Here is a 44,402-nt window from a genome sequence, read left to right as displayed (position 1 = left end):
TCTTGCGAGAATTCAAAGGTGATAAAGGAATCCGCGTGCGCGGCAGGTACCAGGGCGGCGGCCAACACAGCGGCTGCGATCGGGCGATTCAGTTTCATTTTTACTCCTAATAAGGTCAAAAGGCGGTTGTTTGTACTGAGTAACACCAAAAGGTGCGCGTGTTGCACACGCGAACCTTCGGACTTGGCGCAGGCTAATCCTTTAAGGGCGCCAAGTCCTTTCCTCTCGCTCTCGCAATGTCGCTGATGCCGCCCGACGGTTTTGCCGTGGGCTTCCCGCTTGGTATCCCCCAAACGATGCGTGTTGGGGAAGGCGGGATTATTTGGGTATGTTTTCTGGCGACACAAACATCGGCAGGATGTCGTAATCACCTGATCCAGGTAACTATAGCGATTCGGCATGACAAATCAATTGCTTCCTCACTCTCTTCGTTTACCAGCTTGGCCTTAATGGCTTCGGCTCGGCCACGTTCCGTTACCACGATCTGGTAATTGGGAAGTTGAGTGATTGTTACCTGAATCCGTCAGAATTCTGACGGAGCCACGGGGGGCTGTCAACCGATAGGCTGCCTTGGCTGGGATTTCCAAGCAGGCGCATTAAGGTTTATCGTTTGGGCGTTGGGGAATTCGAGCGATTTGGTGGCCGGGCCGGATATGATCGCGCGTCGGTCGGCGCGGCGGTCTCATGGAGGAGGGAAAAAGATGATCTATTCCATTGGTCAGCGTCAGGTGACCTGCCGCGGCGAGTATTTTATCGCCGACAGTGCGGTGGTGATTGGTTCGGTGGTTTTGGAAAACAACGCCAGTATTTGGTTCAACGCGGTGGTTCGCGGAGACAACGACCTGATTACCATTGGCGAGAACAGCAACGTTCAAGACGGTTCGGTTTTGCACACCGACCCCGGTATCAAACTCACGATTGGTCCCAACGTGACGATCGGGCACAAGGTGATGCTGCACGGTTGTACCGTGGGGGAGAATAGCTTGATCGGCATCAATGCCGTCATTCTCAATCGAGCCGTGATCGGCAAGAACTGCCTGATCGGTGCCAATACCCTGATTCCGGAAGGCAAGAAGATCCCCGATGGGTCGTTGGTGATGGGGTCGCCGGGTAAAGTGGTGCGCGAGCTCATGCCGCCGGAGATTCAAATGCTCAAGATGAGCGCCCAGCACTACGTTCAAAACGCGCAGCGTTATCGAACGGAGCTACAACCGGGCGTTCCTCTGCTGGCAACTGATGAAGAGGGATCCGGCGACTGATTGGTGTGCCCCCCCGGCGTTTCGCTGGGGGGGCTGATCAGCGTGTCCGATCGTGACGCAGTGGGATCAATCCAATGGCGATGTCACGCGCCCGGTTGCGGCCGATGTCATCCAGTGGAAGAAGTCCCGTTTGGGATAAATATCCTTCCGGCCCCAGCGCGACCTCGCCGGTTAGCGCGTAGAGTAGGGCCTGCAAACCCGGTACGGATTCCACGTGGCGTTTTTTGACGTAAATCAGTGTGGGGCGTATCAGTGGGTATTGGCCATTTCCGATAGTTTCGGCGGTCGGTAAACTGCCATCGATTCTTTGCAGGACAAAGTCCTGGTGCGAGGCGGTGCGGTAGGCGGAGTAGCTGACTAAGGCGAGGCCATCGGGGTTTGCCGTCAACCATTCCACGATATCGGCCTCCGTGCGGCCACCGGGCCGGTATGCCGGGCCTTGCCGTGTCGTACGGCACGCTTCATAACGCTCGGCTTCGGACAGACCTGAAATCAGGCGGTGAGCGAAACACCCTGGCGCCATCAACGATTCGAGAAACTGATATTCCGCCGGAGATCCGGGCGGTGGGCCCATGATTTTGATGGCCCCTATGTCGAGCTCGGGATCGATGTCGTTCCAATGGGTCGCCGGATTACTCACCCATTGGTTTTTTTGTGGTACTGCTTCAGCCAACGCGGTGAATAGCTGGGTGCGGCTAAAGTTGGTGCTGATCGTATGAGCCCCACCAATCAAGACCAACGCGTCGCGGGCGATTTCGATTTCGCTAATTTCGTGAACTCCATTGCGAAGGCAGGTATCAAGTTCGCCCGGCTGTATTCGACGGCTGCTGATCATCAAATCCGGGTGTTCGAAACCGATGCCTCGACAGAATGCGTCGAAACCCATACCGGTGCCGGTCATTTGGAAACGGGGGGCTGGATGATCCGTGTGACCGGCAAAGCGCGTCGATACGGCTTGGACGATATCGAGGGCTGCCCCGGTGCCCACAATTTCGATGTGGTCACGAGCGGTTGCGTGCAGTGGGTTGGCTACGGCGAGAGCATAGAGTAAGGCGAAAATGCGCCAAGTCATGACGAATGGGTCCTTGATGATTTTGATACCGCGGCATTTCGATGCGCGAACCTACCGAAATCAGGGTGATCACTTTGGGCAAGCTAGCAATGGTGCGTGACGGTTCGGTGACAGGGCGTGGGTCTTCGGCCCTACCGCTTGCGGCTCAGGAGCGGGCGATTGGGGGTTGTTGTTTCTTTATTTCAATGTCTTGCGTTCGTCAGGCGATCAGCGTAGGCACAGGGTGATGGCGCATTTGGCGGTCTGTGAACTGATTGCCGTCACAGAATTGTCATCTTATTGAGCTATTTATGTCCCACCCGAGAAAGCCGAGGAGCCGTTCGGTGCGGGGGAAGGGTCGGCGTAATTTGGGGTTGGGCCGACCTGAATTCGGAGTCTGCAATCGCGGCTTCAAACTCCACTTCCACTAATTCGAAGTCGTCAAGGAGCACGGAGGTTATATGTTTAAGAAGTCCGCTGTCCTCGCCGCTGCGTTGTCTGCCGCGGTCGCCGGTTCGGCACACGCCGATGTCGCGCGGGACTATATCAGTATCGTAGGTTCCTCCACGGTTTATCCGTTTGCTACGGTTGTCGCTGAACAATTCGGTAAAACCACAAAATTCAAGACGCCGAAAATCGAATCCACGGGATCCGGCGGCGGCCTGAAACTTTTCTGCGCGGGTGTGGGTGTCGAGCATCCGGACATCACCAATGCTTCGCGGGCCATCAAAGGTTCCGAAAAAGAGATGTGCGCCAAAAACGGCGTGAAAGAAATCGTCGAAGTGAAAATCGGCTATGACGGCATCGCCATGGCCAACTCGACCAAGGCGAAGCCGGTCGCCTTCGAACTGAAGCACGTCTTCCTGGCCCTGGCGAAGGACGTTCCCGATCCCAGCGGCGCTGAAAAACTTGTGCCCAATCCTTACAAGACGTGGAACGAAATCGATTCCAGTCTGCCGAACGCCAAGATCGAAGTCTTGGGTCCGCCCCCGACTTCCGGTACACGCGACGCTTTTGCCGAGCTGGCGCTGGAAGGTGGCTGCAAGAAGTTCGATTGGATTAAGGCGATGAAGAAGAAAGACAAGAAAGCCTACAAGAGCGTTTGCCACACGGTCCGTGAAGACGGCGCCTATGTGGAAGCCGGTGAAAACGATAACCTGATCGTCCAAAAGCTCAACGCCAATCCGGCGGCATTCGGTGTATTCGGGTTCAGCTTCCTCGACCAGAACCGTGACAAGGTCCAAGCGGCCGCGGTGGGTGGCGTGAAGCCGACCTTTGAATCTATCGCCGACGGAAGCTATCCCATTTCTCGTCCGCTGTTCTTCTATGTCAAGAAGGCACACGTGGGCGTGATTCCGGGTATGCGCGAGTACTTGGCCGAGTTCACCAGCAACAAGGCCTGGGGCGACGAAGGCTATCTCTCGGATCGCGGATTGATTCCGCTGCCGATGGATGAGCGCAAAAAAGTCGCCAATGACGTCAAGGAGTTGAACCCGCTTCCCATGTAAGCGGCGTGCAGCGCGTTTGATGTACGACTGAGCGAACGGTGGCTGCTTCTTGCGGTCACCGTTCGCCGCTTCTCGAAGAACCCGACAAATTCGAGCGATCATGAACAGTTACGTACTAGTTTTGGTGCTTCTCCTGCTGAGTTCTGGGGCCTATTTTGTCGGGCGTCAGCGGGCATTCGCCGTGGCGCAGGGCAAGATCCGTAAGCTGCATTCACTCCCAGGCTACTATGGAATCTACGCCGCCATTTGGTGCGGGGTGCCGGCCCTGTTGCTGCTTGGTCTTTGGACGGTTCTGGATTCCAGCTTGATTATCCAGATGGTGATTGCCGATCTTCCGGAGTCTTATCGGGCCCTGGGTCCGGATCGGCTGAATCTTGTGGTCAACGACATTAAAAATCTGGCCAGTGGAAACATCGTGTCCGGTGAGGCGGAGCCCGCCATTGTCGAAGCGGCTAATCGTTACCTCGCACTCAAATCCATGAGCCAGGTGATGCTCGCCGGTGTGGCGTTGGCCGTGGCCATGGGCGGCGCGGCCTTTACGCTGACCCGTATCAAGCCCCACCAGCGGGCCCGCAACGCCGTGGAACGCGCGGTCATGATCGGTTTGATCGTCTGTTCCAGTATCGCAATTTTGACCACCGTCGGGATCGTGTTTTCGGTTTTGTTTGAATCCCTCCGGTTTTTTCGGTCGGTGCCGGCCACAGAGTTTCTGTTCGGCCTGAAATGGAGCCCGCAGACTGCAATTCGTGCCGATCAAGTGGGTTCTTCGGGCAGTTTCGGTGCAATCCCACTGTTCGCTGGCACGATGATGATCTCGGCCATCGCCATGACGGTGGCGGTACCCATCGGTTTATTGTCGGCATTCTATTTGTCGGAATACGCCGGAGCGCGGTTTCGTGCCGTGGCCAAGCCGTTGCTCGAGGTGCTCGCCGGAATCCCCACCGTGGTCTACGGTTTTTTCGCAGCGTTGACCGTTGCCCCGCTGATCCGTGAACTGGGTACATCCATTGGGCTCGATGTGGCATCCGAAAGCGCGTTGGCCGCGGGCATGGTCATGGGGGTCATGATCATCCCGTTCGTGTCTTCTCTTTCCGATGATGTGATCAACGCGGTGCCTCAATCGCTCCGAGACGGCGCCTACGGTTTGGGGGCAACCCGATCGGAGACGATCATGCGGGTGGTATTTCCCGCTGCCTTGCCCGGTATTGTCGGTGGGGTATTGCTTGCAGTCTCGCGAGCGATCGGCGAGACCATGATCGTCGTGATGGCGGCGGGACTGGCGGCCAATCTGACGGTCAACCCCCTGGAAGCTGTGACCACGGTGACCGTGCAGATCGTGACCCTGCTTGTGGGAGACCAAGAATTCGACAGTCCCAAAACCCTGGCGGCTTTTGCGCTGGGTTTGGTGTTGTTTTTGGTGACGCTGGTGCTAAACGTGATTGCCCTTCAGGTTGTTCGTCGCTACAGGGAGCAATATGAATAGTTCAACCACTGTGACGGGTCCTGGCGTATCAGCCGGACAACGCCCGATTGACATCATTCGCGCCGGGATGAAGAAACGGCGCGCCAGAGAAAAGCGCTTTCAATGGGTGAGTTTGGCCGCGATTATTCTGGGCATCTCGTTCGTCGCGATGTTGTTCATCAGCATTTTTCTTAGCGGCTATACGGCCTTCTTTCAGACTTACCTCAAAATCGATGTCGCGCTGGATCCGGCCGTGATCGCGCCGGATGGTCAGATGGACCGTGAAACGTTGGGTCGCGCCGATTTCGGCGGCTTGATTAAACAATCCTTGCGGGAAGACTTCCCCGATGTCACCAGCCGGGCCGAAAAGCGCAAGCTCTACGACTTGGTCAGTTCGGGAGCGGCGTTCCAGTTGCGTGATCGCGTCATGGAAGATCCCTCGCTGGTGGGGCAAACCATCAGTCTATGGGTGCCGGCGGACGACGAAATCGACATGTTGAACAAGGGGCATATCGATCGCGCGCTGCCTGAGTCGGAACGGCGTATCAAAGATAATCAGTTGGCTTGGGTGGACCAACTGGCCGAAGAGGGACGGTTGACCACTCGGTTTAACACCACGTTCTTCACCGCCGGCGATTCCCGTGATCCGGAGTTGGCGGGTATTTGGGGTGCGGCGGCAGGGTCATTCTTCACCTTGACGGTGACGTTGCTTCTGTCCTTCCCGTTGGGCGTCGCGGCAGCGGTTTATCTTGAAGAGTTCGCGCCACGTAATCGGATTACTGATCTGATTGAGGTGAATATCAATAACTTGGCTGCCGTGCCTTCGATCGTGTTCGGTTTACTGGGTTTGGCGGTGTTCATCAATTTCTTTGGCTTGCCGCGCTCGGCGCCCCTGGTAGGCGGATTGGTCTTGACCCTCATGACCTTACCCACGATCATTATCGCCAGTCGGGCTGCACTGAAAGCAGTACCGCCTTCGATTCGGGAGGCCGCCTTGGGGATTGGCGCTTCGCCTCTACAAACCGTGACTTATCATGTGTTGCCGCTGGCCATGCCGGGCATGCTCACCGGAACGATCATCGGAATGGCGCAAGCGCTTGGGGAAACGGCTCCTCTTTTGATGATCGGGATGGTGGCTTTTATCGTTGACGTCCCATCGAACGCGTTTGATCCGTCAACAGCGCTTCCGGTGCAGATTTTTCTTTGGGCGGATAGTCCTGAACGAGCTTTCGTCGAACGCACCTCCGGTGCGATTCTGGTACTTCTCGTCTTTTTGGCATTGATGAATTTTGCCGCGGTTTTGATGCGTCGACGCTTCGAGCGACGGTGGTGAGAATCATTACCATCTTTTGTGGGGTTGCGAGATGGAAACGATCACTGAAAAGGGCTTTGGTGTAGTGAGTGACGAAAACCGAGTGAACGATGCGGTGAACATGGGGCACACCGCGACGATACGGCGTGATGTTCGCGAGACGATCGGGGAGTCGCGCGTGGGAAGTCCGCGCATTCGCTGTGACGATGTGAACGTCTTTTACGCCCAAAACCATGCGATCAAGCACGTCAACCTGGATGTCGGCAAGAATGAAGTCCTGGCGATGATCGGACCTTCGGGCTGCGGCAAGTCGACATTTTTGCGGTGCCTGAATCGAATGAACGACACCATCGACGGCTGTCGGGTCACCGGCCAGATCATGATGGACGGGGAGGACATCAACGGTTCGGCCATTGACGTGGTGCCGCTGCGTGCCCAAGTGAGCATGGTCTTCCAAAAGCCCAATCCTTTTCCGAAGTCGATTTGGGAAAACGTCGCATTCGGCCCTCGTATTCACGGTTTGGCCCGAAATCGTTCGGAGTTGAACGATCTTGTGGAAGCGAGTTTGAAGCGCGCCGGTTTGTGGGACGAGGTTAAAGACCGGCTCGATCAACCCGGTACCGGCCTGTCCGGTGGTCAACAGCAACGTCTGTGCATCGCGCGGACCATTGCGGTACAGCCGGAGGTGATTTTGATGGACGAACCGTGCTCCGCCCTCGATCCCATTTCCACTGCGAAGGTGGAAGAGTTAATTGACGAACTGCGCGAGCACTATTCCATTTGCATCGTCACGCATTCCATGCAGCAGGCCGCCCGGGTTTCTCAGCGAACGGCTTATTTCCATTTGGGCGATTTGATCGAAATTGGCAGCACCGATCAGATTTTCACCAACCCTAGGCACGAGTTGACCGAGGATTACATTACCGGTCGCTTCGGCTAGGGAAACGTGACGCGCTTAGGGTTGCGGGATGAAACGGGATCAAGAATTGGCGGGTAGAGACTTGGAAGGTCATACGGTTCGTCGCTACGACGGGGAGCTCAACCATCTTCATATGACGGTGTTGGAGATGGGCGGGTTGGTCCTCGACCAAGTGCGTCTGGCGCTGCAAGCGCTTCGTCATCACGACGATGGAATGGTCGACGAGGTGAAATCGCGCGAGAACCAAGTCGACGCCTTGGAAGTCAAGCTCGATGAGCAAATCGCCCATGTCATTGCCCGACGTGGCCCGGTGGCCAAAGATCTGAGGGTGATCATCGCCTTTTCCAAAGCGGTCGCCGATTTGGAGCGGATCGGTGACGAGGCGGCAAAGGTCGCCATTCTTGGCGGAGATCTTTACCCAGAGGGCAACAACGGTCCGAGTGATATGTTGATTCGAGATGCCCATATCGTCGGCAAAGTCGCCCGCGATATGTTGCAAGAAGCGCTAGACGTGCTGGATTCTCTCAGTGTGTCCCGGGCAGCACGGTTGGTAAACAGCGAGCAGAATCTGGATGAGGAATTCCAGTCCAGTTTACGTCGTCTAACGACTTTCGTGATGGAAGATGCACGCAACGTCGGTCACGTTGTTACTATTACTTTGATTCTTAAAGCGTTGGAGCGTATCGGCGATCACGCCAAGAATTTGGCGGAATATGTGATTTATATGGTGGAAGGACAGGACGTTCGCCACCACGACAACCCACCTCCTGTCTCTTCCTAAAACGCCCACACTGCTCGGGTTGCGATACGGCCGGTCTTCACTGTCCGATGCCGATTGCCATAAGTGCCATACGGCTTATCGTTTCACGGCGTGTTTCGCGAGCTTTCGTTGTAATGTTCGGCGGTGCATGTTCAAACTTCGGGCGGCCGCCGAAACGTTGCCATTGTGTTCGTTCAAAACCCGCTGAATATGTTCCCACTCAAGTCGGCGAACGGACAACGGCGTGCTTTCGACATCTTGTGTGGGATCCGGCGTTTCCCGCCCGAAAGCGTCGATGATGGCATCGGCATCCACCGGTTTGGGCAAGTAATACGTGGCGCCCAGTTTGACGGCATCGATGGCCGTAGCGATGCTCGCGTAGCCGGTCAGAATCACGATGCGCATCGCGGGGTTGAGCTTTCGCAGCGCCGGTATCAGTTGCAAGCCCGATTCTTGATCCCCGAGGCGCAGATCGACGATAGCATGCGATGGCACAGATGCTTGGGCCTGTGTTAACGCTTCGGCGCTGTCGCTGGCGCAGGTCACTTCAAAGCCTCGTCGTCTCAAGACCCGCGCCAGAATACGACTGAACGTCTCGTCGTCATCAACGAGTAATAGATTGTGTTGCGACGTTGTCATTTCGCTCATGATGTTCACCGGAAATCACGGGGGCGAGCAACGGCAAGGTCACTTCCACTCGTGTGCCTTGCTTGCCGGTAGCGGCAATGCGCAGCTCGCCGCGTGCCCGCCGAATGATGCTGGCCGCCAGGAAAAGGCCGACGCCGTGTCCTGTAGGTTTTCGCGTGGTTTGTGGATCCCCGAGGGTCTCGACGACTTCTGACGAGATTCCCGCGCCCCGGTCCACGATGGCGAGCAAAAGTTGATCCCGCTGCCAGCTCGCAGTCACGGATACAGGATCCCGGCAGGCATCGGCGGCATTGTTCATTACGCTGATCAATGCTTGCAGCACGGTTGTGTCCACCACCAGGCGAGGTTGTGTCCCCTCGCCGGTGATCGCCACCCGGACTTCGTGCTCGGGGCGCAGGGCGCGCCATTGCGCTATGAGTTCGTTTAGTAGCTCTCGTACCGACAGTGCCGTGGTGTCTTGCGCCCTCGGCCTACCGGCCGTGACCAATGCCCGGTTGATACTGTTGCGGCAGCGGGTCACTTGTTCACGCAGTACGTTCAGATCATCCAACAACTCCGGTTGGTCGATATATCGCTCCCGCAGATCGTCAACGAGTAAAGCCATGGTGGACAGGGGCGTGCCCAGTTCGTGCGCTGTTCCGGCGGCCAAGGCCCCCATGGCCACCACTTGCTGGTCCCGCAGGGCGTTTTCTCGTATTTCCGCCAGGTCGTTTCCCCGCTGTCGAAGTGCTTCGGCCATATATCCGATGAAAAACGCAATCACGCCCGCGGCGACCACGAAACTGCCCCACATGCCCGCCATGTGCAGATCGAACCCATCGTGGCCGGAGGTATGGAGCGGTAGCGGTATGTGGTAGTAGATCAGCGCACTGTACGAGACCACCGTGGCCAATGCGAGTTGTAGCGTGTCGCGTGGTGGCAGGGTTGAAGCCGCAATGGCCAAGGGAAGCAAATAGAACGATGTAAACGGATTGGTGTAGCCGCCGGTGAAATAAAACAAAGCGGTTAATCCTGCGACGTCGACCGCCAAATGCCAGAAAAACCGCAGCCGGGAGACCGTGGTCTGGCGCGATGCGGCGCGCCACGCGGAGGCGTTGTCGATCGCCATCAACACGCCGATCACGACGCAGGGGATGATGGGCAGTGGCATGCTCAGACCCATATAGCCGACGGCCAGCGCTCCACTCAGCCCGATCAAAGCAACGACTCGGACGTAGAACAGGCGCTTCAAATTATCAGCAGGTAAAAGCAGCGTTTGCCTCATGCCAAACTCATGAAAAATTATCAATCTACAGATGAGTATACCTTGCACCGCCAGCGACGCGGTCGGTGCGACAATTTGCCGCGCGACAGCGTGCCGCATTCCCGGGCATCGCCTGCCTCTCTACAATGCGTTCTCACCGGATACGTTTCGTTGTTGTTTCGGTTCCGACCAGTCCCTCGGGCCGAGTCGATCACGGATCGACAGACCTGTTTAGCCTCCCGCGCAGGTTCGTGACGTGATCGGACGATGATCAGAAAGAAGCGTATCGGGTGATATTCCCAACCTCTCTTTGCATCTCGCAAACTCGCCGGGGTCGGTGCCCACCGTCTCCGGCGTTCTTTTTCGTGTGATTCCTCAGCTACGCCGATTCCCCGGCCAGACCGATCGCCGGTGCGGCGATATGTCGCAGGTGACACCCTCCGGCGTCTTCTAGAATAGCGCCCTGTTCCGAAACTCAAACAAAAACACCGACGGAGGATGAGATGGGACGGACGACGGATCGAAACGGGATATTCCACCTTTCATTGGCAGCAGTCATGCTCGGCTTGAGTTCGGCTGCCGGCGCCCATTCCCAATGGGAGGCTTCGCGGGTGGATGCCCATGCACCCATCGGCGTGATGGGCGATCATACCCACAATGCCGGCGAAGTGATGCTTTCCTATCGCTATATGCACATGGAAATGGATGGCAATCGCATCGGTACGGACTCGGTATCGGTCGCCGAAGCTTTAGCCGCCGGCCCCTATGCGGTGGTGCCGGTCAAGATGGATATGGACATGCACATGTTCGGCGTGATGTACGCGCCAACGGACCGGCTGACCTTGATGGCGATGGTGCCCTATGTGCGTTTGGAAATGTTGCACGCAACCGCCATGGGTGGAAGCTTTGTCACCGAGGCGGAAGGTGTGGGCGATGTGAGCGTTGGGGGCTTGGTGAGGCTAAACAAAACCGGCCCTCACCTGGTGCATCTCAATTTGGGAGTGAGTCTGCCCACCGGCCGTATCGACGAGCGAGACGATACGCCGGCGATGGCCAACGCCAAGCTACCCTATCCCATGCAGCTCGGTTCCGGCACGGTGGACTTGAAACCGGGGTTGACCTACTTGGGGCAAACTGAGTCCTGGTCCTGGGGGGCGCAGACCATCGCGACCATCCGCATGGGAGAAAACAGCGAGGATTACACGCTGGGGGATCGCATCGATGCCACTGCTTGGGTCGCAAAACCGTGGACGGGGAGTTTAAGTACCTCCTTGCGCTTGGGGTTGGCCAACTGGGGCAACATCGACGGCTTTGATCCCGACTTGAATCCGGCCATGATTCCCACCGCGGACCCGTCGTTACGCGGCGGCGAGCGCGTGGACGTGGGGATCGGTGCCAATCTCTACGGTCGCGAGGGCGTGCTGCGGGGACATCGGCTGGCGCTGGAAGTGACCGTGCCGGTCAAGCAGCGCCTGGATGGCCCGCAGTTGGAGGCTGACTGGACCGCGATAGCCGGTTGGCAATACAGCTTCTAACTTGACCGCTAACGGCGTGATGGGCGGTTCGGTCCCGCTCATCACGCCGATTTGTTCACCGGGTCCCCGGTCAGCCGCCGAGCAGGCGTTCCAGAATGTTTTCGTAGATATCGGCGAGCGTCTCCAGCTCGTCGATGTCAATCCACTCGTTCGCCTGATGGATGCTCTCATTGACCGGACCGACTTCCACCACCTGAGCCCCCTGTTTGGCGATGAAGCGTCCGTCTGAGGTCCCGCCGGATGTGGAAACCTGGGGTGATTTTCCCGTTACGGCCTTGACGGCTTCCTGCGTTGCGTCCAGCAGTTCACCGGAGCCGGTCACGTAGGGTTCGCCCGACAGTTCCCACTCGATGCGGTAATCCAGCCGATGCTGGCTCAAGATGCCTTCGACACGCTTTTTGAGGTCCATCGGCGCGCTGGCAGGGCAGTATCGAAAATTGAACGTCACTTCCATGTGTCCGGGAATGACGTTGGTCGCGCCGGTTCCAGCTTTGACATTGGATATCTGAAAGGTGGTCGGTGGGAAATCTTTGCTGCCCGAGTCCCACTCCATCCGGCACAACTCGTCCAGAGCGCGGGTGGATTCATGGATGGGGTTGCGGGCGTACTCGGGGTAAGCCACGTGCCCCTGCATGCCGAGGACGGTAAGCCGGCCATGAAGTGAACCGCGCCGGCCGTTCTTGACGGTATCGCCAACGGTTGTCTCGGCGGTGGGTTCGCCTACCACACACCAGTTAATCAAATCTCCCCGCTCGCGAAGCGCTTCGACGACGTTGACCGTTCCGTGGACGGCGGGGCCTTCCTCGTCGCTGGTCACCAGCATGCCGATGCTGCCCTTGTGGTGCGGATGCCGTTTAACGAACCGTTCCAGCGCCGTGATCATCGCGGCCAGTGAGCCCTTCATATCGGCCGCGCCGCGGCCGTATAGGCGACCGTTGCGTATCTCCGGGGTGAACGGGTCGGTTTCCCAGGTATCGGTGGGGCCGGGAGGGACCACATCGGTATGTCCGGCGAACACCAGTAACGGCGCGGCATGTCCGCGTCGGGCAAAGAAATTGCTCACGTCCTGTTCATTGAACGGTTCGGCTCGAAAACCCAGGTCCGCCAACCGATCCATCAGCAGGTCTTGGCAGCCCGCATCCTCTGGCGTGATGGAGGGCTTGGCAATCAGCTGCTTGGCAAGTTCCAAAGTTGTGGACATACGCATGCGTTCCTTTCGCAATGGTTTGGCGGGCTCGTGTTTCCGGCTCGATTTGATGACGGCCGTGGCGCCCTATTCGTTCCGCGCTTTAAGGTGACAAGTTGGCATAACGGTCTTCGGAGAAGCCGATAATGCGTTGTGTCCCGGTATCAAGGATCGGGCGTTTAATTAATGTGGGATTTTCTAACATCAGTCCCGCGGCGCGCTCCTGATTTAGGTCAGATCGAGCGGCTTCCGGTAATCTACGCCAGGTGAGACCCCGGCGATTGAGGAGGGTTTCCCAGCCGACCTCGGCGACCCAATCACGCAGCAGCGTTTCGCTAAGTCCGTCGCGGCGAAAGTCGTGAAATTGATAGTCTTGCCCGACACCATCCAAATAGCGGCGAGCTCGACGCACGGTGTCGCAGTTGGCGATTCCGTAGAGTGTCCACATGGGTCAGTCGATGTTCCGCAGCAGGTCGTTGATGCCCACTTTGCCGCGGGTCTTCTCGTCGACCCGTTTGACGATCACCGCGCAGTACAGGCTGTATTGGCCGTCCTTGGAGGGCAGATTACCCGGCACCACCACCGAGCCGGCGGGCACCCGGCCATAGATGACTTCGCCGGATTCGCGGTCATAAATTTTGGTGCTTTGACCGATGTAGACACCCATGGAGATGACGGCACCCCGTTCCACGATCACTCCTTCGACGATTTCGGAACGAGCGCCGATGAAGCAGTCGTCCTCGATGATCGTCGGTGCAGCTTGCAGCGGTTCCAGAACGCCGCCGATGCCAACGCCGCCGGAGAGATGGACATTGCGGCCGATTTGGGCGCATGACCCCACCGTGGCCCAGGTATCCACCATGGTGCCGGAGCCCACATAGGCGCCGATGTTTACATATGACGGCATCAGGACCACATTGGAGGCAATGTGTGTGCCGCGGCGGACGGTGGCCGGCGGGACTACTCGGACGCCTTGGGCCTGAAACGCCGCTTCATCAAATGACGCGTACCGCGTGGGAACCTTGTCATAGAAATGGGTGAAACCGCCGTCCAGTAGGCGGTTTTCCTCGGTGCGGAACGAGAGCAGAACGGCTTTTTTCAACCACTCATTGACGCGCCATCCGCCTTCGGTGGGTTCGGCCACCCGGGCGCTTCCCGATTCCAGCAGCGCCAGTGCTTCTTCAATGGCCTCTTTAACGGCCGGGTCGACCCGTTCCGGTGTGATCTCCGCTCGGTGCTCGAACGCGTTCTCGATGGTTTCTTTTAAGTTGCTCATGGCTTCTCCGAGTGACTGAGGCCAACCTGACTATTGTCCGTGCTGATGCCGGAAAAGGGACATATTTTAGCAGTTGGGAGCGGCATTGGGGCGGATGCTGTGGTCGGGTTTCAACCGGCCTCCAGGCAGCGGGCAAGACGGGCGATACCGGGGCCGACCTGTTCGGGCGGCGCGACCAGGGAGATGCGGACATAGTCCTGCCCCGGATCGCCCTCGGCCGTGGGTCGGGAAAGATAGCTGCCGGGGACCACGCGAACGCCGTGGTCGCGGTAAGCGGCCAGCGCGAAATCTATATCCGAACCCGGTGTGGGCAACCACAAATAAAATCCGCCCGCCGGTGCTTTGATGTCGCTCAGGGGTGAGAGAATCTCCAACGCGGAATCAAACGCCTGCCGATAGTTCGCCCGGTTTCGAACCACATGGGCTTCGTCACGCCAAGCCGAGATGCTGGCGGCTTGGGTGGGCGGGGGCATGGCACTGCCATGGTAGGTGCGGTAGCGCAAAAACAAGCGAATCAGATCGGCATCGCCGGCAACGAATCCCGACCTCAGACCGGGCAGGTTGGATCGTTTCGAGAGGCTGTGAAACACCATGCAGCGGTGAAAATCCCGCCGACCGGTCACGGCACAGGCTTGCAGTAATCCGGGTGGCGGTGAGCTCTCGTCGGGATAGATCTCGCTGTAACACTCATCCCCCGCAATAACGAAATCGTAGCGGTCGGCCAGTTCCAGCCACTGCACCAGATAGTCCAATGAAGCGACCGCGCCGGTGGGATTATTGGGCGTGCACAAATAAACCAACTGGCAGTCGGCCAACGTGGCGGCGGGGATGGCGTCAGGGTCCGGGAGATTGTGATTGACCGGCCAACAGTTCATATAGAAGGGTTCGGCACCGGCCAACAACGCCGCACCCTCGTAGATCTGGTAACAGGGGTTGGGCATGGCCACCTTGGCCCCCGGGATCGGGTCGATGAGGCACTGGGCGAACGCAAACAGCGCTTCGCGCGTGCCATTAACCGGCAATACATGTTGGGCGGGGTCGATCCAGCCGGTCGGTACCTTGAATCGCCGAGCGGCCCACTCGGCACAGCTCTCACGGAGTTCTATGGTCCCGAGCGTGGCCGGGTAGTTGCCCGCGCTTTCCAACGCGTCGGTCAATGCCGATAGCACGGCGGACGGTGGCGGCTGTGTGGGTTCGCCGATGGCGAATGAAATCACCGGCTGGTCGGAAGGGGGGGATACCCCGGACAGCAGTTGGGACAGCCGTTCGAACGGGTACGGTTTCAAGGCATCCATGCGAGGATTCACAGTTGTTTCCCACCTGCTATGAGCGTGCTTCGGCGCCCGCTTCGTCGAGCGCTTTCACCAAGGCTTCGCGAAGTTGGTGCTGCAACTGGGGTTGCGCCTGGATGTCGCCATCACGGGAGCTGATCCAAAAGACGTCTTCCGCCCGTTCTCCAATGGTTGCCACTTTCGCCGCGTGAAGGCGGATTCCGTTTTCCTGAAACACCCGGCCGACGATCGACAGCAGGCCCGGACGGTCACCGGTGATCAACTCCAGTGCCAGATGGGGATGACCATTGGCGGGCCGGAACCGAACTTGGGTTGGGGTGGTAAACGCCCGTACCCGTCGTGGGGGCGGCCGGGTGACTTGCGATTGCCCCGTTGTGGATTTCGCCAATTCTCGTATCAGCGCTTCGCGAATCTCAGCGATCCGGAAGCGTTCCGAGACCATCCGTCCGTCCTCTTCCAGAACCAGATAGGTATCCAGGGCTTTGCCGTTCCAAGTTGAACTGATGCGTGCGTCCTGAACCGTCAGCCCCAGTTGATTCAGAGTGCCGGTGACGGCACCGAAAAGGTAATCGCGGTCCGGCAGGTAGAGGAATATGGATGTGCCGCCGCGTTCCGCATCGGGTCGGATTTGGACCAAGGGTGTCGGGTCATGGTTCGCAGCCATAATGGCCCGTGTTTCCCAAGCGATCTCATCGCCTTGGTGGCGGAGAAAATACTCCGGTGGAAAGTTTGCCCAACAGGCTTCAATGTCTGGCACTTCCAGGTCGTTCTGGCGCAGTAAGGTCAGCGCTTCGGCACGATTTTCCTTGATGACTTCCGCCGCATCGAGCGGGTTTTCCAGTCCCCGCTGGAGCGCTTCGGCGGTGGCGTGATAGAGCTGGGTCAACAAGCGGTACTTCCAGCCGCTCAACAATCCGGGGTTGGTTCCGCGCATGTCGGCGACTGTGAGAAGGAAAAGATGATCCAGCCGGTTCTGCGTTCGGACTTTGCGAGCGAACTCGTGGATTTCGCGGGGATCGGATATATCCCGGCGCTGCGCCGTCATCGACATGAGCAGGTGTTCTTGTACCAGCCAGGTGACGAGCTGGGTGTCCCGTTCGCTGAGATCGTGGCGGCGACAAAAATCTTCCGCATCCACCGCACCCAACTCGGAATGATCACCGCCGCGACCTTTGCCGATGTCATGGAACAGCCCGGCGATATAAAGCAGTTCCTGTTTAGGGATTCGCGCACCTATCTGGCTGCATAGCGGATATTCATGCTCGAACTCCGGCAAGGCGAAGCGGCGTAGATTGCGCACTACGAATAAGACGTGCTGGTCCACGGTGTAGACGTGAAAAAGATCGAACTGCATTCGACCGACGACCCGCCCGAATGCCGGTATGTAGCGGGCTAAAATCCCGTAACGGCTCATCCGTCGGAGTTCGTGTGTGATACCGTGCGGTTGACGAAGCAAGGCCATAAAGAGGCTTCGAGCCCGAATATCTGCGCGGAAGTGGTCGTCGATCAAGTTACGGTGCGCGCGCACCAATCGAATGGTGGACGCCCGAACGCCCTTGAGGTTGGGGTCTTCTGCCAGCAGAAGAAACATTTCCAAAAGTGCATAGGGGTAGTGTTTAAACACGTCCGGATGCGTGACCTCAATGAATCCTTGGCAGGAGCGAAAACGCGCATTGATGGGTGTGGGCGGGGCGTCCTGATCCGGAACGACAATGGTCTCCTGGAACAGCTGAAGCAGCAGTTCATTCAGCCGGCTGATGCGTGTTACGGTGCGGTAGTACGTTTGCATGAACTGTTCAACCGCCAAGTTGTGGTCCTGGTCGGTGAAGCCGAACATCTCTGCCAGCTTGACTTGGTAGTCGAAAAGCAACCGATCTTCGCGGCGTCCGGTCAGCAAGTGTAGGGCGAAACGAACCCGCCACAGGAATGCCTGGCTGGCCTGGAGCGATTGATATTCCCGTGGCGTCAGAAACCCATGGTCCACCAGTTCGGATAAGGTATCGGCCTGAAAATGACGCTTGGCAACCCAGGCAATCACTTGAATGTCGCGTAACCCCCCCGGGCTTTCTTTGACGTTGGGTTCCAATTGGTAGCCGGTGTCGTGGAATTTGCGGTGGCGGGTTTCCTGTTCTGCCTTCTTTGCCTCGAAAAATTCCGTGCTAGGCCACATTCGACGAGGGCTGATCGCCGCCCGCATGGCCTCGAAAAGATGCTCGGAACCACCGAGTAGACGGGCCTCGGTCAAATTGGTGACCACCGTAATGTCGTTGGCAGCGGCGCCTGCACATTGCTCGACGGTCCGGACGCTATGGCCGACTTCCAGGCCGGTGTCCCACAGATAGGTAATGAACGCTTCCACCGCCGGTGCCCAGTTATCCGGTGCTTCCGCCGGCACCAGCACCAGGATGTCGATGTCGGAACAGGGGTGGAGTTCGCCTCGGCCGTAGCCGCCGACTGCGGCCAGCGCGAGTTGATGGGCCGTCGTATCGAGAAAATGCGCCCAACATCGGGTGAGAATCTGATCTACGACCGCGGCTTGGGTGGAAACCAATATTCCCGGGTCAGTGCCTTCGTCGAATGCTTGGCGTAACCGGCTTCGGACCTGCTTGAGTAACTTCCGCCATCGGCTGGCCGGCGGCCAGGCGGCTGTGGCGTCGCGATCCAGTTCTGCCGGGTTGAGTATATCTACGGCGCCGGCGCGGATTATTCCGTCAGTATTTGGAGTGGGGGGCGAGATCTGATGACTCACGGCTTGAGGATATCTTCGCCTTGGCGCAGCGTCAGGATCTCGTGATCTTCGTCTGTCACCAGAATGGTGTGTTCCCACTGCGCCGACAATGAGTGGTCCTTGGTGACGACAGTCCAGCCGTCCCGTAGCAGTTTTACATGCCGCTTACCCGCATTGAGCATTGGTTCGATCGTGAGACACATGCCGGGTTTCAGCATCAGGCCCGTGCCTGGCGAACCGTAGTGTAGAACCTGCGGGTCTTCGTGAAACTCGCGGCCAATGCCGTGACCGCAATATTCCCTGACAACACTAAAATTGTGGTGTTCGGCATGGGTTTGAATCGCTGCGCCGATATCGCCCAAGCGGACCCCTGGCTTGACCATGTTGATGCCGACGTACATGGCCTCGCGGGTCACTTGGCAGAGCCGTTTTGCCATCACGCTGCCTTCCCCCACCACAAACATGCGGCTGGTATCGCCATGGAAATCGTCGCGGATCACCGTGATGTCAATGTTTATGATGTCACCGTTTTTGAGTCGCTTACCACCCGGTATACCGTGGCATACCACATGATTGACCGATGTGCATATGGACTTGGGGAAACCACGGTAGTTCAGCGGAGCGGGCGTGACACCGAGTTCGTTGACCATAAAATCATGACAAATTTTATCCAACTCGTCGGTCGTCACCCCCGGTTCGACATGGGGTACGACCATCTCCAGAACGCGGGCGGCGTCGCGTCCGGCAATACGCATTTTTTCCTGTTCTTCAGGCGTTTTTATCGTCACGCTCATTTGCAGTCTTCGATGGGTGGTGGACCGCGAGTCAGCGGTCGCGGGGACGGGGGCGCTCGGCGCTGGTTGAGCCAGCTTCGTTGTCGGTGACAGTCGATTATGGTATAAATCGCGCGCTTTCGGCGCAAGGGCGCTGGCGTTTTGCCAGTCGCCAGTCGGCTGTCCCACAGGGCCTTTCCGCCGAAGCAAACAACCATTCCACACGTGTGCCGACACATCCGGTCGGGTGCCCGTACGATGCGCAGGTTCGTGTCGTCGGGTTATCGGATGGGGCGCGCGGAGGCTCAACCCAGAACAAATCGGAGTATTCAAATGGCAGACGTTTCCATGCGTTATTTGCTCGAGTCCGGCGTGCATTTCGGGCACCAGACGCGCTACTGGAATCCCCAAATGGCGCCGTATATTTTCGGCGCACGCAATCGCATTCACATCATTAACCTGGAAAAAACCCTTCCAAGACTGCTTGAGGCCAGGAACTACGTCGGGCAAATCGCCGCCAAGGGCGGGAAGATTATGTTTGTCGGCACCAAACGTGCTGCCCGCGAGTACGTCAGGGAGCATGCGCGTCGTTGTGACATGCCCTATGTCGATCACCGTTGGTTGGGCGGCATGCTGACCAACTGGCAAACCGTCCGGCAATCCATCAAGCGATTGAAAAATCTGGAAGCCATGGCCGAAGACGGCACCCTGGATCGCCTCAGCAAGAAAGAAGCGTTGATGCTGGACCGCGAACGGGAAAAGCTTGAGCGCAGTCTTGGCGGCATTAAGGATATGACCCGCCCGCCGGATGCCCTATTCATCATCGACGTGGGTCATGAAGCCATTGCGGTCCGCGAGGCCGGTAAGCTCGGTATTCCCGTGATTGCCGTGGTTGACAGCAATAATTCGCCCGCCGGGGTGGATTATGTCATTCCGGGGAACGACGATGCGATGAGAGCCATCAGCCTCTACACCCAGGTCATGGCTGACGCCATCTTGGATGCGCGCACCAGTAGCCTCCAAGGCGCCGGTGGTGAGGACGAGTTCGTGGAAGTGGATGAAGAAGTTGCAGCGCCGGCGAGCGCTGCCACCGCTGAACCGGAGTCGGGTCCGTCGTCCGACGCGGACTAACGGCCGAGGATGAGTGGGCGATTCAACCGAGTGAGGACAGTTTTATGGCGATTTCTGCAGCGCTGGTAAAGGAGCTTCGGGAACGGACCGGTGCCGGCATGATGGAATGCAAAAAGGCATTGGTAGAATGTGATGGCGAGATGGATAAAGCCATCGAGATGATGCGCACGCAAGGACTGGCGAAGGCGGAAAAGAAAGCCGGTCGTGTGGCGGCGGAAGGCAAAGTTGTGATTCAGCAGTCGGCCGATGGAGCGCAGGCCGCCATCGTGGAAGTGAACTGCGAAACCGATTTCGTTTCCGGTGGGGACGACTTTGCTCAGTTTGCTGATCAAGTGGCTGCCGCCGTGGTCAATGAAATGCCTGGGGATCTGGACGCTTTGACCGCGTTGCCAGTGGCCGGAGGTGAAACGCTGGACGAACGGCGGCGGGCGTTGGTTGCGAAAATCGGCGAGAACATCACGATTCGCCGATTTGCCTTGCTGGCGAAAAAAGGCGACCGGTTCGGCTGCTATAGCCACGGCACGCGGATTGGTGTTGTCGTCGATCTGAAAGGTGGAGACGACGCGTTGGCTCGTGACTTGGCCATGCATGTCGCCGCCAGTCGGCCGGTATGTGTTTCTTCAGAAGAGGTTCCCCAGGATTTGCTGGATAAGGAACGTCAGATCTTCGCGGCCCAGGCTCAAGAGAGCGGGAAGCCGCCGGAAATCGTCGAGAAGATGGTGGAAGGCCGGGTTCGCAAGTACCTGAATGAGATCACCCTGTTGGGACAGCCGTTCGTCAAAGATCCGGACCAAACGGTCGAGAAGTTGCTGAAGAAAGCCGGTGGTGAAGTGCTGGGTTTCGTGCGTTATGAGGTTGGTGAAGGCATCGAGAAAAAAGTCGATAATTTCGCCGAGGAAGTCATGTCGCAGGTCAGAGGCGGCTGATCGCTTCGTTATATCGACAGTGCCTTGTCGCCCATCCAACATAGTCGCGGCCCCACTTGCCCGAGGGCTGGGGTCGCTTCGGGTTGCCACACCCTAAAAGGGGTTGTTGGGCTCGTCACGGATCCGCCTGTACGATGGTTGCCCGTCGTGCAGGCGGCTATTAACCACGAGGATTCATGCGTATGTCGGAGGTTGGCCTGAAACATCGCCGAGTATTGCTGAAGCTTAGTGGAGAGGCGTTGCTTGGAAACTGCGACTATGGCATCGATCCTGACATGCTCAAACGCTTGGCTGGCGAGATTAAAGATATCCGTGAGGCGGGGGTAGAAATTGCCATCGTGATTGGTGGCGGAAATATTTTTCGCGGTGCCGGACTGGCCGGCGGTGGCATGGACCGGGTGACGGGTGATCACATGGGCATGCTGGCGACGGTCATCAACGGCTTGGCTTTACAGGATGCCCTTGAGCGTCAGGATGTGTATGCGCGAGTCATGTCCGCACTTCGGGTACACGAGGTGTGCGAAGACTATATTCGCCGCCGTGCGATACGCCACCTAGAAAAAGGCCGTGTCACCATATTCGCCGCCGGGACGGGTAACCCGTTCTTTACCACGGATACGGCGGCTAGCCTTCGCGCCATCGAGATCAATGCCGATTTGATCATCAAGGCGACGAAAGTGGACGGCGTCTACTCGGCCGATCCGATGAAGCATCCGGATGCTCGCCGCTACACGCATTTGTCTTACGATGAGGTATTGCGGCAGCATTTGATGGTGATGGATACCACCGCTATTGTGATGTGCCGGGACCACGATCTTCCCTTGCGGGTGTTTGACATGAATCAGGCGGGCGCGCTGATGCGCATCGTCGCGGGTGATACCAGTATCGGCACGATCGTGGACAACTATCCCGACGGAGCCCAACAGAATACGAGAGAGACGGGATGATTGAGGACATCAAAAAAGAAGCATCCCAACGCATGCGTAAATGCGCGGATGTGCTTGGCCAGAATCTCGGGAAGATAAGAACCGGTCGGGCCCATACCAGTTTGCTCGATCATATCACCGTGTCTTACTACGGCAATGAGGTGCCGCTCAATCAGGCGGCGACGGTGGCCGTGGCGGACGCCCGTACGCTGACGATTACCCCCTGGGAAAAATCCATGGTCGGGCCCATCGAGAAGGCCATAATGACTTCAGATTTGGGGATCAATCCTTCCACCGCGGGGACCGTCATTCGCCTTGCCTTGCCTCCGCTCACGGAAGAGCGTCGCCGCGATTTGGTGCGCCTGGTTCGGCAAGAGGGCGAAGGTGGTCGGGTCGCGGTACGAAATGTTCGGCGAGACGCCATTTCCGATATTAAGGAAATGGAGAAAGAGAAGCTCCTGAGTGAAGATGAAAGTCGCAAGGCGCAGGAGGTCATCCAAAAGTTGACCGACGACTTTGTGGCTCAGATCGATCGCATCTTGGATGAAAAAGAACAGGAATTGATGCAGATCTGACGCCTGGACTTGTCCGCAGCCCTAGGGTTGTCGCAGTGTTTGGTGTCACAATCGTTGTCACGTCGTTCCGGCGTCAGCGCACGGCCATTCGTAACATACCCCGTTTCACAAGGACCGGTGATTCGTCTCTGAACAATACCTCTCGACAACACGTTGATACGGTATCGGGGTTCCCCAATCGAATCATCAATTGCCAATGGGTCTCATGATGCCAGGATCACCCCAAAAGCCCGCTTCAGAAGATCGGCTGCCCTATCATGTAGCTGTCGTGATGGACGGTAACGGTCGTTGGGCGACTTCTCGTGGGTTGCCACGTATGGCGGGACATGAGGCGGGTGTTTCGGCCACCCGGGCTATCGTAGAAGCGTGTCGGGACCGGGGGGTTTCGATCCTGACACTGTTTGCCTTCAGCAGCGAAAACTGGCTGCGACCGGATACCGAGGTGTCTTTTCTGATCGGGCTTTTTATCCATACCCTGGACGAAGAACTCGAACGCCTGCATCGGGATCAGGTGCGAATTCGCTTCATTGGCAATACCGAACGGTTTCCCAGATCCTTCCGCGAAGTGATTGCGCGATCGCAGTTTCGTACCCGCCATAACCCAGGGATGACTCTGGTGATCGCAGTGGGCTATGGCGGTCGCTGGGACATACTGCAAGCAGCCCGCCGGATTGCGACCGCCGTAGAAGACGGCCAACAACGCGTTGAGAACATCGACACCTCGGTATTTTGCCGTTATCTGGCGCTCGGCTCGCTACCTGATCCGGATTTGCTGATCCGAACCGGCGGCGAGCGCCGGATCAGCAATTTTCTGCTGTGGCATTTGGCTTACACCGAACTGTACTTCAGCGACGTGCTGTGGCCCGATTTCGGTGCGGAAGATCTCGACAATGCGTTGAGCTGGTTCGCGAAGCGGGAACGTCGTTTCGGCAAGACGTCCGACCAAGTGGCCGCCATCGGTCGTGGCAATGCTTAAACAACGCATCCTCACGGCGCTAGTCCTTCTTCCTTTAACCATCGGTGCGGTCCTGGGGTTATCTTCGCCGTGGTTTGCCGTAGCCGTTGCCGCTGTTTGGTTGTTTGCGGCGGGTGAGTGGGTTCGCGTCATGGCGTTGGAATCTGCTTGGGCGCGTGGATTCTCCTTCGTGTTGCTGGCTACGGCCATCGGAGTGGCGGTTTCGATCGCCTTTTTATCGGGACACCGCGTTATCGTCGATGCCGTGATCGCTGCCGCGGTGATTTGGTGGTTGGTTGCTGCGTTGTGGGTGGCGCGATTCCCGGCCGGCTTCTCTCCGGGCACGCCGATGTCCACACGAACGTTGATTGTCGGCGTCTTGATCCTGGTTCCCTCATTGTTGGCTATGATTCGGTTACATGCTTTGCCCGACATTGGCCCGCGCTTGGTTTTATTGTTGCTCGTGGTCGTTTGGGCGGCGGATAGCGGCGCCTTTTTTGCCGGTAGACGTTTCGGTCGTCATAAGCTGGCGCCGCGAGTGAGCCCTGGTAAAACCTGGGAAGGCGTCTTGGGTGGCGTCATTCTGGCGGTGATCGCCTATTGCTTGGCTGCGTTGGCGTTGGGGCTGGACCTGACCCGATGGGTGGCAGTGATCGCCGTGGTCGTGATGGTTGTTGTGTCCTCCGTCATTGGCGATTTGACGGAGAGCATGTTCAAACGTCACGGGGGGATGAAGGACAGTGGGCATTTGCTGCCTGGGCACGGCGGCCTGCTGGACCGGATTGACAGTTTGACGGCTGCGGCACCGGTCTTTTGGCTCGGCGTGAAATGGGGGCATCTTGCATCATGAAAGCGGTGACGGTGCTGGGGGCCACAGGCAGCATAGGGGTGAATACGCTGGATGTGATCCAGCAGCATCCCGAGCGCTTTCGTGTCATCGCGCTAACTGCCAACCGCAATGTCGATAAGCTCTACGAGCAATGTATGGAATTTCGTCCCCGCGTAGCGGTCATGGCGGATTCTCAGGCTGCACGCAGTTTGTCTCAACGCTTGAAGGCCGCAGATTTGAAAACCGAGGTGTGGTCCGGCCCCGAAGCGCTGATAGAAGCCGGCGGTTTGGCTGAGGCGGACATGGTCATGGCGGCCATTGTCGGTGGTGCCGGGCTGGCACCGACTCTGAGTGCGGTTCAGGCCGGCAAAACGGTCCTGCTGGCCAACAAAGAGGCGCTGGTGATGGGAGGTTCACTGTTTCAGGCGCAGGTTACGAAGCACCAAGCGATGGTGATTCCAATCGACAGCGAGCACAACGCGATTTTCCAGTGTTTGCCGGCCGATCGCCATCCGATGGAGATTGGCGGCGGTGTTCGGGGTTTGCTGTTGACGGCATCCGGCGGGCCGTTTCGCGATAGGCCGAAAAGTGACCTGGATTCGGTGACCCCTGAACAAGCCATCGCACATCCTAACTGGGTGATGGGGCGTAAGATTTCCGTTGATTCTGCGTCGATGATGAACAAAGGGCTGGAAGTCATCGAGGCGTGTTACCTCTTTGGCACGGAACCTGACCGTGTGCGAGTGGTCATTCATCCACAGAGTGTGATTCATTCGATGGTGGAGTACGTGGACGGTTCGGTGTTGGCTCAACTGGGTAATCCGGATATGCGCACGCCTATCGCCCATGCGCTTGCCTGGCCGGAACGTATCGAGTCAGGAGTGGCTTCACTGGATTTGTTCGAGGTTTCGCGGTTAGATTTCGAGCCGCCAGATTGCGAGCGTTTCCCTTGTCTGCAATTAGCGTTCGATGCGGCCCGGGCGGGGCACGGCGCACCCGTGGTTTTGAATGCTGCGAATGAAATTGCGGTTGAGGCCTTCCTGGACCGTCGCATCCGGTTTACCGATATCCCGCACGTGATACAAGATGGCTTAGAGGGTCTTGGGGGTATGTCGGTCAGTGACTTGGAGGAGGTGGTAGACTTGGATCGCCGCGCCCGATGCGGGGCATGGGACTATATTGGGATGCATCTTTCGTGAGCGGAATCATGACTTCTTTGCTGGCATTCGCGGTCGCCATTGCGATTTTGGTTGCCGTGCATGAATTTGGCCACTTTTGGGTGGCCAGACGATTGGGCGTGCGGGTGCTGCGTTTCAGTGTGGGCTTTGGGCGGCCATTGTTGTCGCGTACAGGTCGCGACGGCACCGAATACTGTCTATCGGTCGTACCGCTCGGTGGTTACGTCAAAATGCTTGACGAACGTGAGGGAGAAGTGTCGCCACAGGACTTGCCCTACGCGTTTAATCGCCAATCCGTATGGTCCCGAATGGCCATCGTGTTGGCCGGTCCGGCCGCGAATTTTGTTCTCGCGATATTTTTCTACTGGTTGGTATTTTGTCTGGGCGTAACCGGTGTGAGGCCTCTGGTCGGCGATCCGGTTGCGGGCACGCCAGCCGCGGACGCCGGACTCAAGGCGGGTGATGAGATCGTGGCGGTTCATGGTGAGTCCACACCCACGTGGGATCAGGTCAGTTTGCGTCTTGTGGAAGGGGTGTTAGACCAAGTCGCGATTCCCGTGACAGTTCTCGATGAGGAAGGGTCGCAGCGAATGCTCTTTTTGGCCGTACCGGACGGTGCGTTGGATGAGCCCAACGCATTGTTGAGACACTTGGGGTTGACACCCTACGCACCCGTGCTGCCCCCCGTGCTGGGCGCGCTCGTAGGCGATGGACCGGCTGAACGTGCCGGCTTGAAACCGGATGACCGGATCGTTTCGGTCGACGGCGAAACGGTGAGTTCTTGGGGTGCTTGGGTCGAGGCTGTTCGAGACCGTCCCGACCGCATGGTCGAGGTACGGGTTCTGCGGGCTGGAGAAGAACAAGATTTCCGGGTGTTTACAGCCTCGCGCCAGCAGGGTGACCGGCAGATTGGATTTATCGGTGCTGCGCCACATGTGCCTTCGAGCTTGCGGGAACGAATGTCCGCCGAGTACCGTTATGGCCCCTTAGAGGCGATACCGCAGGCTGTGGAGCGCACCTGGGATATGTCGACTCTGACCTTGCGTATGTTATGGAAGATGGTTCAGGGGCGCGTGGGGCTGGAGAACTTGAGTGGCCCCATCAATATCGCCCAGTATGCCGGTCAAAGCGCGACTATCGGAATCACCGCATTCTTGAGTTTTCTCGCGGTGGTCAGCGTCAGCTTAGGGGTTTTGAATTTGTTGCCTATCCCGGTTTTGGACGGCGGGCATTTTTTGTTTTATGTGGTGGAGGTTCTCAAAGGCAAGCCGCTGTCTGAACACGCGCAGCTTATCGGGCAACAAGTCGGGGTTTTTCTATTGGTTGCTCTGATGGGTCTGGCATTTTACAACGACATCATGCGCTTGTTGGGGTGAGTTAGGCTCCGCTCCGCTCCATTCCTCGCTGGAACTTAATATTTATGATTCAGTTGCGACTGTTAAAAGTGGCCTGGGCCGCGTTTTTGCTGTTGGTCTGGGCGCCCGTCTTGAGTGCGTTCGAAACGTTTGTCGTTGGGGATATCCGCGTGCAGGGGTTGGAGCGTCTGGAATCCGGACGGGTATTCGCCTATGTGGATGTGGGTATCGGCGAGCCATTGGATACTGTGCGTGCGCAAAAGCTGATCCACAGCCTCTACCGCAGCGGCTATTTTAGCGACGTGGAATTGCTCAGAGATGGCGAGACCTTGATTATCCGGGTGGTCGAGCGGCCCACCATCGCCAGTTTTTCGATCGAGGGCAATGACGAAATTCCCACTGAGCAGCTGATGACGGGGTTGCGGCAGGCGGGTCTGGCGGAAGGGCGGGTTTTCGACCGCTCCCTGCTTGATCAGGTGGAACGGGAACTGCGCCGACAGTACTTTGCCAATGGGCGTTATGGCGTTGATATCGCTACCGAGATTGAAGACGTTGTAGACAATCGGGTCAGCCTGTCGATCACCATTGATGAAGGCGAGGTGGCCACGATTCGTCGCATCAACATCGTTGGCAACAACGCATTCGATGACGACGAGCTCCTGGATATCCTCAACCTTCGCAAGGCCAGTGTCTGGACCATCTTTGGCAGCCGCGACCGATACTCTCAGCAGGCGCTGGGCGGTGATCTGGAAACGCTGACGTCCTATTACCAAGACCGTGGCTATCTCAATTTTCGGATCGATTCCACCCAGGTTTCGCTGTCTCCCGACAAGCAAGACATTTTCATCACGGTCAACGTTGACGAGGGGGATCAGTACCGGGTTAGCGGGGTGGAGCTCGTGGGCGATCTTGTGGTTCCCGAGACGGAGCTTTGGCCTCTGGTTCTGGTTGAACCCGCCGGGGTGTTTTCGCGTAAAGACGCGACGGAGTCCGCAAAACGTATCGGCGACCGCCTGGGCGATGAGGGGTATGCCTTCGCGGATGTGGAGGCCGTTCCCGAGATCGATCAGGAAAATAAAGCCGTCAAGGTCAACCTGGTGGTTCGCCCCGGCAGCCGCTACTACGTGCGGAACATCAATTTTCAGGGCAACTTCGCAACCGATGACGAGGCCCTAAGACGCGAGATGCGTCAATTCGAGGGCGGATATTTCTCCACCAGCGACGTTCGACGATCACGCATACGATTAGCGCGGTTACCATTCGTTGAGAATGTCGACGTCAAGACGGTACCGGTTCCAGGTTCGGATGATCTGGTCGACATCAACTACGACATCACCGAACGCAGTGCTGGTGCTTTCCAGCTGGGGGTCGGCTATTCCAGCGGCCAAGGCTTGTTGTTTAACGCCAATGTCTCGCACAGTAACTGGTTTGGTACGGGGAACCGGGTCAGCATAGACTTCGTGAAAAGCGATTTTAGTGACAACTATCGCGCATCTCTGACCGAGCCTTACTACACCATCGACGGTGTGAGCCGAACCATCTCGGCGTTTTATCGCTCCACCGATGCCTTGACCAATGTCAGTTCCCGTTTTACCAGCGATGCGTGGGGCGGCACGCTCCGTTACGGCATTCCGGTTTCCGAATATGACAGTATTCGCCTTGGGGGAAGTTACCGATCTACCCAGTTGAAAACCAATGGCGACATTACGCCTCAATATATCCGTGACTTTGTCCGGGATAACGGAGAAGAATTCGATACCTTGTTGTTTGAAACCGGTTGGATTCGGGATACTCGAAACAGGACGGTGTTCGCCGATACCGGTTATATTCACCGGTTGTTTGCGGATGTCGGCGTGCCCGGTCTGGATCTGACGTACTACAAACTCAATTATCAGTTTCAGCAGTACTTCTCTTTTACCGACAAGCTCGTGGCCGCATTCAACTTGGACGTGGGCTATGGCGACAGTTACGATGGCACCACCGATCTGCCGCCATATGAGAAGTTTTTTGCCGGTGGGATCAGTTCTGTTCGAGGATATCGCGGTGCTTCACTCGGTCCGCGTGACGAGTTCGGTAATCCCACCGGTGGGAATTTCAAGACCGTCACCCAACTGGAGTTGTTATTACCCACCGCGTTCACGGACAGCCGAAACACCCGACTGGTATTGTTCGTCGACGCGGGTAACACCTTTGACGGTTACGGCAGTTTTGAGGCGTCGGAATTGCGCGCTTCGGCGGGCATTGGTTTCCAGTGGCTGACCCCAATTTTGGGTTTACTGGAATTCGCGCTGGCTTACCCGCTGAACGACGAACCGGACGACGATACAGAAACCTTTAGTTTCACATTCGGATCCACATTCTGATCCATCGAAGGAGGCCCTCTGTGAGCCTGTATGCAAGACGTTTTTTTGCGATATCCATTTTCTTTTTGGCGCTTGGATTTTCCGGTGTCGCTAGTGCCGAGTTGAAAATCGGCTATGTGGATTTGCAACGCGTGGTTTTGGAGTCCGGCCAAGCCCAGGCGCTAAAGCAAACCTTGGAAGGTGAGGCGGCTGAACTGCGCGGTGCGCTCGCGGCGGACCAGCAGCAACTGAAAAGTGCGCGTGAAGCCTTCGAGCGTGACTCGTTGGCCATGAGTACGGAACAACGCCAGGAAAAAGAACGGGAACTGATCGCCATGCAACGAGAGTTGCAGCGCAAAGAGATTCAGTCGCAACAGCAGCTTCAATCGAAAAGCGCAGAAGAGCAAAAACGCCTCCTGAATGACATCAGCGAAATTGTGGATAAGCTGGCCGCCAAGGGTAAGTACGACATCATACTCGCCGAGGGCGTGCTGTTCGCCAGCGATCGATTGGACATCACCGACCAGGTGGTCGCCGAGCTGGCCAAAGGCAAAAAATGAGTCAGATCGGTGGGGCGTCCGTGACCCTTCGGGAGTTGGCGAACCGCTTCGGTCTGCGGGTCGCGGGTGCGGATGATACGGTTATCCGCGGCGTGTGCACCATCGACCCCGGCGTTCCGGGGTGCATCAGTTTTTTGGCCAATAGCCAGTACAGAAAGTTTCTCGCTCAAACACAGGCGTCCGCGGTGATCGTCAGCGAGCAGGATGCTGCGGACACGCCCGTGCCGACTCTCATTAGTGACGCGCCGTACCTGACCTATGCGCAAGTGGCCGGGCTTTTCGTTCCGAAGGAGAATCACCCTTCCGGCGTCAGTTCCAGTGCCGATGTCGATCCGGTCGCAATCGTCGATCCGAGTGCGTCGATCGGACCTTGCGCGGTGATCGAGGCCGGGGCCCGGATCGGTCCTAATGTTCGCATCGGCCCGGGTACCGTGGTGTGCCGGGACGCCCAGATCGGCGCCGGTAGCTGGTTGGTTGGCCAGGTATACGTCGGGCCGCGAGTATGTGTCGGCGAGCGGGTCATCCTTCACCCCGGCGTCGTGGTTGGGGCCGACGGATTCGGCTTGGCGCATGATGGCGAGAAATGGATCAAGGTGCCGCAGCTCGGCAGCGTCGAGATCGGCGATGATGTCGAGGTTGGCGCGAATACCACCATTGACCGCGGCGCTTTGGACAACACGGTTCTCGAGCGTGGCGTCAAGCTGGATAATCAGATTCAAGTGGCTCACAACGTTCATATCGGCGCTCATACGGTTATCGCCGGTTGCGTGGGCATTGCCGGCAGTGCAGTAATCGGCAAGCGTTGTATGATCGGCGGGGGTGCCGGCATCGGTGGACATTTACAAGTTGCCGACGACGTCACGATTACGGCGATGAGCATGGTGACGCATTCGATTCCGAAAGCCGGGGTGTATTCATCGGGCGGCACGGTGGACGATAACCGCACCTGGCAAAAGAACGCGGCTCGGTTCCGACAACTGGATCCCTTGGCGCGCCGTTTGATCGCGCTGGAAAAGCGTGTCGCTGACTACCTCGAACAGAAAGACCCGGAGGAAAGGGGGCAGGATTGACCACGCTGGATATTCATCAAATCCTCGAATATCTTCCTCACCGCTATCCGTTTCTGATGATCGACCGTGTCCTTTCGTGCGAACCGGGCAAAGCGATTCGGGCGATCAAAAACGTGACGGTCAATGAACCTTATTTTTTAGGGCATTTTCCGCATCGGCCGGTGATGCCGGGGGTGATGATCCTGGAAGCCATGGCACAAGCGACGGGCGTGCTGGCGTTTATCACCACGGGAGGCGCGCCGGGTCGCGATACGCTTTATTATTTTGTCGGTGTGGACAAGGCGCGTTTCAAAAAGCCGGTGGAGCCGGGAGATCAGCTCGATATGCATATCGAGATTGTCCGATCCATGCGACAGGTTTGGAAATTCAACGCCTCAGCGCGCGTCGACGAGCACGTAGTGGCTGAAGCGGAAATCATGTGTGCGGCGAGGAAGTTTACGGATGATTGATTCAAGGGCAGTGATTCACCCGGACGCGCGCATTGCCCAAGATGTCACCATCGGTCCCTACAGCGTTATCGGTCCGGATGTGGAAATCGACTCGGGGACGTGGATCGGGCCACATGTGGTGATCCAGGGAATCACCAAGATCGGGCGTGGTAATCGGATATTTCAGTTCGCCTCCATCGGCGATGCGCCGCAGGATAAAAAATACGCCGATGAACCCACCCGTCTTGAGATCGGTGACAATAATACGATCCGCGAATGCGTCACCATTAACCGGGGCACCGCTCAAGATGAGGGGTTGACCCGGGTGGGGAGCGGCAACTGGATCATGGCCTATGTGCACATCGCCCACGATTGCATTTTGGGTAATGACATCATCATGGCCAACAACGCCAGCTTGGCGGGACATGTGAATATCCATGATCACGCAATCCTCGGCGGGTTTGCCATGGTGCATCAGTTTTGCAAGATCGGCTCGTATAGTTTTCTCCAGTTCGCTGCCGGCGTGAACCGGGATGTTCCTCCGTGTGTGGTGGCCAGCGGGCACCCGGCGCGTCCGTCGGGGCTGAACGTCGAAGGTTTGCGCCGCCACGGTTTTTCGTCCGAAGCGATCACCATTTTGAAGCGGGCCTATCGGTTGCTTTACCGGTCGGGTCTCCGGTTGGAAGAAGCTCGCCAGGAGTTGGCGGGTTTGGCCGAAGATCACGCGAGCGTTCAATTGTTCGTCGACTTCCTGGCATCCAATCCGCGCAGCATCATTCGCTAGCCATGCGAGTGGCTCATCAACGGCTGATGAGGTTGCGATCGCAATGCTCAACTTAGGCTTGGTCGCGGGAGAGGCCTCCGGCGATCTGCTCGGCGCATCACTGATAGAGGCGTTGGTGGAGCGGCTGGGACCGGATGGCTTGGCCAGTGAGGGTTGCGCTGGGCCGCGCATGGCGGCGGCGGGTTGTCGTGTCCTCGTGGACAGTGAACAACTCGCGGTGATGGGTTTGTCCGAGGTGATCGCCCATCTGCCCGGGTTGTTACGTATTCGTCGCGATTTGGCCCGTCATTTTCTCGCCCATCGGCCGGATGTGTTCGTCGGCATCGATTCACCGGATTTCAATCTTGGGTTGGAGCGACGTTTGAAGGCCGACGGAGTGCCGACCATTCACTACGTAAGCCCCACCGTGTGGGCCTGGCGACAGGGTCGGGTTCGAACCATCGCCCGCTCGGTTGATCGGGTGTTGGCGCTGTTCCCCTTCGAGGCCGAGTTCTACGAACGGCATGACGTTGATGTCACTTACGTGGGGCATCCATTGGCGGACCAGTTGCCCTTGGAGCCGGACCGGGCGGCCAAGCGTCGCCAGCTGAATCTGCCCGGCGACGTCCCGGTCGTGGCTTTGCTGCCCGGTAGTCGCGGAACTGAGCTGCGTGCGTTGTCGGCACCGTTTGTGCGCACGGCCGTCTGGTTGCGCTCGCAATTGTCTGATATCCGGTTTGTGGCGCCCATGGTCAGCCCTGCCATGCGTGCGCTATTCGAACAGGCCGTCGCGGAGCACGGCGAGGGGGTTTCGATACAGCTTTTGGAGGGGCAGGCGCGGGACGCCATGGAGGCAGCCGACGCCGTGCTCTTGGCCAGTGGTACGGCGGCATTGGAGGCCATGTTGTTAAAACGGCCTATGGTTGTGGCCTACCGGGTCGCTCCTCTCACGCACTTTCTGCTCAAGCGGGTCGGTTTGTTGAAAATCGACCGGTTTTCCTTGCCCAATTTGTTGGCCGGGCAAGCCTTGGTTGAGGAATTTGCGCAAGATGACGTCATCCCGGAACATTTGGGTCCGGCGATTCTGGCAAAGTTGCGCGCCTCGGAGGAGAACGATCGCTTGGTCAGCGAATTCACCCGTCTGCATCATCTGCTGCGGCAGGACGCCAGCGCCCGAGCGGCAGCGGCGGTACTGGAAGTGGCGGGTCGTTGAAAGGCAACGGGCACTAGAAGGAGCGCACACGGATGTGGATTGCGGGGGTAGATGAAGTCGGGCGTGGGCCTTTGGCGGGTCCGGTGATCGCCGCCGCGGTGATATTGACCCCGGAAGCTGACACATCCGGGTTGACCGATTCCAAGAAATTGTCTGCCTCACGGCGTGAATCGCTTTGCCATCGAATACAGCAACAGGCTCTGGCTTGGTCGATCGGGCGGGCGGAGGCCGACGAAATCGACCGGCTTAATATCCACCAAGCCACGTTGCTTGCCATGCGGCGGGCAGTGGCGGGTCTGGCCCATGCACCGACCGAGGTCTGGGTGGATGGCATACACGCGCCCGACGTCAATTGTCTTGCGCGCGCATTTGTTGGGGGCGATGGCTTGCACGCCCCCATCAGTGCAGCCTCTATCGTGGCGAAAGTGCACCGGGACCGGGAGATGACCGCGATGGCTGAAGAATTTCCTCAATACGGTTTCGAACGCCACAAAGGCTATCCAACTGCGGTCCATCTTGCGGCGCTCGAATCTCATGGTGTCTGCCCGATCCATCGTCTCTCGTTTGCGCCCGTCAGGCGAGTCGTGGAGTCGATGACTGCGCCATGAGTGCCGGTTTCGTTCATTTGCGTGTCCACAGCGAATACTCACTGGTGGACAGTGTCGTACGGATCAAGCCGTTGATGGCACGGGCGCGCGAACTGGGCATGCCCGCCGTGGCCATCACCGACCACGTGAATCTGTTTGCCCTAGTGAAGTTCTTTCGGGCGGCGCAAGGCCAAGGGATCAAACCCATTGCCGGCGTGGATCTGTTGGTCGACGAGGGCGAAGCCGAAGTACCCAGCCGCCTGACCCTGCTGTGCCAAAACCAGGCAGGTTTTCGTCATCTCACCCGGCTGGTGACCCGCGCCTATCGCGAGGGCCAGCGCCGTGGCGTTCCTGTTATCCAGCTCGAGTGGTTGGAAGACGCATCCGACGGCCTGATTGCCTTGTCCGGCGCCCGAGAGGGTCGGCTCGGTCGGGCGCTGTTCGCAGACCGCTCGGAAACCATCCGGCAACAATTGGATTTTTGGTCCAGATGGTTTCCGGACCGGTATTTCGTCGAGATTCAGCGGACTGGCCGGGCGGATGAAGAAACCTATCTGCAAGCGGCGGTCGATCTTGCCGATTCAAGGGGCTTGCCGCTGGTGGCCACGCAGGACGTCCGGTTCCTGGCGGCGGCGGATTTCGAAGCCCATGAAGTGCGCGTGTGCATCAACAGCGGTCGCGTCCTCGCCGATCCTCGGCGGCCACGTCATTATTCAGCCCAGCAGTACCTGACCAGCCCCGAAGAGATGGTGGAGAAGTTCTCCGACCTGCCCGAGGCGCTGGAAAACACCGTGGAGATTGCCCGCCGCTGCAACTTGTCTTTGCGTCTGGGCGAGAACTTCTTGCCAAAATTCCCCACGCCGGGTGATGTGCCGCCCGAAGCGCATTTGCGTGCCGAGGCGGAGGCCGGTCTGGCCACCCGTCTGGCCCAGTTGTTCGATCCCGACTCGGCCGATTTCCCGGCCATCAAAGCGCGTTATGCCGAGCGTTTGGCCCGTGAATTGGGCGTGATCGAGTCCATGGGGTTCCCCGGCTACTTTCTCATTGTCGCCGACTTCATTCGCTGGGCGCAGGAGAACGATGTGCCGGTGGGGCCCGGGCGCGGATCCGGGGCGGGGTCGCTGGTGGCCTATGCCTTGCGGATCACGGATCTGGATCCCTTGGCTTACGATCTGCTCTTCGAGCGCTTTCTTAATCCGGAGCGGGTATCGATGCCCGACTTCGATATCGACTTTTGTATGGACGGGCGTGACCGGGTGATCGATTACGTTGCCCGTCGCTATGGCGCCGAGCAGGTTTGTCAAATCATCACCTTCGGTAGCATGGCCGCTAAAGCCGTGGTGCGGGACGTGGGCCGGGTTTTGGGGCACTCCTACGGTTTTGTCGACCGAATCGCCAAACTCATCCCGTTTGAGCTCGGCATGACCCTGACCAAAGCCTTGGAGCAAGAGCCGGAACTGGCGCAGCTCTACCGGGAAGATGAAGTCGTCAGCACGCTATTGGAGTTGGCCCTGGCGTTGGAAGGTTTGGCGAGAAATCCGGGTAAGCATGCTGGCGGTGTGGTGATCGCACCGTCCGATCTTACCGACTTCACGCCGCTGTATTGTGAACCGGGCGGGGAGAACACCGTCACCCAGTTCGACAAGGATGATGTTGAGAGCGTCGGTCTGGTCAAGTTCGACTTTTTGGGTTTGCGTACCTTGACCATCATCGATTGGGCGGTCAAAGCCATCAATCGCGATCGGACCGGGCAGGGCGAGGCGCCGGTGGATGTCACGGCCATCCCGCTGGATGACCCTAAAGCCTACGTGCTCTTGAAAGAACACCAGACCACAGCGGTGTTTCAGCTCGAAAGCCGGGGAATGAAAGATCTCATCAAGCGGCTGCAGCCGGATTGTTTCGAAGATATCGTCGCACTGGTTGCGTTATTCCGTCCCGGGCCGCTGCAATCCGGCATGGTGGATGATTTCATCAATCGCAAGCACGGTCGCGCCAAGGTTGAATATCCGCATCCGGATCTGGAACCCATACTGAAACCGACCTACGGAGTCATCCTTTACCAGGAACAGGTCATGCAGATCGCCCAGGTGCTGGCGGGCTATACCTTGGGCGGTGCCGATCTTCTTCGCCGCGCCATGGGTAAGAAGAAACCTGAGGAGATGGCCAAGCAACGAACCATTTTCCTTGAAGGTGCTCAGGGCAATGGGGTCGATGAGGCCACGGCGACTTACATTTTCGACCTGATGGAAAAATTCGCCGGTTATGGTTTCAATAAGTCGCATTCGGCCGCCTACGCGTTGTTGTCTTATCAGACCGCGTGGCTTAAAGCGCACTTTCCGGCGCAGTTCATGGCTGCCGTGTTGTCATCCGATATGGATAACACGGACAAAGTGGTCACCTTGATCGAGGAGTGCCACGCGATGCGTTTGTCGGTACTCCCGCCGGACGTCAATGCTTCGGATTTCGCTTTTTCCGCCGTGGGCGAGCAAACCCTCCGCTACGGGCTCGGGGCGATTAAGGGCGTCGGGCGCAGCGCCATCGACGCCATGTTGGCGGAAAGGAACAGCGGTGGTCCATTTGCCGATTTGCTCGAGTTCTGTCGTCGGGTGGATTTGCGTAAAATCAACCGTCGCGTCGTGGAGTGCCTCATCAAGGCCGGTGCGCTCGATAGCGTCGGACACAATCGCGCCACCTTGATGGCGGGTTTGGAGCGCGCTTTAAAAATCGCCGAGCAACATGGACGCGACGACGCCGTCGGGCAGGATGATTTGTTCGGTTTGGGTGAAGCCGCGGCCAGTGTACCTGTTTCCGGAGAAGCGCCGGCTTTCGAAACGGAACTCATGCCAGAGTGGGATGAGAAACAACGGCTGAAGGAAGAAAAAGACACCCTGGGCTTGTACCTCACCGGTCACCCCATCAATGAGTACGAAGCCGATTTAGCGCAGTTCACCAGTGGTCGTCTGGCGGATGTCGTCGCTGGACTGGGGGAATCTCCCGCCGGTGGCCCGCGGCAGCGTCGCGACGCGGTTGTCGCCGGGTTGGTGGTGAATTTGCGGCGCCAGGCCGGCCGGCGGGCTTTTTTAACATTGGATGATCGCAGTGGGCGAATCGAGGTGGCGGTCTTCGAAGAGCAGTTCCAACGCTATGCCCAGCTATTAACCAAGGACAACCTGTTGGTGGTTGAAGGGCAACTTTCGTACGACGACTTCAGCGGTGGTTATCGTATGAGCCCGAAAAACATCATGGACCTGGATCAGGCGCGTGAACGTTACGCCCGGCGATTGCGTTTGGTCTGGCCTGAGAATGTCGCTGGCAGCGAGTTTGTCTCGCAGTTGGGGCGGTTGCTGGATCCTTACCGGGACGGGCAGTGTCAGGTCTGGATCGGTTACCAAAATGCCAAGGCGCGGGTCGAGCTCAGCTTGGGCAGCGATTGGCGGGTGCGTCCCTGCGAGGATTTATTGCAGCGTTTGCAACAGTGGCTGGGGCGGGATTCGGTCCGTTTGGATTACAGTCGTCAAGCGGCTGGTAGCGCGAGTTCTCCCTCGCAGGCTATGGTGTCATAGGGCCGGGAGTCATAATCACGACGTGCCCGGCCGTCAGAGCGGGGTCGGTGTGTTTCCGGATGTTGGAGATAACAGCATCCCCACCACTGAAATGAGTATGAATCGGGTGAGCAGGCCCGGGTAAAGGTCAACGAAACAGAGCGAGAACATGGACCCAAATTATCTCGAGTTTGAACAGCCAATCGCCGAGCTGGAGGCAAAGATTCAAGAGCTGCGACATTTCGGCGATGACAGCGAAGTCAATATTAGCGAGGAGATTGACCGTCTGGAGGCGAAAAGCCGCAGCTTGACCGAGTCGATCTTCTCCGATTTGACTCCGTGGCAGATCTCGCAGTTGGCCCGGCATCCTCAGCGTCCTTATACCTTGGATTATCTCGCCTTGGCGTTCACTGGTTTCGAAGAGCTGCATGGCGATCGGATGTTCGCCGACGATCCGGCCATCGTGGGTGGCGTGGCGGCGCTGGATGATTTAGCCGTGATGGTCATCGGCCATCAGAAGGGGCGTGATACCAAAGAGAAGGTTCGTCGCAATTTCGGCATGCCGAAGCCGGAAGGTTATCGAAAAGCGTTGCGTCTGATGCAGATGGCAGAGCGTTTCGGGTTGCCGATTGTGACGTTCATCGATACGCCGGGCGCCTATCCCGGGATCGACGCCGAAGAGCGAGGTCAGAGTGAAGCCATCGCTCGTAATCTGTTCGTGATGTCAGCGTTGAAAACCCCAATCGTGTGTGTTGTGGTCGGCGAAGGCGGATCCGGTGGCGCCTTGGCCATCGGTGTGGGTGATCGGGTGGCCATGTTGCAACACAGCACGTACTCGGTAATTTCGCCGGAGGGCTGTGCATCGATTCTCTGGAAAGATGCCGCCAAGGCCGAGGAGGCGGCGTCGGCCATGGGCATTACGTCCGATCGCTTGCACGAACTGAGGTTGGTGGATTCGGTGATTCCTGAACCACTGGGCGGTGCGCATCGTGATCCGGCAGAAATGGCCCGCCGGCTTCGAACCTATCTGATCGAAGCACTCGCCGAGCTCCGGCAGATCAAAACAGACGAATTGCTCGCCCAACGCCATGGGCGTTTGATGGGTTTCGGGCAATTCAAAGATGCTTAGTAGTCGGCCGTCCCCCGTGTTTTCGCCCGCTTGTTCGCCATGCTGTCGGCTGCGTATCTGCTTGATCGGCTGAAGCCCGTCCCGAGGCCCAGGCGTTATTGGGTTGCGTTCAGTGGGGGGGTGGATTCCAGTGTCCTGCTGGATTTGGTGGCGGCGGCTCGCCCCGCCCTCGATGGCGCGGAGGTTCACGCCGTTTACGTGGACCATAAGTTACAGCCTGTGAGTCGGTCGTGGGATGCCCATTGCCGCACCGTTTGCCGAGAACTCCAAGTGCCGTACCGCTGTCTGGAACTGAACCTGGTCTTAGCGCGTGGCCATAGTTTGGAAGCCCAGGCTCGAGAGGCCCGTTACCAGGCGCTGGCCGATGTCATGGGCGAGGGTGATGTGCTCCTGACCGGTCAGCACCGGGATGATCAGATGGAGACTTTTTTGCTCCAGGCCTTGCGCGGTGCCGGTCCCACCGGGCTGGCTGCCATGCCCGCGGTCGCCCGCTTTGGGGCCGGCTCGCTGGTGCGTCCTTTGCTGGACGTCGATCGAAGCCAACTCACCGAATATGCTCGGCAGCGTGGCCTGCACTGGGTGGAAGATGCGAGTAACGCCGATGTGTCCTTCGACCGCAATTATCTTCGTCACGAAATCACGCCGCGCCTGCGTGAGCGCTGGCCCGCGGCGGCTAAAACGCTGGCGCGGGTTGCCAGACACAACGCCGATGCGGCGGCATTGCTTCGCGAGTACGCACGAGAAGAGCTGGCAAGCCTGATGGATTCGGGCGGGCGCTTGGCCGTGGATCGGATGGCCGGCCGATCGGTGGCGCGGCAGTTTCAGCTGTTGCGGGTTTGGTTGGAGCTGACCGGTTTGACTTGTCCGAGTGAACGGAAACTGCGGCAAATTGTCGAGACCGCGATTGAGCGGGGGGGCGCGGGTAGCCCCCGTATCGACTGGCCAGGCGGGGAGGTGCGTCGTTATGGAAATTTCCTTTATGCCGCCCGCCCGATATGCGTCAAGCCGTGGTCATCACCCGTGCAATGGCAGAATCCGGCAACGGGTTTTTCCTTGCCCGCAGGACTGGGTACTCTGCGCTTGGTTTCCTCACCGGCTGGTGGCTTGAATCTGGACATTCTGGGCGCGCGAATCACCATCGGTTTTCGCCAAGGCGGCGAGCGGTGCCGCCCGCAGGTGCGCGGATCGACTCGTCCGCTGAAGAAGCTATTGCAAGAGCGGCGCGTGGTACCGTGGATGCGTTCTTACATGCCGCTGCTTTTCGTCGACGATGAGCTGGCGGCCATCGGCGAGTTATGCGATTGCGCGCCTTTCTCCGCTGGCAATGGTCCGGGCTTGCGGCTTGAATGGTCGAATCATCCACCATTGCACTAAGCTCGTATGAGGGAATTTGGTGGGGTATTCATTGTCGTCCGGGGGGGACTCTGGTAGGCTGGAGCCCCGTCGTAAAAAGCCTCTCCGATTCACATAACATCCTTAGTTTAAGGTCTCCGGCATGACCCGATTTGTATTCGTAACCGGTGGCGTTGTGTCTTCCCTCGGGAAGGGGATCGCCGCCGCTTCGCTGGGTGCTATTCTGGAAGCACGCGGCTTGAAGTTGAGCACGGTGAAACTCGATCCGTATATCAACGTCGACCCCGGTACGATGAGCCCTTTCCAGCACGGCGAAGTTTTCGTGACCGACGACGGTACCGAAACCGATTTGGATTTGGGGCACTACGAGCGTTTCATTCGCACCACCACCGGTCGTCACAGCAATTACACCACTGGCCGGATTTACGAGAGCGTTATTCAGAAAGAGCGGCGCGGAGACTATCTGGGCGGCACGGTGCAGGTCATTCCACACATCACCGACGAGATCAAGCGATGTATTCGCGCCGGGGCGGGGGATGCCGATATCTGTTTGGTGGAAATCGGCGGAACGGTGGGTGACATCGAATCGTTGCCGTTTCTCGAAGCCATACGGCAAATGGGCGCAGAACTCGGACCGCAGAACGCCTTGTATATCCACCTGACGTTGGTGCCGTTCATTCCCACCTCCGGCGAGATGAAAACCAAGCCGACTCAGCACTCCGTCAAGGAACTGCGTTCCATCGGGATTCAGCCGGATATTCTGATTTGTCGGGTCGACCGTCCGCTGCCGCCCGAAGAGCGGCGGAAGATCGCGCTATTTACCAACGTGCCGGAACGAGCCGTGATTTCGGCCGTCGACGTCGACGATATCTACAAGATCCCCCTCAAGCTGCACGAGCAGAATCTCGACGAAATCGTGGTGGAACGATTCGGGCTTGGGCTGCCGCCCGCGGATCTGCACGAGTGGCAGGACGTCGTGGATGCTCGGCGGAAACAGGATGTCAGCATTCGGGTGGGGTTGATCGGCAAATATGTGGAACTGACTGACGCCTACATGTCGTTGAACGAAGCGCTGCTTCACGCCGGAATTCACACCCACACCCAGGTCAAGATTGAATACATCGACTCCGAGCGGATCGAGTCGGAAGGGACCGAATGTTTGGGCGATCTGGACGCGATTTTGGTTCCTGGTGGCTTCGGTTTGCGCGGCGTGGAAGGAAAGATCGCGGCGGTGCGTTACGCGCGTGAAAATCGCATTCCTTATCTTGGTATTTGTCTTGGCATGCAAGTGGCGGTGATCGAGTTCGCCCGTCACGTCGCCGGTTTGAATGACGCCCACAGCACCGAGTTCAATGCCGATACGCCTTATCCCGTGATCACGCTCATGAAGCAATGGGTGAAAGCCGACGGTTCGGTGGAGTATCGGGAAGCCAACGAGGATCTGGGCGGGACGATGCGTTTGGGCGCGCAGTCCTGTGCGCTGGCCGCGGATTCATTGGCGTATCGTTTGTACGGGGCCAGCGAAATCTCCGAACGGCATCGTCATCGTTTCGAATTCAACAATCGCTACCTGGACGTGTTGAAGGAACATGGGCTTAAAATCGCGGGAACGTCAGCCGGCGAGCAGCTGGTTGAGATCGTCGAGCTTCCCGATCACCCGTGGTTTTTGGGTTGTCAGTTCCACCCGGAATTCACCTCCACCCCCCGTGACGGCCATCCCTTGTTTTCCGGCTTTATCCAGGCGGCACGCGCACACCGCATGCAGCAAGCGGACCAGGTAGCGGCCGGATGAAGTTATTAGACTTCGAAGTCGGGATCGAACACCCGTTTTTTCTGATCGCCGGTCCGTGTGTGATCGAAAGTCTTGAGCTGGCCCTGGACACGGCCGGTCAGCTGAAGGAAATCACGGGTCGTTTGGGCATTCCTTTTATCTACAAATCCTCCTTTGATAAAGCCAATCGCTCGGCCCATACCAGTTTTCGGGGGCCGGGAATGGAACAAGGATTGGCAATACTGGCCGAGGTTAAACGGCAGATCGGGGTGCCCGTGCTGACAGATGTCCATGAGGATACGCCGCTGGCGGAAGTCGCCGCCGTGGTTGATGTGCTGCAAACCCCCGCCTTTTTGTGTCGTCAAACCAACTATATTCAGAACGTGGCCCGTCAAGGTTTGCCGGTGAACATCAAAAAAGGCCAGTTTCTCGCGCCGTGGGATATGGCCCACGTGGTATCAAAGGCGCGCGCAGTGGGCAACGATCAAATTATGGTTTGTGAACGGGGCGTCAGTTTTGGTTACAACAATTTGGTCTCGGATATGCGGGCACTGGCGGTGATGCGTCAAACCCATGCCCCGGTGGTCTTCGATGCCACCCACTCCGTTCAGCTACCCGGCGGCCAAGGTGACCGATCCGGCGGCCAGCGAGAGTTTGTCCCGGTCCTGGCTCGAGCGGCCATCGCGGCCGGGGTTGCGGGGCTATTCATGGAAACACATCCGAACCCGGCGGAGGCGCTCAGCGACGGGCCGAACGCCTGGCCGCTCGGCCGTATGGACAGATTATTAAAGACACTGAAAGACATCGACGCCATCGTCAAGTCTGGTCCGTTGGAAGAAGACGAACTGTTGGATTCTTAAGTTATACGGGCCCGCGGCGCGAAACGAATAGGAAGGGAGTGAACATGGCAAAGATTTCCGAGATCCGCGGTTTGGAAATACTCGATTCCCGGGGTAACCCCACCGTCGAAGCCGAAGTGGTGCTGGAGACTGGCGCCCGAGGGCGCGCGGCGGTTCCATCCGGCGCCTCCACCGGCACCCGTGAAGCCGTTGAACTGCGTGACGGCGATGCCTCTCGCTATCTCGGTAAGGGCGTTCGCAAGGCGGTCTCCCATGTCAACGGCGAGATTCGCGGTGCTCTGGCCGGGATGAACGCCGAAGATCAGTCCGCGCTTGACCAGCGAATGATCGAGCTGGATGGCACGGAAACCAAATCCCGCCTCGGCGCCAATGCCATTCTTGCCGTCTCCCTGGCCGCGGCGAAAGCGGCTGCTGCCCAGGCCGGAAGGCCGCTTTATGCCTACTTGGGCGGCGACAGCGCCACCGGTATGCCGGTGCCGATGATGAACATCGTCAATGGCGGTGCCCATGCCGACAACAACGTGGATATCCAGGAATTTATGATCCTGCCAGTCGGTGCCCCCAGCTTTAGCGAAGCGCTCAGGCAGGGTACCGAAATTTTCCATTCCCTGAAAAAAGTTCTGCGTAAACGGGGTTTGAATACAGCGGTTGGCGATGAAGGTGGTTTCGCGCCGGATCTGTCCTCCAATGAGGAAGCTTTGCAAACCATCCTGGAAGCCATCGGGCAGGCGGGCTACACCGCCGGTAAAGACATCTACCTCGGCCTGGATGCGGCCAGTTCGGAGTTTTACCGCGATGGCAAATATCACCTGGACTCGGAAAACAAACAGTTCAGTTCGGCAGAGTTCTGCGATTACCTCGCCGATTTGGTAGATCGCTACCCGATTATCTCCATCGAGGACGGCATGGCCGAAGACGATTGGGACGGATGGTCGGTATTGACCGAGCGGCTTGGTCAGCGGGTGCAATTGGTGGGCGACGATTTGTTCGTCACCAATACGAAGATTCTGCGTCAGGGCATCGAGCGCGCCGTGGCCAATTCCATCCTGATTAAGGTCAACCAGATTGGTACCCTGACCGAAACGCTGGACGCCATCAAGACTGCGACCGACGCAGGCTACAGCGCCGTCGTCTCTCATCGGTCTGGCGAGACGGAAGATGACACCATCGCCGATTTGGCGGTGGCCACCAGCGCCACGCAGATCAAAACCGGGTCCCTTTGTCGCAGCGACCGGGTCGCCAAGTACAATCAGCTGCTGCGGATCGAGGCCGGGTTGGGCGACCGCTCGCACTACCCGGGATTGGCTGCCTTCCCGATTCGACTTGACGGTTAGTCAGCTCGATCGCCTCGCGCGTCGGGTCTGCGCAATGGCCCCGGCGCACGACGGCGGTTGTTCCGAGCGTGATTGGGGCGAGATAGGTGGAGTTTACTGGCCGTGAAATGGATCGTTTCGGCGCTTGTGTTGCTGCTGTTGGCGCTGCAGTTCCAGATCTGGTTGGCAGACGACGGCTATCCGCTCCGGCGCCGTCTGGATGCGCAGATCCAACAGATAGAAAGCGAGAATCGCGGACTTCGGGCCCGCAACGAAGCCTTGTCGGCGGAAGTCAGAGACCTCAAGCAGGGACTCGATGCCGTGGAGGAGCGCGCGCGTCAGGAACTGGGGATGGTGGGTCGCGACGAAGTGTTCTACCACGTCGTGGATCAGCGGCCGGAACGAGAACAAGCCGCTCAGAACGATGAATAGCCGGTTTTGGGTCGTGGTACCGGCCGCCGGTGTCGGATCGCGCATGGCCTCGCGAATTCCCAAGCAGTATCTACCATTGGCCGGCCGGACCGTCATCGAATGGTCTCTGGCGCCGTTTCTGGCCGAGCCGAGCGTGGCCGGTATCGTGGTGGTTCTGGGGCAGGCGGATACGCACTGGCCACAACTGGCCGTCTCTCGCGATGCCCGTATTG

General features: G+C 58.1%; 39 protein-coding genes (1 of these 39 only partly in view). 30 read left to right on the top strand and 9 right to left on the bottom strand.

All coding sequences use genetic code 11. The features are described 5' to 3' along the window. Positions 1-701 precede the first annotated feature (701 nt). The gene (locus SVU69_05510) at positions 702-1,259 is read left to right on the top strand and encodes a gamma carbonic anhydrase family protein (GenBank protein MDY6942455.1); all 558 of its coding nucleotides are present in this window, start codon (positions 702-704) and stop codon (positions 1,257-1,259) included. A gap of 37 nt (positions 1,260-1,296) precedes the next feature. Here the strand turns inward: SVU69_05510 and SVU69_05505 are convergent, their stop codons facing one another. Beyond that, positions 1,297-2,331, bottom strand: a complete 1,035-nt coding sequence (locus SVU69_05505; protein MDY6942454.1) for a substrate-binding domain-containing protein — start codon at positions 2,329-2,331, stop codon at positions 1,297-1,299. Positions 2,332-2,771: 440 nt separating this feature from the next. Here SVU69_05505 and SVU69_05500 point away from each other — a divergent pair, with 440 nt between their 5' ends. The 5 genes from SVU69_05500 to phoU all read left to right on the top strand — a co-directional run bounded on the left by SVU69_05500 (position 2,772) and on the right by phoU (position 8,292). After that, positions 2,772-3,818, top strand: coding sequence for a PstS family phosphate ABC transporter substrate-binding protein (locus SVU69_05500; protein ID MDY6942453.1), 1,047 nt, complete (start codon positions 2,772-2,774; stop codon positions 3,816-3,818). Between the two features lie 100 nt (positions 3,819-3,918). Continuing rightward, entirely contained in the window at positions 3,919-5,301 is a 1,383-nt protein-coding gene (pstC, locus tag SVU69_05495) for a phosphate ABC transporter permease subunit PstC (GenBank protein ID MDY6942452.1), read from the top strand. Beyond that, positions 5,294-6,613 (top strand): phosphate ABC transporter permease PstA, encoded by a 1,320-nt coding sequence (pstA, locus tag SVU69_05490; GenBank protein ID MDY6942451.1) that lies wholly within the window; start codon positions 5,294-5,296, stop codon positions 6,611-6,613. The genes pstC and pstA overlap by 8 nt, the downstream gene beginning before the upstream one ends. Positions 6,614-6,713: 100 nt before the next feature. Further along, positions 6,714-7,532 (top strand): phosphate ABC transporter ATP-binding protein PstB, encoded by an 819-nt coding sequence (pstB, locus tag SVU69_05485; protein ID MDY6942450.1) that lies wholly within the window; start codon positions 6,714-6,716, stop codon positions 7,530-7,532. 28 nt (positions 7,533-7,560) lie between these two features. Further along, positions 7,561-8,292: a phosphate signaling complex protein PhoU gene (phoU, locus tag SVU69_05480; GenBank protein ID MDY6942449.1), complete on the top strand. Its 732-nt coding sequence runs from the start codon at positions 7,561-7,563 to the stop codon at positions 8,290-8,292. 75 nt (positions 8,293-8,367) lie between these two features. Here phoU and SVU69_05475 read toward each other — a convergent pair whose 3' ends face one another. Continuing rightward, the gene (locus tag SVU69_05475) at positions 8,368-8,919 is read right to left on the bottom strand and encodes a response regulator transcription factor (protein MDY6942448.1); all 552 of its coding nucleotides are present in this window, start codon (positions 8,917-8,919) and stop codon (positions 8,368-8,370) included. Next, positions 8,876-10,183: an ATP-binding protein gene (locus SVU69_05470; protein MDY6942447.1), complete on the bottom strand. Its 1,308-nt coding sequence runs from the start codon at positions 10,181-10,183 to the stop codon at positions 8,876-8,878. The genes SVU69_05475 and SVU69_05470 overlap by 44 nt, the downstream gene beginning before the upstream one ends. A gap of 482 nt (positions 10,184-10,665) precedes the next feature. On the opposite strand from SVU69_05470, the gene SVU69_05465 reads away from it, so the two are divergent. Next, positions 10,666-11,697, top strand: coding sequence for a transporter (locus tag SVU69_05465; protein MDY6942446.1), 1,032 nt, complete (start codon positions 10,666-10,668; stop codon positions 11,695-11,697). Positions 11,698-11,767: 70 nt separating this feature from the next. Here the strand turns inward: SVU69_05465 and dapE are convergent, their stop codons facing one another. The 6 genes from dapE to map form a co-directional block, all read right to left on the bottom strand. Next, positions 11,768-12,898: a succinyl-diaminopimelate desuccinylase gene (gene dapE / locus SVU69_05460; GenBank protein MDY6942445.1), complete on the bottom strand. Its 1,131-nt coding sequence runs from the start codon at positions 12,896-12,898 to the stop codon at positions 11,768-11,770. An 88-nt stretch (positions 12,899-12,986) separates the two neighbouring features. Next, complete coding sequence (locus tag SVU69_05455) at positions 12,987-13,331, bottom strand: ArsC family reductase (protein MDY6942444.1); 345 nt, start codon at positions 13,329-13,331, stop codon at positions 12,987-12,989. Between the two features lie 3 nt (positions 13,332-13,334). Next, a complete protein-coding gene (gene dapD / locus SVU69_05450; protein ID MDY6942443.1) occupies positions 13,335-14,159 on the bottom strand; it encodes a 2,3,4,5-tetrahydropyridine-2,6-dicarboxylate N-succinyltransferase in 825 nt (274 codons plus the stop codon). 110 nt (positions 14,160-14,269) lie between these two features. After that, positions 14,270-15,466, bottom strand: coding sequence for a succinyldiaminopimelate transaminase (dapC, locus tag SVU69_05445; protein MDY6942442.1), 1,197 nt, complete (start codon positions 15,464-15,466; stop codon positions 14,270-14,272). 16 nt (positions 15,467-15,482) lie between these two features. Then, positions 15,483-18,200 (bottom strand): [protein-PII] uridylyltransferase, encoded by a 2,718-nt coding sequence (gene glnD, locus SVU69_05440; protein MDY6942441.1) that lies wholly within the window; start codon positions 18,198-18,200, stop codon positions 15,483-15,485. Then, positions 18,197-18,973 carry a type I methionyl aminopeptidase gene (gene map / locus SVU69_05435; GenBank protein ID MDY6942440.1) on the bottom strand — a complete coding sequence of 259 codons (777 nt, stop codon included), beginning with the start codon at positions 18,971-18,973 and terminating at the stop codon, positions 18,197-18,199. The genes glnD and map overlap by 4 nt, the downstream gene beginning before the upstream one ends. Before the next feature lie 312 nt (positions 18,974-19,285). On the opposite strand from map, the gene rpsB reads away from it, so the two are divergent. The 23 genes from rpsB to ispD all read left to right on the top strand — a co-directional run. After that, on the top strand, positions 19,286-20,083 hold the full coding sequence (gene rpsB, locus SVU69_05430; GenBank protein ID MDY6942439.1) for a 30S ribosomal protein S2: 798 nt from the start codon (positions 19,286-19,288) through the stop codon (positions 20,081-20,083). Positions 20,084-20,127: 44 nt separating this feature from the next. Further along, positions 20,128-21,009: a translation elongation factor Ts gene (tsf, locus tag SVU69_05425; protein ID MDY6942438.1), complete on the top strand. Its 882-nt coding sequence runs from the start codon at positions 20,128-20,130 to the stop codon at positions 21,007-21,009. Positions 21,010-21,191: 182 nt separating this feature from the next. Then, positions 21,192-21,956 (top strand): UMP kinase, encoded by a 765-nt coding sequence (gene pyrH / locus SVU69_05420; protein ID MDY6942437.1) that lies wholly within the window; start codon positions 21,192-21,194, stop codon positions 21,954-21,956. Beyond that, a complete protein-coding gene (gene frr, locus SVU69_05415; protein ID MDY6942436.1) occupies positions 21,953-22,510 on the top strand; it encodes a ribosome recycling factor in 558 nt (185 codons plus the stop codon). Before pyrH ends, frr begins: the two co-directional genes overlap by 4 nt. A 196-nt stretch (positions 22,511-22,706) precedes the next feature. Then, positions 22,707-23,486 (top strand): polyprenyl diphosphate synthase, encoded by a 780-nt coding sequence (uppS, locus tag SVU69_05410; GenBank protein ID MDY6942435.1) that lies wholly within the window; start codon positions 22,707-22,709, stop codon positions 23,484-23,486. Then, positions 23,479-24,315 carry a phosphatidate cytidylyltransferase gene (locus tag SVU69_05405; protein MDY6942434.1) on the top strand — a complete coding sequence of 279 codons (837 nt, stop codon included), beginning with the start codon at positions 23,479-23,481 and terminating at the stop codon, positions 24,313-24,315. Before uppS ends, SVU69_05405 begins: the two co-directional genes overlap by 8 nt. Then, positions 24,312-25,493, top strand: a complete 1,182-nt coding sequence (ispC, locus tag SVU69_05400) for a 1-deoxy-D-xylulose-5-phosphate reductoisomerase (GenBank protein MDY6942433.1) — start codon at positions 24,312-24,314, stop codon at positions 25,491-25,493. The genes SVU69_05405 and ispC overlap by 4 nt, the downstream gene beginning before the upstream one ends. Positions 25,494-25,501: 8 nt before the next feature. Then, positions 25,502-26,848: an RIP metalloprotease RseP gene (gene rseP, locus SVU69_05395; protein ID MDY6942432.1), complete on the top strand. Its 1,347-nt coding sequence runs from the start codon at positions 25,502-25,504 to the stop codon at positions 26,846-26,848. A gap of 44 nt (positions 26,849-26,892) precedes the next feature. Then, a complete protein-coding gene (gene bamA, locus SVU69_05390; GenBank protein ID MDY6942431.1) occupies positions 26,893-29,190 on the top strand; it encodes an outer membrane protein assembly factor BamA in 2,298 nt (765 codons plus the stop codon). Between the two features lie 20 nt (positions 29,191-29,210). Further along, positions 29,211-29,729 (top strand): OmpH family outer membrane protein, encoded by a 519-nt coding sequence (locus tag SVU69_05385; protein ID MDY6942430.1) that lies wholly within the window; start codon positions 29,211-29,213, stop codon positions 29,727-29,729. Next, complete coding sequence (gene lpxD / locus SVU69_05380) at positions 29,726-30,799, top strand: UDP-3-O-(3-hydroxymyristoyl)glucosamine N-acyltransferase (protein MDY6942429.1); 1,074 nt, start codon at positions 29,726-29,728, stop codon at positions 30,797-30,799. Before SVU69_05385 ends, lpxD begins: the two co-directional genes overlap by 4 nt. Further along, a complete protein-coding gene (fabZ, locus tag SVU69_05375; GenBank protein MDY6942428.1) occupies positions 30,796-31,248 on the top strand; it encodes a 3-hydroxyacyl-ACP dehydratase FabZ in 453 nt (150 codons plus the stop codon). The genes lpxD and fabZ overlap by 4 nt, the downstream gene beginning before the upstream one ends. Further along, positions 31,241-32,011 carry an acyl-ACP--UDP-N-acetylglucosamine O-acyltransferase gene (gene lpxA, locus SVU69_05370; protein ID MDY6942427.1) on the top strand — a complete coding sequence of 257 codons (771 nt, stop codon included), beginning with the start codon at positions 31,241-31,243 and terminating at the stop codon, positions 32,009-32,011. The genes fabZ and lpxA overlap by 8 nt, the downstream gene beginning before the upstream one ends. A gap of 43 nt (positions 32,012-32,054) precedes the next feature. After that, positions 32,055-33,203, top strand: a complete 1,149-nt coding sequence (gene lpxB, locus SVU69_05365) for a lipid-A-disaccharide synthase (protein ID MDY6942426.1) — start codon at positions 32,055-32,057, stop codon at positions 33,201-33,203. 32 nt (positions 33,204-33,235) lie between these two features. After that, positions 33,236-33,811, top strand: coding sequence for a ribonuclease HII (gene rnhB, locus SVU69_05360; protein MDY6942425.1), 576 nt, complete (start codon positions 33,236-33,238; stop codon positions 33,809-33,811). After that, positions 33,808-37,353 (top strand): DNA polymerase III subunit alpha, encoded by a 3,546-nt coding sequence (gene dnaE, locus SVU69_05355; GenBank protein MDY6942424.1) that lies wholly within the window; start codon positions 33,808-33,810, stop codon positions 37,351-37,353. Before rnhB ends, dnaE begins: the two co-directional genes overlap by 4 nt. 148 nt (positions 37,354-37,501) lie before the next feature. Continuing rightward, positions 37,502-38,461 carry an acetyl-CoA carboxylase carboxyltransferase subunit alpha gene (locus SVU69_05350; GenBank protein MDY6942423.1) on the top strand — a complete coding sequence of 320 codons (960 nt, stop codon included), beginning with the start codon at positions 37,502-37,504 and terminating at the stop codon, positions 38,459-38,461. A gap of 39 nt (positions 38,462-38,500) precedes the next feature. Next, on the top strand, positions 38,501-39,835 hold the full coding sequence (gene tilS / locus SVU69_05345; GenBank protein MDY6942422.1) for a tRNA lysidine(34) synthetase TilS: 1,335 nt from the start codon (positions 38,501-38,503) through the stop codon (positions 39,833-39,835). 121 nt (positions 39,836-39,956) lie between these two features. Further along, the gene (locus SVU69_05340; GenBank protein MDY6942421.1) at positions 39,957-41,606 is read left to right on the top strand and encodes a CTP synthase; all 1,650 of its coding nucleotides are present in this window, start codon (positions 39,957-39,959) and stop codon (positions 41,604-41,606) included. After that, positions 41,603-42,445: a 3-deoxy-8-phosphooctulonate synthase gene (gene kdsA / locus SVU69_05335; GenBank protein ID MDY6942420.1), complete on the top strand. Its 843-nt coding sequence runs from the start codon at positions 41,603-41,605 to the stop codon at positions 42,443-42,445. The genes SVU69_05340 and kdsA overlap by 4 nt, the downstream gene beginning before the upstream one ends. Before the next feature lie 44 nt (positions 42,446-42,489). Beyond that, positions 42,490-43,779: a phosphopyruvate hydratase gene (gene eno, locus SVU69_05330; protein ID MDY6942419.1), complete on the top strand. Its 1,290-nt coding sequence runs from the start codon at positions 42,490-42,492 to the stop codon at positions 43,777-43,779. 102 nt (positions 43,780-43,881) lie between these two features. Next, positions 43,882-44,190: a cell division protein FtsB gene (gene ftsB, locus SVU69_05325; protein MDY6942418.1), complete on the top strand. Its 309-nt coding sequence runs from the start codon at positions 43,882-43,884 to the stop codon at positions 44,188-44,190. Continuing rightward, positions 44,183-44,402, top strand: partial view of a 2-C-methyl-D-erythritol 4-phosphate cytidylyltransferase gene (ispD, locus tag SVU69_05320; protein MDY6942417.1) — the 5' portion only. The gene runs 491 nt beyond the window's last position; 220 of the gene's 711 nt are visible here — the first part of the coding sequence; its start codon is at positions 44,183-44,185; the stop codon falls past the right edge of the window. The genes ftsB and ispD overlap by 8 nt, the downstream gene beginning before the upstream one ends.

This window comes from Pseudomonadota bacterium (genome assembly GCA_034189865.1).
Lineage (GTDB): Bacteria > Pseudomonadota > Gammaproteobacteria > UBA5335 > UBA5335 > JAXHTV01.
This window is presented reverse-complemented; position numbering and strand designations above follow the sequence as displayed.

Coding starts and splice junctions, on each gene's coding strand:
- SVU69_05510 (MDY6942455.1), top strand. CDS start 702: ATGATCTATTCCATTGGTCAGCGTCAGGTGACCTGCCGCGGCGAGTAT.
- SVU69_05505 (MDY6942454.1), bottom strand. CDS start 2,331: ATGACTTGGCGCATTTTCGCCTTACTCTATGCTCTCGCCGTAGCCAAC.
- SVU69_05500 (MDY6942453.1), top strand. CDS start 2,772: ATGTTTAAGAAGTCCGCTGTCCTCGCCGCTGCGTTGTCTGCCGCGGTC.
- pstC (MDY6942452.1), top strand. CDS start 3,919: ATGAACAGTTACGTACTAGTTTTGGTGCTTCTCCTGCTGAGTTCTGGG.
- pstA (MDY6942451.1), top strand. CDS start 5,294: ATGAATAGTTCAACCACTGTGACGGGTCCTGGCGTATCAGCCGGACAA.
- pstB (MDY6942450.1), top strand. CDS start 6,714: ATGGGGCACACCGCGACGATACGGCGTGATGTTCGCGAGACGATCGGG.
- phoU (MDY6942449.1), top strand. CDS start 7,561: ATGAAACGGGATCAAGAATTGGCGGGTAGAGACTTGGAAGGTCATACG.
- SVU69_05475 (MDY6942448.1), bottom strand. CDS start 8,919: ATGAGCGAAATGACAACGTCGCAACACAATCTATTACTCGTTGATGAC.
- SVU69_05470 (MDY6942447.1), bottom strand. CDS start 10,183: ATGAGGCAAACGCTGCTTTTACCTGCTGATAATTTGAAGCGCCTGTTC.
- SVU69_05465 (MDY6942446.1), top strand. CDS start 10,666: ATGGGACGGACGACGGATCGAAACGGGATATTCCACCTTTCATTGGCA.
- dapE (MDY6942445.1), bottom strand. CDS start 12,898: ATGTCCACAACTTTGGAACTTGCCAAGCAGCTGATTGCCAAGCCCTCC.
- SVU69_05455 (MDY6942444.1), bottom strand. CDS start 13,331: ATGTGGACACTCTACGGAATCGCCAACTGCGACACCGTGCGTCGAGCT.
- dapD (MDY6942443.1), bottom strand. CDS start 14,159: ATGAGCAACTTAAAAGAAACCATCGAGAACGCGTTCGAGCACCGAGCG.
- map (MDY6942440.1), bottom strand. CDS start 18,973: ATGAGCGTGACGATAAAAACGCCTGAAGAACAGGAAAAAATGCGTATT.
- rpsB (MDY6942439.1), top strand. CDS start 19,286: ATGGCAGACGTTTCCATGCGTTATTTGCTCGAGTCCGGCGTGCATTTC.
- tsf (MDY6942438.1), top strand. CDS start 20,128: ATGGCGATTTCTGCAGCGCTGGTAAAGGAGCTTCGGGAACGGACCGGT.
- pyrH (MDY6942437.1), top strand. CDS start 21,192: ATGTCGGAGGTTGGCCTGAAACATCGCCGAGTATTGCTGAAGCTTAGT.
- frr (MDY6942436.1), top strand. CDS start 21,953: ATGATTGAGGACATCAAAAAAGAAGCATCCCAACGCATGCGTAAATGC.
- uppS (MDY6942435.1), top strand. CDS start 22,707: ATGGGTCTCATGATGCCAGGATCACCCCAAAAGCCCGCTTCAGAAGAT.
- SVU69_05405 (MDY6942434.1), top strand. CDS start 23,479: ATGCTTAAACAACGCATCCTCACGGCGCTAGTCCTTCTTCCTTTAACC.
- ispC (MDY6942433.1), top strand. CDS start 24,312: ATGAAAGCGGTGACGGTGCTGGGGGCCACAGGCAGCATAGGGGTGAAT.
- rseP (MDY6942432.1), top strand. CDS start 25,502: ATGACTTCTTTGCTGGCATTCGCGGTCGCCATTGCGATTTTGGTTGCC.
- bamA (MDY6942431.1), top strand. CDS start 26,893: ATGATTCAGTTGCGACTGTTAAAAGTGGCCTGGGCCGCGTTTTTGCTG.
- lpxD (MDY6942429.1), top strand. CDS start 29,726: ATGAGTCAGATCGGTGGGGCGTCCGTGACCCTTCGGGAGTTGGCGAAC.
- lpxA (MDY6942427.1), top strand. CDS start 31,241: ATGATTGATTCAAGGGCAGTGATTCACCCGGACGCGCGCATTGCCCAA.
- lpxB (MDY6942426.1), top strand. CDS start 32,055: ATGCTCAACTTAGGCTTGGTCGCGGGAGAGGCCTCCGGCGATCTGCTC.
- rnhB (MDY6942425.1), top strand. CDS start 33,236: ATGTGGATTGCGGGGGTAGATGAAGTCGGGCGTGGGCCTTTGGCGGGT.
- dnaE (MDY6942424.1), top strand. CDS start 33,808: ATGAGTGCCGGTTTCGTTCATTTGCGTGTCCACAGCGAATACTCACTG.
- SVU69_05350 (MDY6942423.1), top strand. CDS start 37,502: ATGGACCCAAATTATCTCGAGTTTGAACAGCCAATCGCCGAGCTGGAG.
- tilS (MDY6942422.1), top strand. CDS start 38,501: ATGCTGTCGGCTGCGTATCTGCTTGATCGGCTGAAGCCCGTCCCGAGG.
- SVU69_05340 (MDY6942421.1), top strand. CDS start 39,957: ATGACCCGATTTGTATTCGTAACCGGTGGCGTTGTGTCTTCCCTCGGG.
- kdsA (MDY6942420.1), top strand. CDS start 41,603: ATGAAGTTATTAGACTTCGAAGTCGGGATCGAACACCCGTTTTTTCTG.
- eno (MDY6942419.1), top strand. CDS start 42,490: ATGGCAAAGATTTCCGAGATCCGCGGTTTGGAAATACTCGATTCCCGG.